This window comes from Vibrio sp. T20 (assembly GCF_007858795.1).
In the GTDB taxonomy this organism is placed as follows: domain Bacteria; phylum Pseudomonadota; class Gammaproteobacteria; order Enterobacterales; family Vibrionaceae; genus Vibrio; species Vibrio satsumensis.
The window spans coordinates 114298-168102 of sequence record NZ_VFEB01000121.1; the positions used below are offsets into that span (position 1 = coordinate 114298).

Here is a 53805-nt window from a genome sequence, read left to right on the forward strand (position 1 = left end):
TAGGTTGTTAAATGAATAACACGATAGAGCAATGCTATTGCACCGCGTGCCGAGAAGACACACAACACGTTGTTGTGTTGGTTAGAAAGACGAGTGCATTTGCAGACAAACCTAACCAAAAGCGCAGCGAGTTTTGGGCAGGCGTGATTAAAGGTTGGTTCCTCGGTCCGTTTATCGCGTCAATGGATGAGTTTTCTCGTCATCTTGTCTGCGAAAAGTGTGGTCATAAAGAGATACAAGATTAGTTAAGATCTAACAGAATTACAGCGTCAATTGGCTTAGGAAAAACAAATGAAAGTACAAATGATTGAAGCCGTAAAGGCATATGGTTTTTCAGTAAGAACCACCAATACCAATGAGATGGAACCAGCAACAGCCAAGATAGGCCAATTGTGGCAGGGCTTCTTTGACCAAGCGTTTCCGAAATTAACGCCGGATTCAAAAGTGTATGGCGTCTACACCAATTACCAGTCTGACTTTACGGGCGAGTTTGATGTTATCGCGTGTACCAACGCACTTGCAGATCAGAATTTAGATGCGCTTGTAGAAACCGAAATAGAGGCGGGCAAGTACTTAACGTTTTCTGCTGAGGGTCAATTACCACAAGCTGTGATCGACCTATGGGGTGAAGTGTGGGCGTATTTCAATGCTGCAGACTGCCCACATGTTCGAACTTACACAACAGATTTCGAATTTTACAAAGGTGAAACTGAAGTAGAAATTTCGATTGCGATTCAGTGATCAATTTAAAATGAACAAAAGGCTTAGCTTAGACTGTGGTGGCTAGTTAAGAGACAGTAGTTACCGGTAGAGAGACAGAGGAGACCCAGTTAAGCCTTTGAATATCTGTTCATTACAAAGAAGATACAGTGTCACGTAATTACCTTAATACTTACGCTTTATCTAACCCTGAATTCCCCTAGAGCACCCCAAATACCCTTAAGTCACCCAAAAACACAATCTTGCTTAGTTTCATTCCACAAAGGGTATTGCTTCATAACTTGGGTGTAGAGCTTGCTGTCTAGGTGGGCTCTTAACCAATGTCCTACGTTTTGATATTCAGATTGCACAAACCATTTTTTTTCGACTCGTACGAACTGGCTAACAAACGGCATAACAGCAAAGTCGGCTAGGCTAGGTGTATCGCCAAACAGGTACTCGTGTTGAGCGAGTTTACTTTCTAGTTCTGAGATAAACACTTCGCAAGCGTGTCGACGTTGCTCTACATCGATGTTTCGGTAACGAACAGACGCACGGTACTTTTCTAAGTGACCAATAAAGTCATCATCGTTGGTTTTAATCAGCTGTTGGACTTGCTCGCTAAGTGTTGGATTGTTGGAGCGTAGAAGATCTTGAGGATCATTTTGTTGAAGTGCCCAGTTCATCACTTCTATGCTTTGTTCAATGATTTGTCCATTCGGTAAAACCAATACAGGAACAGTGCCTTTTGGCGAACTGGCCAATAGTTCGCTAGGTTTGTCTTTGGTAACGATTTCTCGAAGTAACACTTTTTGCTGTGATAGTGCGATGCCCATTCGTCCGCGCATTGCATAAGGGCAGCGGCGCAAAGAGTAGAGGATAGGTAGGTCGGATTCGTTCGGCATTATTGAGGTCATTTAGTTTGAAAAGTGTTGTACGGTGGTAAAGAGATCGTGATGTGGGTAGAATACGCGGCTTAAAAATTATAAGTAAGTGAGCGACTTCAAAAATGAGCAGAAAAATTGAGTTATTAGCCCCAGGTGGCGATGTAGAAGCGATAAAAGCCGCCATCGTAGCGGGTGCTAATGCAGTTTATTGTGGTTTAGACACATTCAACGCTCGTAACAGAGCCTCTAACCTATCGTTAGACGAATTGAATGGTGTGATTCGCCTTGCTCATGAATACGGCTGTGAAGTGTTCCTGACTCTTAACGTTGTGCTACTGGAGCACGAGACTAAGAGCATCACCAAACTGCTGAACCAGCTTGTGAACACCAAAGTGGATGGCATCATTGTTCAAGACTTGGGTTTATTCAACCTGGTTAAGAAGCATTTCCCATCATTAGACGTTCACGCGTCGACTCAGTTAACAACGCACAACGAAGGCCAGATTAAGTTTTTGTCTAAGATTGGCGCAACACGCGTTAACTTATCTCGTGAGTTGAACCTGCCTGAAATCAAGATGCTGACGGAAGTGGCACACGATCACGATGTATTAACCGAAGTGTTCGTACACGGTGCTCTGTGTATCGCATTCTCAGGTCAATGTTACTCAAGCTCAGTAAGTGTGGGTAACTCAGGTAACCGTGGTCGTTGTAGCCAAGCGTGTCGTGATGAATATGAAATCACAAACGCGGGCAACAAGTTCCCACTCAACCTGAAAGATAACTCAGCTTACTACGACCTACCTGAATTGGTTGATGCGAAAGTTGACTCATTGAAAGTAGAAGGCCGTATTAAAGGCGCACACTACGTTTACACCGTGGTAGACACATGGCGTAAACAGATTGATAGCTTTGTAGAAAGTGGTTTGTTGATCGAAGACGATTCGAACCTGCACAAAGTATTCAACCGTGATTTCACCAACTCTTTTCTAAAGGGCAACCTAACGAAAGACATGTTCATCGATAACCCGCGCGACAACAGCATGAACTACGCTGTTGAGAAAGCGACGGAGCAGAACAACGAAATCTCAGTGGTACAGATTCAAGAGGTGACCAACGAACTTCACCAAGCGAAAGACGTTCTTGGTAACGAGATGCGTGAAAAGATCGAGTTCCTTGATATTCGCAAGACACCAGTAGCACTGTCGTTCAGCGCAAAATTGGGTCAACCATTTACGGTGACCGTGAACACGCCAAAAGAAAACTTTACCCTTCAATCTAAATCGCTATTGAAAGCGGTTGAAGAGAAGGCTATTACTCAAGAGCTACTTGAGAAGCGATTCAAAAATGTTAAGAGTGCAGTTCATACGCTAGAAAGCCACGACTTCAGTAAAGTGGATGCGGGCTTGTTGATTCCTCTAAAAGAAGTGTCAGACCTGAAAGACGAGATCGACTTCATTCTGAACGGCTCTGTGGAAGTGATTAAGCATGTTGAAGTGCCAGCATTGCCTGAGCACCCTAAAGTGAACGAGAAGCCGACTATGTCTATGCTTATCGCTGATGTAGAAGACTTACACCTATGTGATGTGACTGACGCGGATGTGTACTTCAAACTGCCTGAAAGTTTCAAGAAGCGTTGTAACAAGTACATCGACATCTTGGCAGCAAACCCACGTTTGATTCCTTGGTTCCCAGCGGTATTGATCGGTAAAGATTACGACGAAGCCGTTCGTATTCTTGAAGAAATTAAGCCTGCTCGCATCGTGACAAACAACACGGGTATTGCTTACAAAGCTTACGAGATGGGTATCGAGTGGGTTGCTGGCCCGTTCATGAACACAACCAACTCTCACGCATTGGTTACTCTGAAAGAAGAGCTTAACTGTGCTGGCGCATTCATTTCGAACGAGATCAATAAAGGTCAGATTCGTCATATTCGTCGCCCAGAGAACTTCAAACTGTTCTACAGCATCTACCACCCAATCTTGATGATGACCAGCCGTCAGTGTTTCTTCCAAAGAACTGTAGGTTGTAATAAGCCAAGCATTGAAGCGGGTTGTATGTTGAAGTGTGAGAAAGCGACCACGATTACCAACGTGAAAGGCATCTCTTTCGCGGTTGATAAACAGAAGGGCGGCTACCCAAGTATTTACAACCACGAGCAATTCTTAAACCATGACGCAGTAACTGACTTCTCAGGTCTGTTCGACGAGTTCTTTATTGACCTAACCAACATCGGTGCAGGTTCAAAAGAAGTACAAGACAAAGTAGAGCTTATCAAGCACTTCGAAGCGCTACTGAACGGCGTTGAAGGTTCACAACAGAACCTGGAGCAGATGGTCGAGATTCGTACTAATGCGCAGTACGTTCAAGGCCTATAAGCTGCAAGGTTTATAGGGTTCATGGTCTATAGCTTTTAAGACAAAGATCGTTCATGGTCTATAAGACTTAAACGCTTATAAGCACTTTGAACCAATAAACAAAAGGCCACTCAATCGAGTGGCCTTTTTGTATCTGAGTATTCTGAATCAGTGAATATGTTATTCCGTGACTGTTTCTTGTTTGAAGCATGGGCTTTTCAACGTGTTCATCTTTTCGATTTCGTTGGTTAAGCGGAGTGAGAGCAGGGCTTTTTGGTTCGAAGCAAAATCAAACATAACGATGGTCGCGGTACCGATTGTCGTCAGTTTCTGCTGAGTCTTACTGACAATCGCGTATTCCATGGTAAACCGGTCGTCTTGAATGTCGGTGACACGAGAGCCTATCATCAACGTATCTGGATACGTGACTGGGCGGAAATACTTACAGTAAGTGTCGCCAAGAACAGGCCCAACTTTGGTAATCGCCATCTCTTCCATCAACTCAACGTGCTTGAAAAAATCTAAGCGAGCGGTTTCGAAATAGCGAAAATATACGGCGTTGTTAACGTGATTGAGTGCGTCCATTTCTCCCCAAGCGACAGGGATTTCTGTTACTACCGGATAGTCAGATAATAGTGCTTCCATGCGAACTCTCTTATTGTTATTGGAATAAAAACCCTACCGCTAATTTAACAAAACTGCAACATGTGTAATTCAAGTTTTTGAAGCCTGAAATCACACAGTGTCAGTCACTTAGTTACACATGCACTCGATGGCTAGGCATTAAGGTGTTTGAATTGCAGCTCAACTAAGCGTTGGTACAATTCGCAGCTATTGATGAGAGACTGGTGGTCGCCGATGTCTACTAGCTGTCCTTTATCGAGCACTGCAATCTGGTCGGCGTGTTTAATTGTTGATAATCGGTGCGCGATAATGATGGTTGTTCTGCCACGCATTAATTCTTCTAAAGCTTGTTGAACATGATGTTCACTTTCGCTGTCTAGCGCACTGGTTGCTTCATCTAACAATAGAATATTCGGATCTTTTAGGATGGCACGAGCGATGGCAATGCGTTGTCTTTGCCCGCCAGAAAGCCTAACACCGCGTTCACCAAGAAAACTGTTGTAGCCATCAGGTAGGTTTTGAATAAACTCGTGCGCGTGTGCTTTTTTAGCCGCCTCGATAACTTGTTCGTCTGTTGCCTGCGGGTTGCCGTAGCGAATATTATGGAACACATCGTTACTGAACAGTGCGGGTTGCTGCGGCACCAACGCCATCTGCTTTCTTAGCTCGTTAGGATCAAACTGATTCAGTTCAACACCGCCTAACGTCACTTTACCCACTTGCGGGTCGTAGAAACGTTGCAATAGTTCGAACAGGGTAGTTTTACCTGCACCAGATGGACCAACTAACGCCAACACTTTGCCTTCATGCGCAGTTAACGTGAGGTTACTTGTTGCGGGTTGGTCGGGTCTGGATGGGTAACAGAAGGTCACATCTTCAAAAGCGACTTCTGGTGTCACGTTATCTAGTGATGTTGGATTTTCTACAGGCGCAACAATGTGGCTTTCGACTTGTAGAATCTCGATTAATCGTTCGGTAGCGCCTGCCGCACGTTGCAGCTCGCCCATCACTTCTGAAATCGTACCTAATGACGAGGCAACCATGATTGCGTAGAACACAAACGCAGCCAGATCTCCCGCCGACATGGTGCCGTTGATGACATCACTGCCGCCAACCCAAAGCATGCCTGCGATAGCACTGAATACAATCACGATAACGCCGGAGATAAGAATCGCGCGCTGTTTTACACGCTGGCGACCGATCTCGTAAGCCTTTTCCACTTCTACCGCGAATGACGCTTTCTCTTGCTCTTCTCGGCTGTAGCTTTGAACCGTTTTAATATGCTCAATTGCTTCACCTGCATAGGAACCCACATCAGACATCGAATCTTGGCTTTGACGAGAGAGGGCCCTCACACGACGCCCGTACACAAGAATAGGAATCAAGATAAACGGCACCGAGGCCAATACAATCAGCGTCAGCTTAATATTGGTCGCAAACAGCATGATGATTGCACCAATACACATCAACGCACTGCGCATCGCCATCGAGAACGATGAACCAATGATACTTTGCAATAGCGTCGTGTCTGTGGTGATACGTGACATGATGTCGCCACTGCCATTAGTTTCAAAGTAACTCGGGTGCAGTGTCACAACATGATTGAAAACCGATAAGCGAATGTCTGCACTCACACGCTCCCCAACAGAAGAAACCAAATAGAAGCGGAAGAAAGTACCAATCGAGATCAATACGACCACGACCATGATGAACTGAATTGCGCTGCCTAAATCTGAGAGTGATTGTTGGCTAAAACCTTGGTCGATCAGAAGACGAATACCGTGTCCGACTGAAAGGGTTAAGCTCGCTGTGAAGATCAACGCGATCAACGCAGCAATAACACGACCTTTATAAGGCTGAATGAATTTACTGAGCTCGAACAGAATACTGAGGCTTTTCTTCTCAGGTTTGGGTTCTGGCGCTTGTTGAGTCGATCGTTGAGTCTGTCGCTGGTTTGAGTCGAGCGTAGAAGAGACATCGTTTTGCATATGACTGCCTTAATGTGTTGTCGCTTTAAAAATAGATGGCTTGTTACTTACTACTTATTACTTATTACTTATTACCTGTACTGCGAGTTGTTCGCTGGGAAGTAATTGTTGTTGAGAATAGAACCCATTAAAGCATTTATTGCGCTGTGACGCTCACTAGGAAACTCAATTTCCAATATTTCTTCACCACTAAGTGAATAATTCGAAACGATCTTAAAGGAAAACTAAGCATTCTGATCCAGTCATTGTGAGAGGGAAGTAGGGCATTTAACTCTAATTTTTATGCAAGTAAATTGGCATTGATAGGAGAGTGTGCTCATAAGTTATCAATCGAGTTAGGATTTATAAATTGATGGCAAAACGTTTGCTTTTTGTCTCGATATTAACTTTATCAATGACTTGCAACTTTTGGTTGTAAGACCAGTCATAGCGACTATTTTTTGTGCAATATTTGTTACAAAAATTCAACAAAGTAGTTTTTTATACATTTTTCTTGCATAAAACCTCGGATTGAATAGAATAACCAACAAATGACAATTAATGCAGTATTGTGGCATGAGTATTCAAGTAAAGAGCATCAACAAATCATACGGTGATACCCAAGTTCTTCACGACATCAGTTTCGACTGTGAAAGTGGCGAAACCTTGGTATTGCTTGGCCCAAGCGGCGCGGGCAAGAGTTCATTACTGCGTGTATTGAACCTGCTAGAAATCGCGGACAACGGCGAGTTAGACATTGCGAACGAGCAATTCGACTTTTCAAGCCAAATCCAAGAGAAGCAGGGGCTTAAACTTCGTCGTAAAGTCGGCATGGTGTTCCAGCAATACAACTTATGGCCACACATGACAGTGATAGAAAACTTGATTGAAGCACCAACCAAAGTTGCGGGTTTGGATAAGCAAGAAGCGATTAAACAAGCTCAAGAAGTACTAAAGACACTTCAACTTGCCGACAAAGCAGACGCTTGGCCACTTCAACTGTCCGGTGGTCAACAACAGCGTGTTGCAATTGCACGTGCGCTGATGATGAAACCAGATGTGTTGTTGTTTGATGAACCAACAGCGGCGCTTGATCCTGAAATCACCAATCAAGTCGTGAGCATTATTAAAGAATTGAGCGGGACGGGCATTACCCAAGTGGTCGTGACGCACGAAGTTGATTTCGCGAAGAAGATTGCTAGCCACGTTCTGTACCTAGAGAAAGGGTACATCGTTGAACACGGTACCAGCGATTCATTCGTTAATCCTAAGACACCTGAGTTTGCTGAGTATTTGACTCACTAAGTCACTCATAAAAACAAGTTAACTCACTAGATTTAGCTAAACACAACATCACTCAAATTATAAGAATGGCTACAGGCCGCAATTACACAGTATTCGGAGTAACAAAATGAAAAAGATTCTACTAGCTTCACTTATCGGCCTTGCTTCTTTCAACGCAGCAGCTCAAGAAGAAATCAAATTCGCAATGGAAGCGACTTACGCACCGTTCGAATTCATGGACGAGAACAACCAAATCCAAGGTTTTGACGTAGACCTAGCAAACGCACTTTGTGAAGAGATGAAAGCGACATGTACTTTCCACAACCAAGCATTCGATAGCTTGATCCCAGCTCTTAAATTCAAACGTTACGATGCAGCGATCTCAGCAATGGACATCACTGAAGCGCGTCTTCAACAAGTGAACTTCTCTAACGCTTACTACGATAACTCTGCAGCATTCATCTCTTTTGAAGGAAAAGTAGCAGACCAAACAGCACTAGAAGGTAAGCGTGTTGGTGTTCAAAACGGTTCTACTCACCAGAGCTACCTACTTGAGCAAATGACTGGCGTAACAGCGGTACCTTACTCAAGCTACCAAGATGCATTCATCGACATGAAGAATGGTCGTATCGATTCTGTATTCGGTGACACAGCTGTTGTAGCTGAATGGTTCAAGAAAGAAGACAACTTAACGTACGTTGGCGACCAAGTAACAAACCAAGAGTACTTCGGTAACGGCTTTGGTATCGCAGTAAACAAGAGCAACCAAGAACTTGTAGACCAGCTTAACGTTGCACTTGCAGCGGTGAAAGCGAACGGCGAATACGACAAGATCTTCAACAAGTACTTCGGTAAGTAATTTATGGAATTAACGGGTTACTCTTTAGGGCTCGTCGAAGCAAGCTGGATGACTGTTCAGCTTGCGTTCGTAAGCCTATTGGTTGGATTGGTTCTAGCAGTTTTGTTTGCGAGTGGTGAGATGTCTCGTCGTATTGCAATCAAATGGCCAACGACTGCATTTGTGACGATTGTTCGTGGTTTACCAGAAATTCTGGTCGTACTGTTTATCTACTTTGGTTCGACACAAGTTCTGTTCATGATCACTGGCGACTTCATAGAAGTGAGCCCGTTCTTATCTGGTGTTGTTGCACTGTCACTTATTTTTGCTTCTTACGCTTCGCAAACCTTGCGTGGCGCACTAAAAGCAGTAAGCAAAGGGCAGAGAGAAGCCGCAAGCGCGCTTGGCATTCCTCAGTCTCGTGCATTCTTTCGTATCGTGTTACCTCAAGCGGTAAGACACGCACTACCAGGGTTAACCAACCAATGGTTAGTGTTACTGAAAGACACCGCGCTAGTATCGCTGATTGGCGTAACGGATTTGCTGAAACAAGCACAACTAACATCAGCAGCAACGCACGAAGCATTTACTTGGTACGCAACGGCAGCAGCTATATACCTAATCATCACATTGATTACGCAAAGAGCAGTAAAAGTGATTGATGGTAAGTTCTCTATTCAAGGTTTGGGTAACAAAGGGGCAATGGCATGAATCAACAATACCTCTCTCAAATGCTTGAAGGCTTAGTGACCAGTCTTCAACTCACAGGCGCTTCATTGCTGGTTGGTTGTATCTTGTCACTGCTGATGACGGTAACGCTAATCCTAAGAATACCTGCGATTCACTGGTTAACACGTGGCATCATTACGCTGTTCACCGGCACACCATTACTGGTCCAGATCTTCTTGGTGTATTACGGCCCGGGTCAGTTTGATTGGATTCGTGAAAGCTTCCTATGGACATGGTTAAGCCAACCTTGGTTCTGCGCGATGTTAGCGTTGGCTTTGAACACCGCAGCGTACAGCACGCTACTGTTCAGAGGTGCATTCAACGCGATTCCAGCAGGGCAGTGGGAAGCGTGTCGCGCACTAGGTATGGACAAAATCGCAACGCTTAAAGTGTTACTGCCATACGCACTACGCCGCGCAGTTCCAGCTTATTCAAACGAAGTGATTCTAGTCTTCAAAGGCACGTCACTGGCAAGCACCATCACCATCATGGATTTGATGGGCTACGCTCAGCGTATCAACGGCCAAACCTACGACACGCTCACCGTGTTCGGCATTGCTGGCGCATTCTACTTAGCAGTAAACGGCATACTAACGCTGATCTTCCGCCAAGTAGAGAAGAAAGCCCTCGCATTCGAAGCGGCGTAAGCTAGTAACTCACAAGTTTAATTAACGTATAAAGCCTGCCATTTATGTTCACATAGATGGCAGGCTTTTTTGTGTTTGGGGTATGCGCACAGTTACTGTTTTTATATCCAGTAGTTCGGTTTTTTACGAAATTCATACTATATGGAAATATTCTGCATTTTGTCATTCAATGAGCCTATCTATGTTTTAAGTCACTGAAATACTGTGATTAATTGTGGTAGAGTTCCGCTCATATGAAACTAGATAGAATGATTCTGTATTTAAATGCAGAATTTTTCTGTCTAAGAACTGTTAGGGTAATAGGAGACAACTTCAGATTATGAATAAGATTGAAGGTTCGATAGTTAATGATCGCTACTTAGAGTCAATTGCTATTACTTTATATAATGAGGCAAAAACGGAGCAAGATGGTTATCGCTTTAAAAAGTTAATTCCCGCGATGTCATTTTATTGTTTTGCCATGGAATCCAAGTTAAATACATTCGGTAAAGAAGTTTTTACGAAAAAATCGGAATTTAAAAGTTTTGGCAACGCTACAATACAAACAAAGTTTGATTGGCTCTTATCTCGCTTGAAAGTTGATGCAGATGATTTAGTTGCTCCTTATCGTCAAACGGTCGCTAATATGGTCACATTCCGCAACGCGGTTGCTCATTCTAAAAATATTGATTTTCAAGAAGAGCGAGAGTTAATTGGTCTTGAGCAGTTTGGAGACAGATTTGTTAGACCTCCTGCGCATGAAAAAGACTTTATGGCGTTACGGTCTCTCGAAAATTGCGAAAAGTTTAAACAAGCTTTGGAATTCTTAGACCATGTTTGGTTTGTACAGTCTCCAAAATTCTTTGGTTCTAAAGACTTTTTGCGAGGCAATGGCATTAGCAAAGCGAAAGTTGTTGACAGAAATTAGCCTAACAATCTGTTTAAGAGTGATTCGCAACGCGCGGCATTTTTACTATGCGTTGTGTCTAGTGTTTAAGGCGGTATGCGGGAGCATCGGTATTACGTTGCTCACACCTTAACAGGGCGTTATAGCGCAAAATAAAGAGGTACTTAGGAAATTGAATTTATTGACCTGTTTATACAAGTTTATTGTTCGATATTTTTTTAACAAAAATATTAAAACTAGCTATTTCCAAATTCGTTGGGACTCCCGAAGTTCAGAAAAAGAATATTTGGTGCTGTCCGAATTAAGTAGAGGCTTCTTGGTTCAAGTCAAAGATCGCTCTGAGGGTACGCGTGGGACAAAATGCTATTCTTATCGCCGTTTGGCGGAATTGAATGATGACATATATGTACTGAATCAATATCATTTTGTAGGGATTCGTACGAATGGCTTAATTAAAGCATTTTTCATAGAGTTGCTTGGCTTGAAAAGAGCAAAATATCGTTGGTTGTACAGAAAGCAATTTGATTTCAATGCGAAGCCTTTGATTAAAAAAGATCGTCATATGATTCTAAAAATCATAGTAGAAAAGCAACTAAGTGAAAGTCGTGCTAGGTTTCATCACCTTAATGTAATGGGTTACCTTGAAGGGAAGAAATGGATGTATCACCCCAACAAAAGCCGTGACTTATCTTTCATTAAATTCTGCTTAGAGTCATGGGCGGAGACTGGTGAGTTGATTCGTGAAAAAGATAATGGCTGGTTTAAGCTAGGACCTAAAGCAATTGAGACCATCGAGCGTATGGAACGAGAAGAGCAAGTTCATCAAGATAATGTTCATCAAGCAAAACATATAAAATATTTGACGATATGCTTAGTAGTTGTCGGTGTTGTTCAAGCGATAGCAACGGCTTATCAAGCGTTCAAAGCGCTATAACAAGCAATTTAAGAGGGATTCACAACGCTCGGCATTTTTGCTTCTACTTCAAATTTAGTGTTTATGGCACAATGTTTTAGGTTGGGTGGTAGCGTTGTTCACCCCTTAATAGGGCGTTATGTAGTATGGAGAGTATGAACAATTATCGACAAATTTTGGTAAGAGTGTTGGATAAAATACCTTTTCCAGAGTTTAGAAAACGAATGATTGGATTTATCAAAAATCCAATCTTAGACAATAGTTATGCTTGCTCAACTCAGCTTCAGCATTCTGGTGTTGATATACTTAACGCATTAGGATTCTTGTCAGTCGCGTGTGTATTTTTTGCTTTAGTTGAAAAGTCCTGGGCTGTATTCAAGACAATTTCAGTATTTAACCCAGCTCACACAGTCGGCATCTATATTGCTAATAGTATTGTATATGCAGCCACATTATCTTCAGTTTTTACCGTTTGGTACTGTTTACGAGTAGGTAATGTTAAATACTACAAAGATATTTCTTATAAAATATTTGCTCATGGGTTGCGTATCTATGCTTTATATGGCTTGCTTTTAGGATTACTATTTGTAAAGAGCTACGGAGATATTCTGCTTAAGGGGCTGTTCCCTGAGCAGTCATTCTCACACCTCGGTTGGTTAATTTACATATTGATCGTATTGGTTTGGTGGCCATTTAGGCTGCTAGTTAATCCAATCTTCAAATTGATGGGTTTTCAACACTTCAAAAAAACAGCGTGGTTCATAACAGCGTGCCTTTGCTTCGCAAGTTTTCAGCCAATCAAAGTCATAGTAATAGGCAGTAGCGATAAAATGGTCAATTTTGAGCGGCAGTGTAAGGTATTCAAAAGTGGAGAGTTTTATAAAAGCTTGAACGGGAGCGCAAAAGAAGAGGCGAAGGCATATTTCTGCAAAACTACATAACAAAGCATTTAAGAGTGATTCGCAACGCTTGGCAGTTTCGCTTCGCTCAAGTATAGCCAAGCGTCGCTCACACCTTAATGCGGCGTTATGTACTTTCGGATTAACATAGCCTGAAATGCAGTATATAATATGCCATCCTTTTTGTTCGGTGTCATAAAATGCGTTTACTTTTCTTGATCTTCGTTTCTGTAGTTTTAGCTGGCTGTGGAACAACCCCTATGCAATATCAGTCCAATAAAGTTCCAACTGAAGATGCTCCAATGTTAATTGATCGCATGATAATGACTCAGCATAGAGCTTGGAAACCTAATTATTTTGTAATCACTGAACATTATTTTGGATGGGATTTTGGTACATACTCAAGTGGGAAAGTAACCAGTGGCATTGTTTACTCAAGCTTCAATAGCACCACACGAAGTGTAGCGGATAGAGTGTATTATGATGACATATCAGAAGTTAAGTTACTTGATTGGACTCGTAAATTTAAGCAATGGTATGTAGTCACTTTGTATCGTGCAGATGGAAGTCAAATAAAGCACGTACTGCGCACTAGAAGTTTGAGTGATGCACAATTGTTAGTTGATGCTTTGGACACGTTTTTGGATCAGCAATCTGAAAAATAACTTACATAACAAGCGTTAAGGCGGATTCCCAACGCTTAGCATTTCCAGTTCAAGGTTGGGTTTCGTGTTTACGGTGCAGTGATTTAGACTTGGTGGTTGCGTTGCTCACACCTAATGCGGCGTTATAGCTCTATCGAATAAACATTAGCTCTTAGATTTTCAATACGGTAAAATTGATTGCATATCATGTTTATTTCTCTTTGAGGCTTCAGTGAAAAAAAGTTTAGTCGCGTTAGTTTGTCTAGTTATTGCAGTTCCTGCTGGTTTGTATGGTTACGGGTATAAGCAAGGTCAAAAAGCGGGTGAAAGTGGTTCTTCAAAACTGGCTGCGGGTATAATTGCACTCTCCATGAATCCTTTGAGCCAATCTGGTTTCAAATCAGGGTATATAGATGGCTTGGTTAAAAAGCAAGAATTAGACGAATGGAGTCGAGAATATTTCGGACCTTGGACTGGTTGGGATTCAAAGGACAAAATTACTGATTTCATCAATTACTACTTAGTCAATGATGGTGACATTGGTCCATACAGCAAAAAGGCTACACTGACGTTACGGTGCTTAAATGATAAAACTGAACTCTACGTCAACTGGGGCGGTTATTTAATAGGGGATCGTAACAATCAACTATCAGTAACACATCGTATAGATAGCCAAGACGCAGTAACAAATAGCTGGTCATTATCAACTGATAAGAAAGCGTTTTTTTACGCTGGAAATGATATCGCTCTTATTAAATCGCTAATAGGTAAGAAGAAACTAGTTGTACAATTCAAAGACCAGAATACAAAAACGGTTACTTTTGACCTTGATAAACTTGATGAAAAAATTCAACCGCTCGCGACAGCTTGTAGTTGGAAAGTGTAAAGGTGTAACCGAGCTATAACAATCTGTTTAAGAGCGATTCGCAACGCTTGGCATTTTTGCTATGCGTTGAGTTTATTGTTTAAGGTGGTATGCGGGAGCTTCGGTATTGCGTTGCTCACACCTTAACAGGGCGTTAAGTTGATATTGAAATAGGAAGTTATATGCAGGGTGAAATAGTACGTTGGAATGATGATAGAGGTTTTGGTTTTATATCCTCGAAAGACTCTAAAAGAGACGTATTTGCACATATCTCTCAATTTGAAAAAGGCTATCGAAGACCAAAAGTGGGTGATTCTGTCTTATTTCAGGTTGTAATGGAAAAAGGTAAGCAAAGTGCTAAATCCATTTCTTTAGTTGGTGTGCAACCTAACCCTCAAGATAAACAATCATTTGCTTCTATTCTGGTCAGCTTACTATTACTAATTGGATTTGCATCAGTCGTTTATGCTTTTGTCATTAAGCCTAAACTGTACCCTGCTTATGAAGAAATGGGTTTCGTTTGTGAAGGGAAAACTCATTGCAGCAGCATGGTTTCCTGTGATGAAGCAAAATTTTATTTAGCTAATTGCCCCAATGTTCAGATTGATGGAAATAATGATGGTGTGCCTTGTGAAAGGCAGTTATGTAATAGCAGCTGGTAAATTAACTTAACAAGGCGCTCAACCCGACACTTCACGCTTGGCAATTTTGCTTCGCAAAAAGTTTATGCCAATGTTTCGTGCGGGTTAGCTTAGCGTTATAACACAGGAGTATAATTGTGGATGAATTGAATAAACTAATTTCATTCTATATCACTAAATCTCAGGAAATAAAAAGTGCTTCAGAGCGCCTCACATCAAAAGAAAGAACTCTAGTAGACATGTTTAGTAAGCAAAGTGTTAAAGAAGCACAGTCTAGAATCTCCGAGTTTTATGCTTGGCTGTACGAGGGAGATGAGAGCTACTCGAAACACTTCTTAATTAAGCGAGCTTCTTTTCCGCCTGCAGCTGGTCCAACAGAAACTGAGAGACTTGCAGCAGAGTTGTCAGTTGTATCCAAATCTCGCGAAATCTTTGTTCAAAGTTTATCTAATTTTGAGCGGGGGATTACCGAAGTTGAGGGAGCTTTAAACTTCAGATTGACTACTATGCTCGCAATATTGGCAATTGCCGTATCCTTGATTACAACTGTGTTATAACAAACTGTTCAAAAGGGATTCGCAACGCGTGGCATTTTTACCATGCGTTGGTTTAAGTGATTAAGGTGGTATGCGGCGGCATCGGTATTGCGTTGCTCACCCCTTAATAGGGCGTTAGGTAGCTAAGAAATGGCAAGTCGAACATATGAAACCAAGTATAGATGATGTACTAAAAGCTCTTCAGGAAAGCTGGTCCTTAGAAAGCACTGAGGAACCTGAAAACTGGACTCCATCCAATCCAAGCCGCGGACAATGTGGAATATCTTCACTAATAATTAACGACTATTTTGGTGGAAAGCTAGTGCTATGGAAGGTGTTCTTGCGTGGAGAACAAGTTGGCTTTCATTACTCAAACGAGTTACCTAATGGTACCCCATTTGATTCAACTGGCGATCAATTCTGGGAAAGTGAAGAACTGAAAGACCCTTCTTCATTTGAGAGACCAGAGAAACCACCAAAGAATGGAGCTGACCGGTATTTGAACTTATCAAACTTGGTTCGTAGTAAGTTGGAAAACTACCGGGCAGAAGCAGAAGTCGTTACCTAACAAATTGCTCAAATGGACTTCTAACGCTTGGCAGTTTTTTTTGGTGGTAAGTTTGAGTGCGTTGGTCACGTTGTTCGTTATCTGGTAGGGCGTTTATTCTGTTTATAATTCTGGTGGTTTATGAAAGTTAGAGCAATGAGTCCAGCTGATTTATCAGCCTTGTATGATATTTATATTGAGAAGGAAGTAGTTAACAACAATCGCTATTCACCCGACATAAAACGGGAAGAATTCGACTTAATGTTCAATGGTAGCCAGCACAATTTCGTGGCTGTTGAAACCGGTGGAGAAGTGTTTGGGCACTTGGCTATTATCACGACTGAAAAACCAAGGCTCAAGCATTCAGCGTCTTTTGGTATTGTTGTTGCCAAAGCGTCACGAGGTAAAGGTGTTGGTCGTTTCTTAATGGGGCACTTGTTATCTTATTGTGAGAATGAACTCGATTTAGCTCGCCTTGAACTAGAAGTTCACGCTAACAACAAAGCGGCACTGGCGTTGTACAAATCCTTTGGTTTTGAAATCGAAGGTACAAAGCGTAAAGCTGTACTCGTCGAAGATGAATTAATAGATATTGTCATCATGTCGAGAGTACTAACATAACGAAGCAATTAAAACGGTGCTCAACGCTTGATTTCAGTTTAAGTGTTTTTAGTTTAGGTAGAGGGTCGCGTTACTTACTCGGTTGTTTGCTGCGAGGAAATAAACATGAAACAACTAATATTCAGAAATATGCAGTTAGCTGTAAGTATTGGATCTGGTTTTGCGATCTATCAGTACTTTTTTATGACAGATGGTGCGTTTGATTGTTATGGGTCAATTGTGGTGTCTGCTTTTACGTTTGTAGTTAGCAGTATTGGTACCGTTCTAAAAGAGATAATCATGCGTAAAAAGGAGACTGCGTGAGAATAGTGGAAGCAAGTCGGTCTGATCTAGAGTCATTCTTCGAGTATATAGGAGCGCAGCTTCTTGAAAATGCGGATGATGATTCTCCACTTTTCCAACCGCTCTCTAAAGAGAATTGTGTGGTTTCAGAACAATTTAAAGATAAGTTTCGAAATGGTTTTGAGGCAAGCCTTGGTAAACATGGCTGGAGAAAGCTCTGGGTAATCAAAGACTCTAATGAACGAGTGTTTGGTCATGTAGACCTACGTCATTACGGTGAAGAGTATAAGTTTCATCGTGTGCTTCTCGGCATGGGTGTTGATTCAAGTCTAAGAAAGCAAGGGTTGGGTGTAGAACTGATTAAGCGCGTGACTGAGTTTTGTAACGAAAGCCCAAGTGTCGATTGGTTAGATCTCAATGTTCTCTCGAATAATCTTCCTGCAAAAAATTTGTATTTGAAATGTGGTTTCGAAGTGATTGGAGAAGTGACAGATTGTTACCTTATAGAAGGACAACCTGTATCAGAAACAATGATGACACTGTGTACGAGAATTTGCGGACAAGAACGCTTTGAAGAATAAATTTTGACGCTTGGCATCCACAGTTTTATGGTAGTGCTTAGGCTTGGTGTCAGCGTGTTCACACTGCAACTCTACCTATGAGCAAAAGAGGAATCATGACTAAAATCTACTTCGTATGTGGCTTTATCGGTTCGGGTAAAACGACTTACTCTAAAGCACTTGCAGAAAAGCATGGCGCCTTTCGTGTCTCGATTGATGAGTGGATGATTCCTTTGTATGGCGAGCATATGGAGCGTGAAGTTTTTGATAGCCGGCTGGCTACGTTACAAGGGTTATTCAAGGACTCTGCAATGCAGCTCTTTTCCTTGGGTGTTCCGGTGATTTTTGACTTCGGTTTTTGGCGTAAATCAGACCGGGATTCTTTTACAAGCTGGGCATCAAACCTAGGTGTGGACAGCGAAGTTCACTACCTTGATGTTCCGTTTGAGACTTGTAAGCAAAGAGCATTTAGCCGCAACTCGGAATTGAATGGTAAGTCTTATGAAATGACACCTGCAATGTTAGATTTGTTTTGGTCTTGGTTTGAGGTTCCAACTTCAAATGAAAATATTATTTGGGTTCAACAGGAAGCTCAATAAGGTATGTAGTCAAACATAGTTTGAGTTAGCAGCTCCTTAATATCGCAACAAGTGGATCGGAGGTTCAATGGACCAAGCAATCAAAACACATTTCGACGAGTATCCAGATGATGTTCTACCTCGGCTTGAAGAGTTGCGTTCGTTAATCTTTGAGCTTTGCTCTGATTTGGAATTAGGTGAAGTCGAAGAGTCTCTGAAATGGGGTGAGCCGAGTTACAGCGTTAAGACGGGCAGTCCAATTCGAATCGACTGGAAATTGAAATCACCAAACAACTATTACTTGTTCTTTAACTGTCAAACAAAGCTAATCGATACATTCAGAGAATTGCACGATGGCACACTGGCCTTTCAAGGTAATAGGGCAATCGTCTTGAACCTAACAGAACCACTGTCCAAAGCACCAATCAAGCAGTGCTTAGAGCTAGCCTTAACTTATCAGCAACGGAAGCATCTACCGCTTCTTGGCGCGTAATTCTTACGTGTTGTCAGCTGCTTAACTGAATGTGGTTAGAATTTAAAAAGTACGCCTGCCACTGATTTACAAGGCTTGGCACTTCTCGTTTAATGTAGGTTAGTGTTTAACGTCTTATGGTTTAGGTTAGTGACGTTGCTCGGACCGTAAAGTGGTATGTGGACAGGGAAAGTTATGAATCAACAAGAAGCCTTTATAGGATTTGCGGTTTATGGGGTTATCAGTAGTTTAATCGGCCTTTTTACATTTTTTATTATCAAAGATGCAAAGTACAAACAAACATTGTGGACTTTGCAGTCTGTTATGTTCGGTATCTTTTCGATTGGTTTTATCTATTGCTCTGGTGGTAATGGGCCAGAATTGTTGGTCTGGATTCCGCTGGTTACTTTAATGTCTATTTACAATGTCCACTCTTTGAAATTTTGTGGTTCTTGTGGAAAAACTAACGGAAGAAAAAGTGGATTGTCATCCATTAAATCATGTCGTGAATGTGGTAATGCTTTATAGTAAAGCTAATAAATATCAGACGTTTGTTCATTTTAGTTTCAGCCTTAAAAGGAAGTTGTATGAATTTAGATAAAGCTAAAAAACGTATCGCAAAGCAGGTTAAAAAAGGCGACAACGGATATCCAAAAATCACGTTAGCGTATTACGGAACGACCAAAGATCTCGCAACGGAAGTCGCAGTTCAATTTATGCTGGGTGAGAGCGATGGTGTTCAAGAAGAACGTTTTTCTTGTGAAAGCGAAATCCGAGATAATGAGCTAATCCAAACGACGCTGCTCAAGATAATCGAGCGCGCTAATGTGAACTCAGTGATTGAAGTTGAAGGCGTGGCTGTTCTTTAGTTTTATAAGAGTCAGTTGGCTTGCTAGGAAAATTTACTCATAATTTATCAAGGAAGAAACGTTATGAAATTAGCTCAGTTAAATATCGCTCTGGCAAAATACCCGTTAGATGCGCCGGAAATAAAAGAGTTTGTCGATAACTTAGAGTTGGTCAATGGAATTGCAGAAAGCAGTGAAGGGTTCGTTTGGCGTCTGAAAGATGAATCTGGTGACGCCACCAACATCCAAGCTTTCGATGATCCTAATATGATTGTGAACATGTCGGTGTGGGACTCTGTGGATTCGTTAAAGAACTTCATGTTCCGCACGCATCATCGTGATTTCATGCGCCGAAAGGGGGACTGGTTTCATCGTTTACCTGAAGATACTTATGTTCTTTGGTGGATCGAAGAAGACCATATTCCCACACTCGAAGAAGCGATAGAGCGACTTGAACACCTCAGAGAAATCGGTGATACACCGTATGCCTTCACTTTTAAAACCAATTTTACAGAGTCAGAAGCGCCAAAATAGCGTTAAAAGATAACCAACGTTATGTTTTTTAGACGTTTTATGGTAATTCCCGTGAAGATGAGCCGGTTATTGGTATGATGTATCTATAGTCTTCGAGAGGTTTTATGATGTTGAAAATGAAAAGTAGTGTACTTGCGATGTGTTTATTCGGTTTCAGCATGAGTGCTACCGCTTCAACACTGGAAGAGTGTGCCAAACTTCTTCCTGACGGTCACACGTATAAAGTAGAGATCATTTTAGACGTAGATAAGACTGAGAAGGATCCAACGGTGAAAGGCAGTTTTGGTGTGACGGGGGGAGCGGATGCGCCAGATACTTTTGATATCGGTGATTTTGTCGAGTGCGCAGGTCCTCTGATCAAAACCGTAGATACAGACAGCAACGATGCATCTAATTCCTAGTCACTGGTTGTCGCGTAAATAGTTCACTTTCGTCACGGAAGACATGAACAGGGGTACTTAAACTAGGTTGAGGTGAATAGGGTAATTATGGGCGATTATTTAGATATTTGGTTTACGGTTACCTCCTTAGTTTTTATTGTAAGCTTACTTTCAGCTCTTTTTGTTGGGGTCTGGCGTAAAAATATAAAAGCGTTGATTCTATTAAGTGGAGTCGCAGCAATCAGTATCGTTCTGTTTCTCTCTCAGAAGTATCAAATCCGAAAGATCCTCGCTGAAGAGCTGAGCGTGTCGAGTTTCGTTGTGGAGGCTTATGAGGAGTTTGAGGAATCTAAATTGTTAGATTCTTTGAGAAGTAATAACTACGTAACGATGAATAGAACGAAACCTTTGTCAAAAAGTAAAGTACGTATTGTTATTAACTCTGGCGAGGTTGAGTTATTGATAGCTCAAGACTCTAAGAACGAAGAACTGTTTTGGGTCTATTACCCTAAATACCGATTTAGTCGTTTAAACCCAATAGGAAAGGTACGTATCCGTTAAACATGGGTGCACAATTGCCACAGCGACTTTCAGTAACAAAAATACCGCCGACGATATCAGCGGTATTTTTTATTAGGCTTATTGCATCGTTCAGCTGAGAACAGAAAGATTAGTTAACGTGGGCTAATTCGACACTCTGTGTTTCATTAGCGACTTTCCAATCGCCACCTAACGTTTTATACACTGCAATCGTGGTATTGGCGGTTTGAAGCTTGGCGGCCACTTGGCGATCTTGCATCGCTTTTTGTTGTCTTTGTGCGTCTAACACCGACAAGTAATCGACTAGGCCCGCTTTGTATAGCGACTTTGCTTTACTCACTGCGTTATCGACGGCAAGGGTAGCTTCATCGATGCGCTTTTGGTTTTCTTGGCTACGGCCATAGGCAAACAAGCTTGAATCGACTTCCGCAAAGGCGCTATCAACTGAGTGTTGATAGTTTAGCGCTGCAGAGCGGAACCTTGCTTCGTTCATTTCAACCATGGCTTCGCCTTGACCACCATCGAATACATTCCAACTTATGCCAGCAGATGCCGCCCAACCGAATGAATCGCTACTGAATAAGTCATCAAAACTTCCTGCAGTTACTCCTGGCGTACCCGTTAGGAAGAATTTTGGGTAGCGATTGGCAATGCTTGCGCCGAGTTCTTCGTTAATGGCTGCCATTTCTCGTTCTGCAATTCGGATGTCTGGGCGCTGTTCTAACAAGTCAGAAGGTAAGCCTGTCGGAATAACATCGTTCAATCTCGGTAACGTAAATTCACTCTCTAAACGTTGATTCACGCTCTTAAGTGATTCGCCTAACAACACTGCCATACGTTGTTTGTGAACTTGCTCTGCGATTTCAAGTTGAGGAAAAATGGATTCAGTCGCGGCAAGCATGGCTTTGGCTTGAGCAAGATCTAACTCCGAGCCGTAGCCGCTACGAACCACTTTGGTGACCAGTTCTAAAGTCTGCTTTTGGTCGGAAATGTTCTCTAGTGCGATCGCTTTTCGCTCTTGAGCGCCGCGATATTGCAGGTAGTTGTGAATGACATCTGCAGTGATCAAGGTATTCAAACCCGATTGGAATATCTCGGCTTGTTCCACTCGAATTGTTGCCGCGTTGGATTGCTTATCGATACGTCCAAACAAGTCCATTTCCCAGGCGATGCTAGCACCTAAGAACCCGCCATCGTGTTGCGCTTCCAGCAACGACATCCCCGTTACTGATTCAACCGCATCAGAGGCGCCAAATACTGGGCCGAGTAGGGAGTCGTTCTCACTCAGTTGGTAGTTGTAATAACCGCCGCCGACATTGATGGTCGGAACCTTGAATGATTCAACCACGCTTTTGTATGAGTTCGCCATGTTGATTCGCTCGGCGGCCAGTTTAAGTGGGATGTTCTGGTTTTGAACATCGGCCACTAATTGATTGAGCGTTGGATCATTGAACTGTGCCCACCAATGATTGTGCTGTTCGTCTTGGTTCACCCCTTCTTGGCTGTATAGAAATGTCTCAGCCATGGTCGTTTGTGGTTCTTCGTAATCTGGGCCAACGGCACAGCCGGTCAGCAACAAGGCGAGAGCAATAGGAGCCACTTTAAACTTAGTTAATGGATACATGTTTATTGCTCCTTGTTGAATGAGGTTGGAGTGCTGCTGTTTGTAGATTGAGGCGTCGCATCGAGCATAACTACAGCATCTTCAATGGCTTCAGCCACAGTCTTTTTCTCTTCAGTTCGATAGAAAAGCTTGTACAGCGCAGGCATTACAAACAGAGACAACACAGTTGCTGCAGCCAAGCCACCGATAATGGTTGCCGCCATCTGGTCAAATAGCAGGTCACTGAGCAGCGGGATCATGCCAAGTGCCGTGGTGAGTGCACCCATCGAAATCGCCATTGTGCGGTTCACGGTGGCTTCTTTAATTGCGTCTGACAGTGAGCGACCGTCTTTACGTTCAAGTTCGATCTGGTCCATCAACACGATGCCGTTCTTGATGATCATACCGGTCAAGGTTACCGCGCCAATCAACGCCATGAAGCCGAACGGTTTATCCAACAGCAACAAGCTGAACGTTGCACCCGTCGCCGCAAGCGGTAGGGTGGTGAAGATGATCACTGGCTGTTTGAAGCCGTTAAACATCGCAACTAGGATGATCACCATCAACAGCATCGCTTTAGGTAGCTGTTTAAGAATATCGCTGACCGCTTTATGCTCGTCGTAATATTCGCCACCCCATTCCAAGTGGTAACCGTGTGGAAGGTGAATGGATTCTATTTGTTCTTTAACGGAGTTTCTTACCGCTGCAGGAGTTGTGTAACGACCAACGCCAGCTTGCGCAGTGATGGTTTTTACTCGGTCACGACGCCAAATCATGGTCTCTTCGCTTGTAAGCTCAAACCCGTCAATGACTTGACCTAGTGGAACGCTGTGGATGCCCAATAAAGAACGTACCGGCAAAGTTTCTAGCGATTGAATAGAGCTTTCTGTACCACGCAGTTGAATCGTCACCAGTTCGTCGTTTAAGTTCATACGACCTAGCGGCATGCCTTCTGACGCGCGTTTCATCGCGAATGCAATGTCGGCACGGTTAATACCCGCAAGGCGCATCTTGTCTTGGTTGATGACGGGTTCTAGCACTTTGCTCTTTTGACGCCAGTCGTCACGAACGTACTTGGTGTCTGGGTGTCGAGCAAAGATCGCTTTCGCTTGTTCAGATAAGCCGTGCAGTACCTCGATATCTGGGCCTGAAAAACGCGCTTCAACACTGAATTTATCCGAAGTCGCAAGCTTTAAGCTTCTAAAGCGAGGATCGGCGTTTGGAAACTCTTCCATTAACCATTTGTCGCCACGCGCAATCAGCGGGCTGAGTGAAGGGAAATCGGTCGCGTTAATCAAGATCTGACCATAAGCTGAGTCAAACGGCTCTGGCTCAATGGTCACTGAGAAACGAGGAGCGCCAGCACCAACGTACGTTGAAATACTCTCGACTTCCGGCTGCTCTAACAACCATTGTTCGATACGCTTCATGTCTTCTGAGGTCTGTTCAACCTTGGCGCCATTTGGCAGCCAGTAATCTAAGAACAGAATGGGTCTGTCGGCTTGTGGAATAAAGTTAACGGCAATATTCGGGATAGCCAATGCAGTGACCAAGATCAGCGGAATAAGCCCCGTCAGTGCTTTGAGTGGATTATCTACCGTCCAGTTTACGCTCTTACGATATAAGCTTACTTTGGTGTTGTCAGCTTGCTTAGCTGGCTTGATGAAGAACCAACACATCAAAGCTGTGAACGTCATTGCGACAAACCATGACAACAACAGTGAAGAGGCGATAATTAGGAATACTGAGCTTGCGAACTCAGCTGCATCGGTTTTTGAAAAGATAACAGGGCTCGCACCCATGATAGCAATGACTGTCGCGCCAAAGAGTGGTGTAGCGGTCTCTTTAACAGAATCAATTGCAGCTTTGGTTCGGTCGACGCCTTTGTTGATTTTCACAATCATCATATCGGTGATGACAATGGCGTTATCCACCAACATGCCAAGCGCAAGAATGAAGGTACCTAGCGAAACTCGGTGTAAATCAATTGACGCGATGTTCATGTAGATAAGCGTCAGCAAGATAGTCAGTAACAAGCTTGAGCCGACAATGGTTGCGCTTTTTAGTCCCATGAATATCGATAGGACGATGAATACAATCGCGACACTTTCTAGCAAGTTGCTTACGAAGTTGTCGATCGATTTCTGAACTTCTTCCGGCTGGTTAGCAACTGTCGCAATATCAACACCTAACGGCAGGGTCGATTGAAAATCGCTGACGATCTGATTGATTTCATCGCCAAGCGATACCACGTTAACGCCAGTCACAGGGCTCGTCGCTAATGTGACTGCAGGTACGCCGTTGTAGCGGTTCTCTGTCATCATTGGCTCTTGGTAGCCCATTGTAATATCTGCGATATCGCCTAAACGGATTAAGCTGGTGCCTAATTCGCTCACGCCGCCTTTAATCATCAAGTTTTTGATGTCGTCTAATGAACCAAACTCGCTCGACTGTTGAACACGAATACGCTCAGAGCCTGCTGAAAACTGGCCTGCATCGAAAGTCATGTTCTGAGTATTAAGCTGTGACCAAACTTGTGTGATAGATAGACCGTATTGCGCCAGCCTTTCATCTGGGATATCGATGTGAACAACGCGTGGTTGAACACCGTGTAACTCAATCTTCTTGATACCATCGACGGTTTTGATTCGACGTTGCAATTCTTCTGCGTAACGTCGTAATTCAGCAGGCGAAGCATCCTTACTGTGGATAGAGAAAAGCATGCCGTAGACTTCAGAAAACTCATCCTGCACGACACTGATCTGTGCCGTCGAAGGCAGCAACAGCTTCATGTCAGATACTTTACGACGCAACAAGTCCCATTCTTGTGGCAGTGCTTTTGAATTAAGCGACTCTTTGAGGTCGACAAACACCATCGACATGCCAGGGCGAGACAGTGAACGAAGTCGGTTTAATGATCCCATTTCTTGCAGTTTGGTCTCGACGGTATCAGTAACTTGCTGTTCCACTTCTTTCGCTGAAGCGCCAGGATAGAGTGTTACTACGACAGCCGTTTTTATTGTGAAACTTGGATCTTCGAGCTTGCCAAGATCAAAGTAAGAAAATAGGCCTGCGATAATACTCAATGCAGTGAAAAACAGGATAAAGGTGCGTTGTTTGATCGCAAAATCAGCTAGATTTATCATGATTGACCTATAGACTCTTAACTTGAATGTCGGAGAAGTGTTGGCCTTCCATGACGTATTGAGCACCACTCACCACGACGAAATCGCCATCGTTGAGCATAGATTCTACACACACGGTATTTTGAGACATTGAAACCACGTCTACAGTCACGCCATGAGCTTGTTCATTTTGAATGGTGAACACTTGCTCGATACCCGATGGATTCACGATCGCTGAATACGGTAAGCAGAAATTATTGGTTGGTTCGCCAAGTTGAGTCGTGAGTGTGACGGCTTTGCCAGGCAACACAGATTTGTCGGCTGACTCTAGATGGTAAGTCACTGCGTAGGTCTGCTTAATAGGGTGAGGAGATGTGGCAATTTCAGTGGCGTACCCAATCAGTTTTTCCTCTGAGCCATACCAGTTGATACCAGCGGTCTGATTCGGTTGGAATTTATGAATTAAGTTTTCTGGGACTTGGATTTTAACTTCAAGCTGATCAGGGTTGTGGATGGTGAATACTGAAATACCCGGCAGGACTTGTTCGAACTGATCGAAGTTAGATGCCGCTACAACGCCGTCGAATGGCGCAAGCAGTTGTGTATAACGAATCGAATCTTTTGCGCGGCGTATGTTCTGTTCAACCACTTTAACCGCGGCTTCACTTCTTTCATAGCCGCTGATAGCACGATCCAGATTAACATCGGCAATCGCGTTGTCATCAATCGCTTGTTTCACTCGACCAAGTTCAGCCTTAGCTAGCTTGTGTGCAGATTTTGCTTCAAGAGAACGAGCTTGTAACTCTTCCAATGCCACTTGGTAATCATGCGGGTCGAGTTGTGCTAACGGTTGGCCTTTCTTTACTGAATCGCCAACCGAGACCATCATATTTTGAATAGTACCAGGTACACGAAACGCCACTCCTGCCGTTTCTGATGATTGCAATTTACCCGTGAAGGATTTTTCGATCTGATGAGAAAGAGGCTCAAGTTGAATAACTTGAATTGGTCGCGTTTGCTTCTGAGGGAGCGTCGCCTCAGAGTCATTACAGCCAAAAAGAGGGATCAGGCTTAGTGCGATGACCGTATGTTTAAGGATAGGTGTCTGTTCAAAGATAGACGAACGTTGAGAAATAGGCTTCATGGATTACTCCTGTCAATTTATGGAGTAATTCTATCTTTCAGTTAGGTTTAGATAATCTAGTCTATTCGCGAAACACTGTCATAATATTCATTACAATAGCTATAGATTTGGAAGCTCTTGTAATAGAAAATCAATCAAAAGTTGAGCGGAGTGACTTAACGCTTTGCGTTGAGGGTAGAGTAGCCATGCTTCTTCTTTTTGAAGCTCCTCGTTAGGGAATAGGTTGATTAAGGCCCCACCTTTGAGTTGTTGTCGTACCAAGAGTTCTGGCAGTAATGCTATACCTCTGTGACGTGTTACACCGCCGATTACGAAGCCTATGCTGTCACTCACCACCGAAGGTTCGACCTTGATGATGTGATCTTTGATGTCCCATCGCTTGTCGATGTCACCACTTGGCCATCTAAAGCAAACAAATGGGTAATTGGCGAGTTCTCTTAAGCTTGAAGGCTTGCCTTCTTTCTCTAAAAATTCAGGACTTGCGACAAAAATACGTTGGAGATCCATGACTTTACGTGCAACTACGTTAGCGTCACTCAATGTGCCGCCATGCATGGCCAGGTCTAATCCTTGGCGGTACATGTCGACAAAACCGTTGCTAATATTGCGAATATCTAGCTCAACCTTAGGGTACATATCTTGAAATTTAAATAGAGTTGATTGCATGATGTCGCTGGTTTCAGGCAGCAGGCCTATTTTCACTTGTCCGTGTGCAACTTCTGATAGGTTGGAAGCAATATGGTTTGCTTTGTCGAGTGCTCTTAATGCATTGAGCAGTTCTTTGTAATAGAGCTCGCCAGCTTTAGTTAAGGAAAGGCTTCGAGTCGTTCTAAAGAATAATTGAATGCCGAGAGACTTCTCAAGGTCGTTAATTCTACGGCTAACGTTAGCTCGCGGAAGGTCAAGAGCATTGGCTGCAGCAGTGAAACTACCTAGCTCGACAACGGCGGTGAACAGCTTAAGATCTTCGATTTTCATAACAACGGCATTTAATCGTTTTTAGAACAGTATGTTGGCATCGTATATCAATTGGATTTTAAAATCGAAGCGTTCTTTTAGTTGGCTTGTTATCAAACAGAGAAAAGCCGGCCGATAATTCATTATCAAAGCTGGCTTTTTGTTCACAGTGGACAGACTGCTCTATTTATCACCTTGGACGAGATTGATTGTAATTTCACCTTAGACCATATTTTTTAGCGGCCTCGTCCGTCGACCATTACGATGATAGTTTTAGAAATGATGGCGAGGTCAGCGGCAATCCAAGATTTCATAGAACATAGACTCAGTGCGTAGCTGTGATCAAAACCTACTTTACGACGTACATCATCGATGCAGGTGTCATAACCTTGGTTCACTTGTGCAAGCCCTGTAATACCGGGCATTACGCCATAAGTGCGGTCCGCAAAGTAAGGGATTTCGTTCTCTAGTTTGGTGTAAAAAGTAGGGCGCTCAGGGCGTGGACCAATAAGAGACATTTCACCTTTTAATACATTAAACAGTTGTGGAAGTTCATCGAGACGAGTCTTTCTCAAGAATCGACCAACCGGTGTGATTCGTGGGTCATTCGCGGTTGCCCAAACTGCACCTGAGCGAGTTTCTGCGTCTTCGTACATGCTACGAAACTTCATGATTTCAAATAGTTCCATTTTCTGTGGTGTTGATTTACCAACGCGAAGTTGGCGGTAGAAAATAGGACCACGAGACGTGAGTGCAATCGCCATCGCAATTAGAGGAAATACAGGCGCCAATAGAATTAGAGCTAACAGAGCACTTACGAAATCGAACGTACGTTTAGCTCTTGAGATTTTGTATTGGTATAGCTTTTGGTTAGATAGCTGTTCAATGTTCATCATAATAAGTCCTCAATGATTCGCTCGTGTCCAAGGTGAATTTTCTAGCCCAACTAGGTAACGAATGCCACCAATGAAGTTGGCGTAGTGTCCAACAATCAAGTATGAGATTAATGAAATAGGTTTGTTCACTAAACGTTTTGGCAATATGCAGCCAAGTACGCCAATGGTGTAAACGGAAATTTGTGCCAAAAGTAATCCCTTAAATACCAGGTAGTGGCTAAGTAAGATTGAGCACACTAAGCACACGATCATTAGATATGGGGTCAGTAGGCGTAGCCCTTTCCCTGAGAAGAAGGCAAATGCGATACCTTTGAATTTAGGGCTAAATAAGCCAAATAATCGAATCGCTTGTTGCATGTTGCCAGCTGAGATACGGAGTCTTCTTTTGAAGTCTGTTTCTAGGTTTGATTCTTCTAACTCTAATGCCACCATTTGGGTTTCGTATTCAGCGACGTAACCTTGTTTGACAATTTTCATAGGCAGTATGAAGTCATCGTTGATGGTGTTTAGGGGAAGCGGTTCAAACAGATGTGTTCTGAACAAGTAGAATGCGCCATGAGACCCTAAGCTAGAGCCTAATGAAGCCTCTGACTCTTTAACTGCGGTTTGATACTGCCAGTAAGTGTTCTCTCCTTCGTTTCCTGTTGGGCACAGTTGATAAGTTGCATTCACTACACCGACCTTGTCACTTTCAAAATGAGCAGCTGCAATAAGTAATGCATCTAGTGAAATAAGGGCTGATACATCACTTAGTGCTGTAATGTCACTGGCAATCTGTGTCACTTCGTCATTGAGAGTCGCGACTTTACCTCGATTTACTTTGTGGTCATGTATCTCAAAGTGGATATCACTGCACATCGCTTCTTGAATGGTCATTTGTGCAATCTCCACCGTGTTATCAGTACAACCATCACAAGCGATAATGACTTGCAGTTTCTTTTTTGGGTAATCTAATGATGCAAGGTTACGAACCTTGTCCGCTATCCATTGCTCTTCATTAAATGCCGGAATAAGAATGGTAATGGTTGGTAGTGTGCAATCTTGTTGTTCGTCTTTGTAACAACGATGGCTCTCTTCAACGTGGCGCGCTGGGTGGCTTTTAGCGTACCAACGCAGCAATAGAGGGTAGGCTGCGTGATGGTATACAATCAACGCTCCAGAAAATAAGCAAAGTCCCGCTAGCAACCAATCGATCATGCGTAAGCTCCTTTTGATATGTCATTATAAGAGGCAACCATTTTTACAATGTCGAAGTTGTTGAGTACGTAACGACGAGGTGACAAAAAGCGTTCATTTTGTTTTTCTAATAGCGCACTCGCTAATCCCGCAACGCTGCCACTTTTAACGAGCGTGCCACTGAGTGGGCATATGGTTTCATCGACAGCACCGACGTTCATCGCGACGGTAGGAATATTGCACGCTTGGGCTTCTAGTGTTGAAAGTGGTAACCCTTCGTGACGAGAAGGTAAGCAGAAAGTATCTAATGCGCCGTAAAAGGAGGTCATGTCCTCAACTAGCCCTAGGAAGATCACACGATCACTAAGATTCAAACGGTGAGTAAGCTGTTCCAGTTGAACGCGTTTTGAACCATCACCAGCCAATACGACAACGGTGTTAGTCAGAAGTAGGGAAAGTGCCTTAATCAGTTGGTCTTGACCTTTCACATGCTCTAAACGCCCAGCACAACCTACGATGTGTTTGTCAGTAGGCAGGTTGAGCTTTGCTCTCGCGTCTGCTTTTGACATCGGTTTGAACCTCTCACAATCCACACCGTTTTTAATTGTGATGATGTTCTTATACGAAAAGGCACAACGCAGTTGATTGTAAACACGTGTTGCATCGGCAACCAATGTTGGTTGGGCAGCCTGTAACGCTAGTGCTTGTAAGCGACGACGTTTGGTATTCTTTAAATGCCAAGCATCATGTTCAGTATGAATTCGAGTTGGAACTCCGGTAATGCGAGCTGCATAGCCTGCATAAAGTAGAGGGCCAATGTGGTGGGTATGAACCACATCAGGTCGAATCCCATTAAATGCTTTAATCAGTTTGATGATGATATTGAATTGTACGCCTGGAGCTTTATCTAAGAAGACGATTTGATTTTTGTACTGTTCCAATTTAGGCCAGTTGTTTATCGACTCTTGTTTTGTGCCTTCTAAACTCACGATCAACACTTGGTCTGTTGGTTTAGCGAGGCGCAACAAATCTAACGTCAAAGTTTCTAAGCCTCCTGGAGCAAGGTGCTGAACAACGTGTATGATCTTTTTGCCATGCTTCGTTAACTGGTTATTCATAATTTGGTCCCTGCCTTAGTTACTATTCTTTTTCCTTTCTGACGCCTCGCTTTAAGCTATTCGGTTAAAGCGCTTATCTACACAGTTAGATAGCAGGAGTCGTGCCAATTAAATATGCACTATTTATCAATGGCTTAGTTTGATTTTGTGATCTGTGTATTTGATTTCTCAAAATGGGAATCAAAACAAAATATGAATGAATAGGTATTGGAATAATAAAAATGGAAATAACAATCGAGAATTGATGGCATATAACGAGCAGGTTTGGCCCGATTTCAGGAAGTAACTGAGCTTTAGAAAAGAAAAATGCCAAGCGAGTGTTAGCGTTTGTTGTTAGGAAGTAAACCTAAGCAAGAGTCTTACTTTAAAGGCTGATTAACTCATTTTAGGGATCACTGTTATCACCGGGACACCCAAGATATCTTCAATTTCGTCTTTGCGCTTGATTGAAGAATCGAACAGCTCAAACACTATAGCTAAGCCAATCCCCAATCCTATACCTGCAGCGAATCCAGCCAGAATGAAGATAAATGTAGGCATGTTTGATTTCATACTCGGAGTGAAGGGCAAATCGATAATCTTTACACGCTTGTTTTGTTCGAACACGCCCAGTGAGCCCGTTAATTGAGCCATTTCATAACGCTCAGTCAGTTCATCGTATAGTTGGCGCTTGATTTCAACTTGTCGTTTAAGACGATACATCTCTTTTGCATTTTCACCGAAGTTATTGGCTTTGTGTTCTAACTCAAAGATCATAGTACGAAGGCTTTTTGTCTCTTCAGTTAACGATTCGAAGCGAGCACGAACCAGCTGTAGACTATGTAGCTGGGTGACCAAAAGTGGTTGAGTATTGGATAGTTTGTTCAGTGTAGCGCTACTCGCGATGTCCCAAAGTTGGTCGCTGTTCATGGCAGGTTGCGTCACTTCTAATAAAGTCGTTCTCTCTTTCTCAAGCCTGTCTAATTCGCGAACTTTAGCCTGTACAGCACTGTGTTTATTTGTGTATTTTGCTTGCAGTAATGTCAATTCACTACGAATGTCTATGATTTGGTCTTCTATTCGACCTATTACTGGGTTGGTTTTAGAAAGCTGTTGATCGATAGACCCTAAGCTTTTTTCAACACCGGATAATTCAGCCTCTTTTTCAGCGAGATTCTGTTTGAGTGATGCTAAGCGGTTTAGACTTTGGCTTTGTACCTCTGGTGTCGATTGCATGTTTTCGTTCATGTATAAAGCCAATGCTTCTTCTGCTTTTTCAAGATCGATATGACGTTTATCGATGTGAATTTTCAAAAAGTTACTTGAGTCTTCAATCGAAGAACGCTCAGGCGCCAACAATTGCTCAATGAAATGCTCACTAACCGAGCGAAGGGTTTGTTCCATACCAACTGGAGTATGAGAGGTTAAACTGATCTTCAAAAAGTCTTTTCCAAGCTGAATCACAGATAAACGTTGCGATAAGTCAGTGATAATCTCTTCTTTTTCTAACTCTGACATATCTGACCTGGTCAATTGCAGTTCGTCAGCCACAGAATAAAGAACATGTCGACTGTGAAGCAGTGTTCTTAATGCGTTGAGTCGGTCTTTAAGCATGGTTGAAACGGCAAGGTCTTCCAAAAATGGATTCATTTTGGCCGTTTCTTGAATCAACATACTCGTATGCGCGTCATACTTGGTCGGGGCTAATTTACTGACCCCAAACCCTACAAAAGGCAAAATTAGAATAGGCAGTACGATTACGTAGCGCTGGCGCCACATTGCATTCAAGATTGACAATAACCGCAATTTCAGATTATTCATAATAGCTCCAGCATCCAATGAACGAAGTTACCGCGGTTCTGCCAGCTGTCTTTCGCGACGACAGAGACTGGCGAGTTTTCAAAATGACGAGCTTGATCGAGAGCCTCAATCATCTGCCTAGCGCTCTCTACTGATGTTACGTAACTTTTATAAGGTGCTATTGCAGGGAAAGGGGTCGTGACAATTGGCGTTCCTGCTGCGAGATATTCCATCAACTTCAATGGGCTACATGCACGGATTTGTTCATTATCAACAAAAGGTAATAGGCTAACATCCCAGTGCTGAGAATAACTTGGCAACGTGTGGTGTGGACGAGGACCTAAGTAGTGAACGTTCTCAAGGTTAGGCAGTGATAATGTATCAAGTTCATTGGGGCCTATGAATACGAAGTCCCATTCCGGCATTGCTGTGGCAACATGCTCAATCATGTCGTAATCAAGCCACTTAGATAGGCTTCCATAAAAACCAGCTATGGGACGATGGCTGCTTGGTAAATCTTTTGCTCTTGGTACTGGTGTCGAAAATAGGTTGACGTCTACACCATGTGGTAGCAAGTGTGCTTTATGATTTGGAAATTTATCCATCAATTTTTTGCTAGCCGCGAATATAAGAGACGCTTTATCGATCAACTTAGATTCGTGTTGCGCTACAGTGTCATGGTCGACACCAGCCAAGGCGCTAAAATCATCACCGCAGTAGTAAACCACAGATGACTCGCCTAAATGTCCGCACAAATCGACAGCGGTCGGAAGCGAAGTCCATAAGATGGGGGCATGAAGGTTCAATTCAGAAATAATTGGCTTCAACTGGCGTAACATCATTTGCTGAGCTAGCTTTCTCGATAACTTAGAAGCAGGCGCAGGTATGGTCTTTAAATTGATGACCGTGATGTTTCCGTGGTTGGAAGTATCAATGGTATTTTGGGAATCTAACATGTTTTGAGTAACCGCATTACTTCTACCAATCAGTTTGTTAAAGGCGCGAGTGATGTCTTTAAATGATAGTTTTGGCTGTCTTAGGCCGATAGAGTTCACCCATAATACTTTGTGCTGTTTAGCTAGGTGACGTACTAAATGTTGAGTCGATGAAGGTAGGCCACCAAAGTCTTCACCAAATACGATTAAATCACGCATGGTCACCTCCGCGAGTTTCAAATGAATCGAATACATCAGATTCGGTAATTTCTACGGACTTAATGTGACCGACGACTCGTGCAGGGTTACCTGCAGCGATTGAAAACGGTGGAATGCTTTTGGTAACAACGCTTCCGGCTGCAACAACCGTTCCTTCGCCTATGGTCACTCCGCCTTTAACGGTGACATTGGTGCCTAGCCAAACATCGGGTTCAAGAATAATATCGCCTATTTGCTGAGGGTCATCGCCTTCACCTTGTGCTCGACGTTTTGCATCAAGTGGGTGGCCAGAATATCCAAATAAGAAAGCGCCGCCTGCGATACGTACATTGTCAGAGATAATGACTTTACCTCCGACTGCAATCGTGGATTGCCAGCCAATGTCCACATTATTACCGATAGACAGTAATGGATGTTCCAAGCCTTCAAGTGGCTGTGTACAGCCCGAAAATGTCGTGTGGCCTGAGATACAGCAGTTGTCGCCAATCGAAATTTGTACTGGGCCGCTAACGAAAGGGAGGCCTCCATACAAATAGAGACGTTTGCCACATTGAGCGACACGACCTTTGAAAGCTGGTGTCCAGTAGAAGAATCGAGTAAAGCCAGACACCATATTCACGACAAGCTTGTGACCTTGGTACAGGCAGCGATTAAAGACTTTTGGAGTTGGTAGTTCTGCGCTTCTTATATTTTTCAAAATGAAAAACACATTTCTAATTCGAGAATTGGGGTGAAACTTAAGCCAATGTTTGAATTGATGTATAGATACTGACGTCATAATGAAACTCCTCAATTTTGTTATATAGAAGTACTTTCATATACTGTGCCATTTAATAAGTTTCTAATTTTCAATTGGTTACGAATGTGTCTTTAGATTTTCTCTTTTTGACAGGCAGTTTGAGAGATGTTCGCAATAGCAACAACCAGTGCTGAGAGTATATAAATAGGCCAATTGAAGCCTTGTGTCAGGAAAGTACCAGAGACGATGGTGCCGATTAACCCTGCATATACAGCGTAAGCAGCAGCATTAAGATTTGGGTCTACTGTGTTGGTGGTTTCTGAAAGTTGTTTGAGTGTTAAACGTATCGTTTTGATCAGCGAGGTAATCAGTATCACAAATATGATCAGTCCTAGAAATCCAGTTTCAGCGAGTACGCCGAACCAAGTACTGTGAACTGCGTGATTTAAACCATCCCAGTGAGGACTGTAGAAGAAGTAGTTGGAAAAGAAGTTATCTAAACCGACTCCGGTTAATGGGTTGTCTAGTGCCATTTTGAAAGCAGCTTCCCACGCGTAAATCCGCCCCATCGCAGACTCGTCGACTCCTTGCTCAGCCGCGCCGCCTGATGCTCGATCTGAAATCCCTGCGACAAAGTAAAGACCAATCGCTCCTATTGCCCCCAAAGTAATCAGCAGTGATTTTGAACGAATCACTTTAAATGCAAATATCCCGATAACAGCAAGCGAGCCAAGCAGGCCACCACGGCTTTGTGTGGCAATGACTGCAGCAAGTAAAAGTACCGTTACACCGACACTGATGATACGTTTTGAAAGTGGAATTCCCGTCGTGACCACTTGGCTGATAGCAAAGGCGAGTGGGAACATAAGAACTAGAGAGAGGTCATTCGGGTCGCCTAACATTGAGCCAAAATCACGACCTATTGTTACGCGGCTACCTTCAACTAGGCCAATACCATGGATTGAATTGTTAATCGCGATGCCGGCGACTAATGATCCTGCACAAATAATAGCGGTCGAAGTCTTGACCAAATACTCTGCGCTGTTAACTAGCCAAACAATAGCAAGGGTCATCACCATTATTTTCCAATACACACCTTTGAATTCTGCCAAAGCAATAGGTCTGTTAGACGCGAAGATAATACCGATGAAGACCAAACCCCAGAATATCGCGAGCCAATTTAAACAAGGGTGCCAGAAAATTTTAAGCTCTTTACTGATTAATGCATGCCAAAGTAGGGCTGATAGAGCGCCTAGTGAGAGCATAAGCGGTATTTTTAGTGAATAGAGTTGAGGTATGGCTTCGTGAATTCGGAAAAATGAAAAGACAACGAACAGTAACACTAACCAAAATGTCTTGTTTAAAACGAATAATCCGGCTAATGGCACAAGAGCTAGCGCTACAATTACAGCAGGATGAGGCACAAAGTACCAAACAACACCAAGGCCAACACACAAGGCACTGATCGTAATGATGACTGGCAATCTATTGGCTTCAGGGTTAATCATTGTTACCTCTATTCGCAAATAAACTCTTCATGACTCGGCTCGCAAACTTTTTAAGGCGTAGCGACGCCTGATGTTAAATATTGCAAAGCGAGTGCCAGTTATGCATTTTATTTAAGTTACTGATTTAAAGCTACATTACAGAGGGGTGTTAGTTTTGAGTTGAGGTTTTTCATTTTGAGAATCACTATAAAACTGACTCGGATGCCCAAATCGTTAAGCCAAAGTGACCAATTCCTGACTACGACTCGTTTTAGCGGTCGAGTTGATAGATCTCCAACAACTGCGGGACAACAGCTTGCGGTGAGTATTGGCTTTTGACGGTTTTTATCGCGTTACTCTTGAGAGAGTCACGTTGTTCGCTCGTCAATGATATCCACAAAGATAAAAACTGTTCTAGCTCGGCTTTTGAATTGGCAAGGTAGCCGTTAACTTGATGCTCGATGAGTTGCGGTAAGTTGCCAACTGAGTTGGCGAGAACGGGAATGCCACGAATCATGGCTTCTAATGCCGCCATAGGTAAGCCTTCAAAGCGTGAAGGGATGATTAACAGATCGATTTGGCTCCAGACGTCGTCCATATTGGTTTGATGACCGTGAAAGGTAACATTATCAGGCTGTGATTTAGTTAAGGCGTCCATTTCTGGTCCGTCACCAAAAAGCTCAAACCGAACATCGGGAAACTGTTTGGCTAATGCGACAAATCGATCCGGCGCTTTTTCATGGCTTAATCGACCCACAAAGCCAACATGGAATGGGCTTGATGAAGGGGAGCTTGTTAATCCGTTTGGAACTTTAACAAAGTTATTCAATTGATAGGTCTTACTCGGTACTTTCGCTTTAATCTTCTCACTGACCACGAGCGACTGATCAGAAAGAAAGCTGCTGTAACGGTCGAGCCAGTCATAAAGCCATACTTTGCCTGTTGGGGTTTCACCTGCGTGATAAGTGGTGATTTGTTTGGTGTTGTTAAAACGAGGTGGGAGCTTTATTAGCTTGCTGACTAAACTGGCTTTGTAACCATGAGCATGTATAAGTCTTGGCTGAAAATGTTGAACTGCACGTTTAAGTTGTGTCGCGCTATTGCCGCTTAAATCTGCAGAGCATGAGGCTAAATCGGAGAGGTAACTAAAAGGGATGTTCAGTGCATTCAACTTTTCAACAATGATCGCTTCAGGGGCAAATTTAGTCAAAAGAACGATTCGAACAGCATCTGAATACTGAGTGCTTTCACATATCAGGCCTTGTGCTAGTTCTAAAACATGCGTTTCTATACCTCCAAAAGTTTGGCTGTCGATTAACAGCCAAATCTCGTGAAGGTTTACGTTGAGTACACCTAGGTTAGGCTTGATTGTACTCATCTTCCGATTCCCAAGCCTGTTTCTTACGATAAACCGTAGAAGGGCTAAGCTCTAACAGCACAGCAGCGTTTAACACATTCCCATCGCAATAATTGATGGCGTGTTGAATGGCTTCGCGCTCTATTTGCCACATTGGGCGAATACTACCGTTACTAGTAGTGAAGGCCGGTGTCGTTAACTCTTGTCCATCTGAAAAAGCAGCTTGGTCATTTAACGTAACAGATTGCTCGTTTGGCGTAGTAGCTTGCTCAAGCTCTTCTGGGGTTATTGGTGGCAACTTAGTTTTTGGTGTTTCTACTACAGCAGGTTGGGGCGTTGGTACTCGAATTGGCGTTACTGATTTCGAATCTATTGTTGCATCCACCTTATTAATCGGAGGGGGCAACATATCTATGGTTACGCTCGTTTCATTATTCAACACTACGATATTACGGATGATGTTCTGCAACTGACGCACGTTTCCTGGCCACGCATAACGTTTAAGTAGGTTTTGCGTTTCTTTGTCTATTGATTTGAACTTCTTTTTGTCTTGTTTCGCGTAGAGCTTTAAGAAGTGATTAGATAGAGTGACAATGTCACCTCCTCTTTCACGAAGTGGTGGCATCTCAATAGGCACGACGTGAACACGATAGTAAAGGTCTTCTCTAAAACGTCCTTCTTCTACTTCAACTAGTGGATCGCGGTTGGTTGCGCAGATAATTCTGACATCAACTTTAATCTCACGATTACCACCGAGTGGTGTAAACGTACCAGTTTGCAAAAATCGTAGGAGCTTCTTCTGCATCTCCAGCTCCATTTCACAAAGCTCATCGAGAAAGAGGGTGCCACCATGCGCTTGCATTGCAGCACCTTTACGGTCGGTTGTCGCACCGGTAAACGCCCCTTTAACATGACCGAAGATTTCACTCTCCATTAGGTCTCGAGGGATAGCGCCACAGTTAATGGCAACGAAGGGCTTGCCGTTACGCTGGCTCTCCTGATGAATAGCCTCTGCACATACTTCTTTACCCGTACCACTTTCACCGTTAATAAACACGCTAGCAGTGGTTGGTGCTACCGAATCAATGATCTTGTAAACCGCCTGCATGGGTAGACAAGAGCCGATGAAGTTATGAAAGCGATCACGATCGAACTTGCTTTGCATGTTATCGACAATATTTTCAAGTTTCGCTCTTTTTAGATGCAAGCGAACAGAGGTTTTGAGTCGATCGGCTTGAATGGGTTTTTCTAAGAAGTCTTCCGCACCGCGTTGGATTAGGTCTACCGCGATGTTTACAGAGCCATGTGCAGTTGCAATGATGACGGCGGTTGGTATTTCGTTCGCACTAATCCAATCTAAGACTTCTTCGCCTGGCATGTCAGGTAGCTTAAGGTCGAGAATAACAAGCTGTGGTGAATGCCTTTCAATGAAGGTCTTAGCTTCCGCGCCGGTTTCAACGTGGAAAATATCGTAGGGTTCATCTTTGACGTACTGTTTGTAGAGAACAGCAAGTGAGGTGGAGTCTTCAACTAACAATACTTTAGGGCGCATTGTAAAATTCCTTTTTGAAACTTTATCCTAACTAATCAATAGCATGGAGGTAAAATTGCATCAATACTCATTGTATTTAATTGTTACCTACCGCATGCAACCATTATCAAACTAGCTTGGTGTCTTCATGTTGCATCTCGGGTGTCTCTTTGAGTATTGCTACCGCCGATACTGAACGTGTAAATCAAGACAGCACAGAAAATATAGAAGGGCCTAGCCAAACCCTTTGTTCTTTCTGTCTATCAGTGCTTGGATTGAACGGTTGCTTAATACGAGTAAACCATCAACTTGGCTAAATGCAGCATCGTATTGGCTCTCTAAACACTGTCTTTCTAGCGCGCGAGATAGATCTGATAGAGGTCGGTTCCCTAGCGCAAGTGCCGTACTTCCTAATATGTGCAATTCAAATTCAAGTGCTTCAGAATCTTGGCTAAGCGCGGCTTGTTTAATTGCAGCAATGCGTCTTTGTGACTCTTGCACATAGTGATCAATTAAAATCGGCATGACCTCGACACTCGTGTCTATAATCATTTGTTCTAAGATGCTTTCATCAACTAGAGCTATTTCAAATTGCTTGCTGTTGTTTGGTGTACTCGCAATTATAGGAGTGTTTGAGGGTAAGGCTGAATTCGTCACACTAAATCCTTTTATTGTCTCGTTAGGAGAGTACGTTAGCTCGATGCTAATATTTATAACCAATGCTTTAACTTTATTATTTAGTTTTAGTCATTTTTTAGAATAATTTCAACTGCTTGCCTTAAAATACAAAACATAATTAGATGTGAAGCTATAAATGAACGAGTGAAGTTTGGAATTTAACTCACTGATTTAAAGGAGCTTTCATTATCCAGCTATGTGTTTTGATGCACAAAAGGGCACAAAAAAACCGTTGTGACTAAGTCTCACAACGGTTTTTTCTAGCTCGAATCTTACTGGCTCAAATTTGTCTATAAAAAGCCTTACGCGCAAAAGCCGCCTTTGGCTATGATGCCTTGTCAACTTTTAGCTTTGGGTCGTCGCTAACTTCTTCCTCCTCACTATTCTCAGAGAAGATATCTGCAACGGCACTTCTTTCAAGTTCACCTTTTAGATTACCGTCTTCATCGACAACAGGAAGGGAGTAGTCACAAGACATAGTCTCTGGCAATACTTCTTCAATCACGGCATCAGGTAAAATGGCAGGAACCTCTTCGTATATCTCTTCGCTGAAGTCATGTACCGATGCATCTTCAACAGCGTCTTGCAGGCTCTCTTGAGTCACTAAGCCTTGATAGCCATCATCGGTTACGTGATAAGCGTAATCATTTTTCAGCATCTTCATTTGTGCCAAAGCACCTTCAATCGTTTCTGAGGTGATTCGATAGAGAGGAGGCTGCATAACCGTTTCAACGGTCAATGCACGAGCGCGGTTTACATCTTTAACGAAGGCTTCTACGTAGTCATCTGCAGGGTTAAGTAGAATCTCGTGTGGTGTGCCTTGTTGTACTAACTCGCCGTCTTTCAAAATAGCGATTCGATCGCCTAGACGGAGTGCTTCGTCCAGATCGTGAGTGATGAAAACAATTGTCTTATGAAGCTTCTCTTGAAGCTCGATAAGCTGGTCTTGCATTTCACTCCGGATCAAAGGGTCAAGCGCAGAAAAGGCTTCATCCATTAACAATATTTCAGCGTTAGTACACAGAGCGCGAGAAAGGCCGACACGTTGTTGCTGACCTCCTGAAAGTTGGGCAGGGTATTGCTTGCCGTAACCTTTCAAACCCACCGTTTCTAACCATTCGTTGGCTTTCGCTAAACGGTCTTCTTTTTTAATGCCTTGAACTTCCAACCCGTATGCTACGTTTTCTACGACGGTGCGGTGAGGCATTAATCCAAAGCGTTGAAATACCATCGACATTTTATGGCGACGGAATTCTTCCAACTGTTTGGTGTTGAGGCTCATGACGTCAATGCCTTCAACCATGATCTTACCTTGTGTCGGGTCAATCAAACGGTTGAAATGTCGAATCAAGGTCGATTTACCCGAACCAGAAAGCCCCATGATAACGAAGATCTCACCACGGTTGATCTCAAGGTTAATCTCTTTCAAACCAACGGTATGCCCGGTATCAGCGAGAATGTCATCTTTGTGTTCACCGTTCTGAACTCGGTTCATCACAGATAAAGGTTTTGGTCCAAACACTTTGTACAGGCCACTAATCTCAATCAATGGTTTAGTCATGCTTGAATCCTCCTAAATGTGCATTCGTTCTTTTCGCGTAAGCTTGTGAAGCGCGGTCAAAAAGAATTGCGAGGGCAACGATGGCGAAACCATTCATTAAGCCTAACGTGAAGTATTGGTTTGTGATGGATTTAAGAACCGGTTGTCCTAAGCCTTTAACACCGATCATTGATGCGATAACAACCATAGACAGTGCCATCATGATGGTTTGATTGATACCTGCCATGATTGTAGGCATCGCTAGAGGAAGTTGAACACCCCATAAGCGTTGTTTCTTGCTGGCACCAAATGCGGTAGCGGCTTCAAGGACTTCTTTATCGACTAAGCGTATACCTAGGTTGGTTAAACGAATTACTGGCGGAATAGCGTAGATAACTACGGCGATCAGCCCCGGAATCTTACCGATGCCGAGTAGCATTACCACTGGGATTAAGTAAACGAACGCTGGCATGGTTTGCATGATATCGAGCATCGGTGTAACGATAGATTGAGCTCGATTTGAGCGAGCCATCGCAATGCCAATCGGAATGCCTAATAATATTGAAACCAAGGTACACACAGTGATGATACTGAGCGTTCGCATAGTGTCTTCCCACATGCCAAAGTAACCAATGAGAAGCAACGAAACCACACAACCCAAAGCCAGCTTCCAAGAACGGCTCGCGGCATAAACAAGGCTTGTACACACAGCAAGGACGATAATCCAAGGTGTTGAAATAAGGAGCTTTTCAAACCAGACAAGGAATGAAAGAAGAGGGTCAAAGAGAGATTCAATCATTTCACCGTATTCACGGGAAAATTCACGGTATGCGCCATCTAGCGTCTTTTTTATGGTTCGTAAATCAGCACGTTCCATTTCTGGAAAGCTTGATAACCAATTGCTGTCAGCCATTTTATATCCTTATAGTTCGGAGCCACATTTTCATGCGATGAGATGACCGCGAATGAAAAAGGGCACCGAATCATGAATAACATCAAGTATAGCGACGTTATTTCTGTTCTATTGTTGAAGCGTACTTACTTATTAAGCGGAAGTACTTGTTAAACGTGAGTACTTTGAAAGCCAAATGGTTACAGTTGTGCTTCAACTTTCTTAGCCACTTCTTGAGAAACCCATGGGTGCCATACTTCAGGGAATTCACTCAAGAAATGCAGGCTTGCTTCTTCGCCGTCTGCTTGGTTGTCTTCCATCCATGCAAGCAGAGAATTCATTTTGTCGTTGGTGAAACCACGCTTAGTGAAGTAGTCGTACGCTTCAGGTGCGCGTGATGCAAAACTTTCAGTGGTGATTGTGTGGACAGGTGAAGGTGGGTACATGGTCGCTTTAGGGGATTCACAGTCTTCCTTAGTGGTACAGTTCAAAAACTCCTGTTCATTCACGCCACTACCAAAGTCAACTTTGACCATATCGTATTTACCTAACACCGCGGTTGGCGCCCAGTAATAACCAAACCAAGCTTCTTCGCGTTCGTAAGCTTTCGCGATAGATCCAGATAAACCGGCACTCGAACCAGGATCTACAATGGTGAAACCGCTGTCTTCTAGATTAAGTGCTTCAAACAAGTTACCGGCGCTGATTTGACAGTTCCAACCTGCTGGGCAGCTGTAGAATGCGGATGTATCAGGGTCTTCAGGGTGTTTAAACATACTTGCGTTTTTACGCACGCCTTCGATGGTCGCCATCTCGGGGTATTGCTTCACTAGGTAAGCTGGTACCCAGAAGCCTTCTTCACCACCGTTAACAAGTGCTTTACCCGCGTAGCGAAGGCGCTTTTCTTGCACACCTTTGTCGAGAGCGTCTTTTAGGCTATTACTCCAAAGTTCTGGAGCAACATCAGGTTGGCCTTTTTCTATCATTGAAGTGCCGGTTGGCATAGTGTCGCCAGGGATAAGTTCGGCATCACATCCATAACCATGTTCTAAGATGAATTGGTCAATGTTGGCGATTAAAGTTGCAGAGTTCCAGTTCATATCTGCGATTGTTACGCTGCCACATTCTCCTGCGTTAGCATTACCACTGGCTGCTGCAACTAACAAAAATAGGGAGCTTAACTTGTATTTCATATTGAGGTTCCTTTCTCTTTAATAATACAACTGAGCTAGTCAAGGTAAGTTGACTATCTAAATTGCTCTTTGGCGATCCTTTCCGTTGAATTTAAACCATTTGAGCAAAGGGGAGGATGAGTCTAAATAACAGTAAATAAGGTGTTACACAGAATCATCAGATAACATTGTCAAACTATTACAAATTCGTCAAAAATCACCTCTGTATATAATCTTAGGGAATATTCTTGTGAATTCCACCTTTGACTCAATCTACAATGTGCTTTATTAGACTGAGTCACATAACGTGATTATTTTGTGTGCTACTTGTTTTGAAAAGTCACTAAACCCTACAATTTGCATGTAAAATGCATTGAATAGTAATGAACGTCATTGACTAAACCTTGCCTGCTTAATGAAAGAGGCAATAGTCAGGTATGTGGTTGGAGTAAGCAGAGGAGTGAAAGAAGAGATTGGGGTAGTGAGCAATAAGCCGCAGCGCATAGCCTAATTGAAACCTCGCTCTCTTCGTTTCTCGATAGCATTCATAGATTCTTTAGCAAGAACTACTAGCTCATCGACTTTAGAAAACGCCAGCTCAGATTGTTGCTCAGAACACAGTTTTTCGACTTTCCTCGCTAACACAGATAAGCGACGGTTCCCAAGTGCGAGCGAGGAACTGCCCAAGGTGTGAGTTTCAAACTCTAGGTTCGATAGGTCTTGTTCCACAACAGCTTTTTGAATCAGTTTTATGCGGTTTCCAGACTCTACAATATAGTGTTCGATCAACATTGGCATCACTTCGGCACAGGTATCTTCAACCATTTGTTCAAGGATTTGCTCATCAACCAGATCAGATTCTTGAATTTCCGTTAGTGCCTGATTGGCTATTTGATTTTTGTGATCGTCCAGAGCCTCACAATCCTCTGTTGCATATGGTTCGTCAGAAGTACCGCTTGCCTGAATATCTGAAGTTGTAGGCTCGCTATTTTCAGATACCTTCACTGTATTAGGTTTGCACTCAATAGCATGCTCCTGCTTGGTAACAAGGTGAAGGTGCAACATATCAGCGATCTGTGACATTCTTATAGGTTTTGCAAGGTAGTCATCCATACCTTGATTTAAAAACTGCTCTCTATCTCCGGCAAGTGCGTGCGCAGTCAGCGCAACGATTGGCACAGACGCTTTTTGAGTGTTAGGTAAGCTTCTTATTTCGGAACATGCTTGCAGGCCATCTTTTTCTGGCATAGAGATATCCATAAAGATGAAGTCATAATCATTGTTTTTTACCATTTCGACAGCTTGATTCCCATCGTTCGCGATATCAATAGTCATCCCAGCATTTTTAAACATATTAACGATAACGAGTTGATTCGCTTTGTTATCTTCGGCCACTAGAATACGGCTGCTTAAAATTTTAGGATTTAACGTCACCGAAGAAGAACCAGAACGATTGTCTTCTCCAGAATTTGATGCTTTTTCCAACATTACCGAAAAGGTAAAGGTACTGCCTACACCTTCCTCACTGCTTGCTGATATGTTGCCATCCATGAGTTTTGCTAGGTGTTTACAAATGGCGAGGCCGAGCCCTGAACCGTCACGACGTCTTGAATATCCTTGATCCACCATGGTGAACTCTTCAAATAGGTAGCTCATTGCGTTAGATTCAATGCCGATCCCAGAATCGGCAACTTGGCATGTAATCTCTACCATATTATCTTCTGTTTCATTAGTCTCAACATTAACGATGACACTGCCTTCGGAAGTAAACTTGATCGCATTACCGATCAAATTCAATAAGATTTGTTGAAAGCGGTGAACGTCGCCGACCACCATCACGGGTTGGTCAGGTTGATAAGGAGTAACAAGCTGGATATTTTTCGCGTTGGCACTCGGCTCAAAGCTATCAATGGTGCTATGGATACACTCTTGGAGAGAGAAGGTTTTTTGTTCAAGAATGAGCGTATTGGCTTCCATGCGAGAGAAGTCCAATATGTCATTAATGATAGATAAAAGTAGTTCGCCCGATGTTGAAGCGGTATTAACTAAATGACTTTGATCCTTTGTTAATTTGGTCTCTTTAAGTAACGATAAAATGCCAAGAACACCGTTCATAGGGGTTCGAATCTCATGAGACATAGAGGCCAAAAATCGACTTTTAGACTCAGACGCTTGCTCGGCTTGTTCTCTCGCTTGTTTGATGTCCGTGTAGTTTTTAGACAAAGAGGTAGACATGTCGTTAAATGCGTTGACTACATCACCAAGTTCATCGTCACTTTTTATTTTCAGCTGAAAACCTGGTCCTTGCGTTCTCACTTTTTTTACCGCAAACGAAAGCTGATACAAATGTTTAGTTAGATAAGTACCTAAAATGAAGGAGCAGATGGCAACAAGAATAACCTCTATCAAGGCAATTGAACTGATGGTTTTCTTAGCATCTGTAAGCATCGAATTGATCGAAGAGGTTGTGAACCCAATTGAAATTGAGCCGTACTTTAGTCCATCACTTTCAATTGGGTAATACGTATCGAATATTCCATCATCTACGTTGGATAAGTTCGTATCAACCTGAATATCTTTACTGAAATAGTCTGTAGACCCGGCGCTACTCAGCAAGACTTCATTACGCTCTACTTTGACATAGACGATATCTTCGATCGTCATGATCTCCTTTACGATATCATCTAATGTTGCGATATCAGTGGATAGCACTGCGTCTTTGGTTGCACGAGCAAACAGTTGAGAAGTTGCCTGCGCACGTTTGATAAGCTGCTGTTCATTAGAATCCGACAGAAATGACATTGCACTTATGACAAGAGCCATAAGCATCACTATTTCTATAGAGGCAATCCCAATGATCGTTTTTGTTCTAAAAGTCATCAGCGTATCCTTACCGTAGCGCTTTATCCAAACCTACCGTAACTATTGATCCTTATTTACGGTCATGGGCATGGTGTCTTTCTGTTTAATATTCAGTGCACGAACATCATCCCAGTCGACATCAACCGCAGTTTCAAAAGCTTTAATCCTTAGCGGGGAAAGTAACGTTTTTCCTTCTTCGTTCTGGGCTAATTGAACAAAGGAGGTTTGAACTTTTTGTACCACCTCTGAGTCAACTCTCGGGTGGTTGGCGATAGCATGAGGAGTGAAACCCTTAGAGGTGTAGATAGGAGTAAGCTGGTCTCTAACATCCGGGTCTAGTGCGTTGAAGGTTCGGATAATACCACCCCCAGACGGATAAAAGCCCTTGGCCACAGAAAGGTATACCGAATCATGTGAAGAGACATAGTTTGGTTCAAAATTAATGTTTCTTTGTTTTAATCCCGCCTGAGTCAGCAACGTAGCTGCAAACGCTGCAGGAGCAGGGAAGGCAAGGGTAGTGTTGTCTAACTGATCCAAGCTTGTAATCCCGCTATCTTTACGCACGACCATTATACCTTTTAGGCGTTTGTCTTTGGCTTTGGCCATCGCACTATAGCCAACGCTGTTATTAAAAGTAACGAAGTGGAAAGGATTCATATACGCAAAATCATAGTCACCGCTAGCAAGACGCTGCTCAAACATAGGGATATCTTTCGCGGTTTCAAAGATGATTGTGTGACCCGTTTCTTGACTTATTTTCGCGAGTATTGGGGTCCATTGCTGCGCGAGTCTACTTGCAGATTGCTGAGGAACAATACCGAATGTGAAGGTATCTGCATAAGTTAATGTCGGTAGCAAAGCCAAGATTAACAACGTTAGATTTTTCATAGATTCCCTTCCTTCTCTTAGAGACATCGTAATTTTGTAGTGAAGCTTATAGAGTTAAATTGAGAAACTCATTTCTAGATATCCAACTTTTAATTTTCTCCTGTAGTGAGCGAGGAAGGAGCTTCAGTTTATTTACTTGGCGTATCAATTCATTAGCGAAACTTGGCGTGTATTTCATATTCATCACACATCCAAGGAGCGAGATATTTTGTGCATCAAGTAACTTTTTCGCTTGAGTTAAGTTGTGCGTCGAAGTTTCTCCATAGGCGACAACAAGTAACGTGCAATCACAAGCACTCGCTACCGATTGGGCGGGTATATTGCCTTTATTGACATTCAGCAGAGGCGAGGTGTCGACAACCACTCTTTCGTATGTTTCTAACCATTGGCTTACCACTTTAGTCAGCGTTTCTGGGTCTTTGTAAGCCAGTTGAGTTGAAGTAACTTGAGGGGCTGGAACCCCCATAAAAAGGCGTTGAGACTCAACATGTTCAATGAGTCTTCCTTGTTGCTTTTCTTCCAACATATGTAAATCTTTGAATGCCGGATTAAATAAATTGAGGTCAACATACAGCGTAGAGTGACCCGCCAATAGGAAACGTTCGGCCAATGCCGTTGCAATAGATGTTACACCGTCACCTGAATAGCAGGCGGTCACGCATATTGATTTTTGGCCATTAAGTTCAGAAGCTAGATACAGTTGTTCTACTTCTGCTTGAATTGCTGAAATAGTCATTACAAAGCTCCTATTAGGACAATGGTTGTCGTTAGGCGAAGTATGTCTTCTAAGCCCACTCGAGCTTTTTCCATAAAGCTCTCGCGTCGATCTGGGATGTAAATAGTGTCACCGGCACGTAGCACTGGTAAGTTGTAGATGTTGGCCGTTTTGCTGAACTCAACAAGGTCGAAGGTACGAGCTTGGCCTTGGCAGCAAGACATGTTTACAATGGTAATTTTCTCTACATAAGCATTTTCAGTAGGGCCTGATGCCTCTGCCAAGATATCTAAAATCGTCATGTTGTCGTTAAACACATATCGACCCGGATTATTAATTGCGCCAAGCACACGAACTGTTTTTTCTTTTGGTGTGTCCAACCAATTTTTATCTTTTTCCGGGATATAAATAGTATCGCCGGCAGTTACGTTTGGTAGGATCGATTCATCACCAGTTTCGAAATAGAGAGATAAGTTTAATTTGCTCACTTTAGAGTAGGTCTTATCTCTGTGGGTTACGCGAATATTGTGAATGTCGGCGTCTTTCGTTGGTCCATCTGATGCTGACAATATGTCTAGAAAGTGCATGTCTTTTGTAAATCGGTACCGGCCTGGTGAACGAACTTGGCCAAACACGTAAATTGATGCATCTGAGCTTTGACGCACCCATTGAGATTTGTTGTCTGAAGGGTCTTGAGGTAAGTCGTGTACGCGCACAATTGAGCCTGCACGGATGAAGGGCAGTTGGTCACGCGGAGCTCCAGATTTAATAAATTCGTCTAAGTCGAAAACCACTAGCTTTCTACCTGTAACCACTTCTATTTTTGTGGTGTCGGCACGCAGTGTTGGCCCTCCAACATGAGCAAGTAAGCCCATGAAATCCATTTCATCTGACCATTCAATACGTCCCGGTCGAACAACTTCACCAATAACATTTACAGCTCTATCCGGCGAGATCTTTAGCCATGATTTCTCGTTCATGTCTGTTTTCTCTGGGACGAAAATCGCATCTCCCGCTTTGATGCTAGGAGGGTTAGAATTAGGTAAACCTTCTGTGTATGCCGCTAAATCAAATTTAACTACTCTGCCGTCGGCTTTGAGTACGCGGATTTGTCTAGACTCCGCAAATCGGGTCGGGCCGCCAGCGTTCGCTAAGATATCCATAAACGTCGCACCTCTCTTACCTTCAAAGGCACCTGGAGAGGCTACTTCGCCCATTACGTAAACCATATTCGCACCAGACTTGATCTCTTCTTCTTGCTTGGGTACAAAAATCGTCGCGCCTGGACGCAAAATTGGAAGCAAACTTTCGTCACCAGAATCTAAGTAACGTTTAAGGTTGAATAGCGTAGGGGTGTTGTTTGAGATCACACGGATTTGCTCAACACTGGCATAACGAGTCACGCCGCCAGAACGCATTAATACGTCGACGAGGTCGGTGTTTTCTTTATAAGTGAATGAGCCCGGTGCGTTTACTTCACCAAACACTTTGATTGAATTACGAGAGTCAGCACTGTCACCTGAGTTAGCAAGCTTTGCAGCGTCAAACTCTTGCTCGATGTTACCGACTAATGGGGAAGCAGGTACAAACAGTGAATCCAATGATTGCAAAGCGGGGAGTGTTGATTCGTCACCTGAATCTAGGAAACGTTTGTAGTTGAATTCTATTTTATCAGCGCCTCGCTTAAGAATAAGCTTATCGAGTTGTGCCCCTGAACGTAAGCCGCCCGCAGCGTAAAGCGCCATTTGGATACTAGAACCCAATGCGAGTGTGTATTCGCCAGGTTGTTGCACATAACCTTGAACGTAAATAATGATTTGCTGTTCTTTTACGTATACGGAAGCGTTTGAAAGATCTTTATAAGCGGTAGCCAGTGATTCTAAAACGACCTTGTTAAGCTGCTCACTGTCATAACCTGCCACAAATACAGTACCCACTTCAGGAAGAGTAATACGGCCACGTTTATCAACTTGGAACCCAGTATTTAAGGTACTTTCTCCGGGTACGTTGACTTGGATAAGATCACCGACTTGAACCGCCTCTGAAAACTCGTCTCTTGCATTCACGATATTCGCAAAGCATAGCGATAGGGTGATGAAAAAAGCAATCAATGATTTCATAGCCCACCTCCCATTTTCTCGGCGTTTTTAGGTGAGATAACTTCTATGCTGACTCGACGGTTAGTTAAACGCGTACCGTCTGATTCGCCCTCAAAAAGAGGAACGGTTTCGCCGACAGAGACGGCTTTGATTCGTTGAGCACCCAAGCCAAAAATAGTCAGGTAGCGTTCGACTTGTTTAGCTCGTCCAAGTGCTAACTTGTCGTTATATTCTTCGGTCCCAGTCGCATCAGCATGGCCTGTAACAACTAGGTCTAAAGACTTGTGTTCTTTGAGTAGCGCTGTCGCTTCAGCAAGTCTTCCCATATACTTGGGATTGACTTCAATAGAGTCTTCTGCGAATTGGTTATCAACATTAAGTAGGTCATACAACTGTTCGATAACCGACAATTGTATTCTAAATTGATTTTCATTTTTTGGTGGCTCACAACGGGCTTGTGATGTCACATAGTCTAGCTGGACTTCAAGTTCGTTTAGGCGTTTTCTTTGGATGACTAGGTCGTTGGCTGCATCTAGCAGTAAACCGCCTTGTAGTTCACGTGCAATACGATTTTGCTTTTCAATAGCTTGGACTACCGCAGCGGGAAAACACCAACGCGCACCTTCTTGGATTAACGCATCTAAATGAAGTTTTGCTAATTGCCAATCAAAACGTAAACCGTGTTCAGGGCCAAGTGGCTCATCAGGCATGACAGGAGAGAAGTCGGAATTCAAATAATTTATTGAATCATAACTTTCAGCGAGACCTCCTGTTCCTGACTCTGGGTAGCTAGTACACCCCAGAACCAGAGCAGACAGAGAGAGGGCTATGTAGTTTTTGAATAATTTCATGCCAACGTCCTTTGTTTTTATTTTTATAATTATTATTTTCGTTACTTCTAGCTTAGTGGATCATCATGAATTAGTAGGACTTTTTGAGTTTACCGGGATAGCGTGGCCTATTCGTAATAGGTTCATAATTTCAAGTGGCTGCCCGGTTACATTCTCAAGTCGCATGTTGCGTTCACGCTCGGTCAAGCGCTTAAACATGTAGACTATTGCGCCAACACCAGACGAATCCAAAAACTCTACTTGACTAAAATCGACTTCGATTTCTTGATGGCCGTCGTTCGAAATTACATCATCAATGTCAGTTTGCGCATCACGACTGCCTGCTGCGTCTAAATCACCGAAGATAGAAAGCGTTAGCGTCGTTGTATTCAAATCAATCTTACGTAGTTCCATAGCGTTATCTCCTTTAAAGTATGTATGAACAACTGCACTGAATGTGCCAACTTTTATGTTGTTATTTTTCAAGGAGTTAATGCCATTCTTAATCTCTATCTCATATTGAGAAAGGTCGTTTCTCAATATGAGAACTAAAATTGGATGTACTTTTGAGACCTACAAGCCATTAATTTTGTGAATGAAAGCTAAAGATAAATAAGGTTGGTGTGTGGGTCGCATCTTCTGGCATAGATTGTCTAACTGTACGTTGAAACGCTTAGGATTAAGGGAGTTATTAATACGGAGCAAGTGATGAGACTAACCAAACTGGCTATAGCAACTCTATGGGCGTGTTCGCTTTCTTCTCATTCATCCTATTTACCTCCGGATCACTTGGTGCTGGCAAACACATATAAACAAGGCATTGATGTTTCTGAATACTGGAAGAGTGAGAAGCTCGATGGGATTCGGGCTCTGTGGGATGGTAAACATCTCTATACTCGTAATGGGAATCGCATTTATTCACCGAAGTGGTTTACGGAAAACTTGCCTAAGGTACATCTTGAAGGAGAGTTGTGGGCAGGAAGAGGCAAGTTTCACTTAGTTCAATCTACTGTTCTCGATCACACACCTAGTGATACAGCTTGGCGCCAAATAGACTTCATGCTGTTTGATATGCCAGGGGCTGCAGGAGATTATCAAAAGCGCTATTACAACATTTTGCACTGGGTCAGTATGATTGGTGAACCTCATGTCAGTTACATAGAGCATTTCCCTATTCATAGTGAAGATGCACTGTTCCATCAGTTAGATAATATCGACGAACGTAATGGCGAAGGTTTGATGCTAAGAAAGATCACAAGCCGTTATCAAGCAGGGCGAAGTAATGACCTGTTAAAGCTTAAAAGGCATCATGATGCTGAAGCTACGGTTATTGGCTATAAAGGCGGGACAGGAAAGTATAAAGGAATGATGGGTTCTATATTGGTCCACACGGAGGAGGGGATTGAGTTCTATATTGGTAGCGGGTTCAGTGACGAAATGAGACTCGCACCACCTGAAATCGGCAGTCGTATTACGTTTCGCTACAATGGTTTTACTCAAAATGGGAAACCCAAGTTTGCGCGCTTTGTTAGAGAGAAAAGTGACTATTAAGACAAATACAATCTATCTGACCAGTAGTTAGTATGACTAAATAATACGCCCGCCAATAAACGAAAAAGAGCCCTGAAGATCAGCGCTCTTTTTCGTATTCGATATCAGACACACCGGTTTAACGAGTACGAATCTAGCGAGAACTAAATTCTAACTGTACGTCGTCGTCCTGCTTGTGCATCCAGTGTAAGCGCATACCCAGCATAATCGCTGCTGACGTTAGACCAACAATGAAACCAATCCAGAAGCCGTGCGCGCCCATAGGTTCAACAATCCAATCTTTCATTCCTAAGATGTAGCCGATAGGAAGGCCAAGCAACCAGTAAGCAACAAAGGTAATGTTGAAGATTGAACGCATATCTTTGTAGCCACGCAGAGCACCTGCAGCGATAACTTGGATGGCGTCGGTGCATTGATAAACCGCCGCGAATAAAAGCAATTGCATTGCAACAGTAATTACCGCCGTGTTCTCTGTATAGAGCAATGAAACTTGCTCTCTGAACAATACAGTTAATGCAGCTGTCATTAAGGCTGTGACCAAGCCAACAATGATACCAACGTGTGTCGCAATCTTCGCGCCTTCGGTGTTGTTTTCGCCTAACTTATGGCCAACACGAATACTCACAGCAGCACCGATACTCATTGGAATCATGAAAACCAGCGAAGAGAAGTTGATCGCGACTTGGTGCGCAGCAACAATCAATGAACCTAATGGGGCAACCAACAGAGAAACCACCGCAAACAGAGTTACCTCGAAGAAGATAGCGGCCGCTACTGGGAAGCCAAGTCTAAACAGACGAATTTGTGCTTTGAGCTGAGGCTTATGGAACGTACCGAAGATATTGATTTTCGCCAAACGCTTTGATGTTAAAACGTAAGCAAACAGCAGTGCAAACATCACCCAATATACGATAGCCGTTGCAACGCCACAGCCAACACCACCCAGAGCAGGAGCTCCAAGTTTTCCGTATACGAACATCCAGTTAAGCGGGATGTTTAATAGCAAGCCAATAAAACCAATCACCATCGCAGGCTTAGTTAAAGACATACCATCCGTAAAGCTTCGTAATGTTTGGAACAACAAAAATGCAGGTACAGCAAACATCACCGCATTCATATAGCCGATGGTCTTTTCCGCCATGAGTTGTTCAATGTCCATCCACTCCAATATCAATTGTGTCTGAAACAGTACGCCAATGATAGGAAGGGAGATGACGAGCGCTAAAAACGCACCTTGTTGAATCTCGAATGGAATTTTGACTTGTCGACCAGAACCATTCAGTTGTGCAACGACAGGAACCAACGCCATCAATAGACCGACACCAAATAAAATGGATGGTAGCCAGATACTTGCTGCAATAGAAACCGCCGCCATATCGATAGCACTTACGCCACCTGCCATCACGGTATCAACAAAACCCATTCCAGTTTGTGCGACAGATGCAATCAATACAGGAGTCGCAAGTTTGATTAGATTCGAGGATTCTTCTTTGTAACGATGCACAAACAACTCCAAATAAGAGGGAAAATTAGAATAATAGTGTAGGAAAGGACATTCTGAAGGAATCAGAGACAATGATCTTAAGCTTCCACTGGACGAATCATAAAGAAATGTCACAATAACTGCTATGAAAAACTGTTATTAGGGCGTATTGATCTTTCGAGCTGATTTTTGCAGCGAGTTGCTGGGTATTTATACAAGGCAGAGGCGTCGATGTGTAGCTAGCCTACATG

53 protein-coding genes and 2 pseudogenes (1 of these 55 only partly in view) are annotated in these 53805 nt (G+C 43.1%); 27 read left to right on the forward strand and 28 right to left on the reverse strand.

What is annotated here, in order from left to right; translation table 11 throughout:
• The 3 genes in view from FTW16_RS14130 to FTW16_RS14140 are tightly spaced (at most 46 nt apart) and all read left to right on the forward strand, a layout consistent with a single transcriptional unit that may run on beyond the window.
• Window positions 1–3, forward strand: the 3' end of a protein-coding gene (locus FTW16_RS14130; protein WP_146491521.1) for a Rho-binding antiterminator. 249 nt of this gene lie to the left of the window's left edge; 3 of the gene's 252 nt are visible here — the last part of the coding sequence; its start codon lies off the left edge, out of view; the stop codon is at window positions 1–3.
• Between the two features lie 8 nt (window positions 4–11).
• Window positions 12–245, forward strand: a complete 234-nt coding sequence (locus tag FTW16_RS14135) for a hypothetical protein (protein ID WP_136980905.1) — start codon at window positions 12–14, stop codon at window positions 243–245.
• A 46-nt stretch (window positions 246–291) separates the two neighbouring features.
• On the forward strand, window positions 292–741 hold the full coding sequence (locus tag FTW16_RS14140) for a GyrI-like domain-containing protein (protein ID WP_146491522.1): 450 nt from the start codon (window positions 292–294) through the stop codon (window positions 739–741).
• A 203-nt stretch (window positions 742–944) separates the two neighbouring features.
• Here the strand turns inward: FTW16_RS14140 and FTW16_RS14145 are convergent, their stop codons facing one another.
• Entirely contained in the window at window positions 945–1535 is a 591-nt protein-coding gene (locus FTW16_RS14145) for a glutathione S-transferase (protein WP_261383460.1), read from the reverse strand.
• Between the two features lie 173 nt (window positions 1536–1708).
• On the opposite strand from FTW16_RS14145, the gene FTW16_RS14150 reads away from it, so the two are divergent.
• Entirely contained in the window at window positions 1709–3964 is a 2256-nt protein-coding gene (locus FTW16_RS14150; RefSeq protein ID WP_146491524.1) for a peptidase U32 family protein, read from the forward strand.
• 159 nt (window positions 3965–4123) lie between these two features.
• On the opposite strand, the gene FTW16_RS14155 is transcribed toward FTW16_RS14150, so the two are convergent.
• Window positions 4124–4588: an acyl-CoA thioesterase gene (locus FTW16_RS14155; protein WP_048658683.1), complete on the reverse strand. Its 465-nt coding sequence runs from the start codon at window positions 4586–4588 to the stop codon at window positions 4124–4126.
• A 131-nt stretch (window positions 4589–4719) separates the two neighbouring features.
• On the reverse strand, window positions 4720–6555 hold the full coding sequence (locus FTW16_RS14160) for an ABC transporter ATP-binding protein/permease (protein ID WP_146491525.1): 1836 nt from the start codon (window positions 6553–6555) through the stop codon (window positions 4720–4722).
• Window positions 6556–7110: 555 nt separating this feature from the next.
• Here FTW16_RS14160 and artP point away from each other — a divergent pair.
• From artP to FTW16_RS14280, 22 genes are all read left to right on the forward strand, one after another.
• Complete coding sequence (gene artP, locus FTW16_RS14165; protein ID WP_146491526.1) at window positions 7111–7839, forward strand: arginine ABC transporter ATP-binding protein ArtP; 729 nt, start codon at window positions 7111–7113, stop codon at window positions 7837–7839.
• Window positions 7840–7945: 106 nt separating this feature from the next.
• On the forward strand, window positions 7946–8677 hold the full coding sequence (locus FTW16_RS14170) for a lysine/arginine/ornithine ABC transporter substrate-binding protein (RefSeq protein ID WP_146491527.1): 732 nt from the start codon (window positions 7946–7948) through the stop codon (window positions 8675–8677).
• Between the two features lie 3 nt (window positions 8678–8680).
• A complete protein-coding gene (gene artQ, locus FTW16_RS14175) occupies window positions 8681–9367 on the forward strand; it encodes an arginine ABC transporter permease ArtQ (RefSeq protein WP_123326108.1) in 687 nt (228 codons plus the stop codon).
• The gene (artM, locus tag FTW16_RS14180) at window positions 9364–10032 is read left to right on the forward strand and encodes an arginine ABC transporter permease ArtM (protein ID WP_146491528.1); all 669 of its coding nucleotides are present in this window, start codon (window positions 9364–9366) and stop codon (window positions 10030–10032) included. The genes artQ and artM overlap by 4 nt, the downstream gene beginning before the upstream one ends.
• Window positions 10033–10351: 319 nt before the next feature.
• Window positions 10352–10939, forward strand: coding sequence for a hypothetical protein (locus FTW16_RS14185; protein WP_146491529.1), 588 nt, complete (start codon window positions 10352–10354; stop codon window positions 10937–10939).
• 268 nt (window positions 10940–11207) lie between these two features.
• A complete protein-coding gene (locus tag FTW16_RS14195; protein ID WP_146491531.1) occupies window positions 11208–11852 on the forward strand; it encodes a hypothetical protein in 645 nt (214 codons plus the stop codon).
• Window positions 11853–11986: 134 nt separating this feature from the next.
• Window positions 11987–12772 (forward strand): hypothetical protein, encoded by a 786-nt coding sequence (locus tag FTW16_RS14200; RefSeq protein ID WP_146491532.1) that lies wholly within the window; start codon window positions 11987–11989, stop codon window positions 12770–12772.
• Between the two features lie 158 nt (window positions 12773–12930).
• Complete coding sequence (locus FTW16_RS14205) at window positions 12931–13395, forward strand: hypothetical protein (protein WP_146491533.1); 465 nt, start codon at window positions 12931–12933, stop codon at window positions 13393–13395.
• A gap of 211 nt (window positions 13396–13606) precedes the next feature.
• Complete coding sequence (locus FTW16_RS14210) at window positions 13607–14260, forward strand: type VI secretion system-associated protein TagO (RefSeq protein ID WP_146491534.1); 654 nt, start codon at window positions 13607–13609, stop codon at window positions 14258–14260.
• A gap of 161 nt (window positions 14261–14421) precedes the next feature.
• Window positions 14422–14901 carry a cold shock domain-containing protein gene (locus tag FTW16_RS14220; RefSeq protein WP_146491535.1) on the forward strand — a complete coding sequence of 160 codons (480 nt, stop codon included), beginning with the start codon at window positions 14422–14424 and terminating at the stop codon, window positions 14899–14901.
• A gap of 116 nt (window positions 14902–15017) precedes the next feature.
• Complete coding sequence (locus FTW16_RS14225; protein WP_146491536.1) at window positions 15018–15437, forward strand: hypothetical protein; 420 nt, start codon at window positions 15018–15020, stop codon at window positions 15435–15437.
• A gap of 319 nt (window positions 15438–15756) precedes the next feature.
• The gene (locus FTW16_RS24800) at window positions 15757–15984 is read left to right on the forward strand and encodes a hypothetical protein (RefSeq protein ID WP_261383458.1); all 228 of its coding nucleotides are present in this window, start codon (window positions 15757–15759) and stop codon (window positions 15982–15984) included.
• 120 nt (window positions 15985–16104) lie between these two features.
• The gene (locus FTW16_RS14235; protein WP_253656744.1) at window positions 16105–16584 is read left to right on the forward strand and encodes a GNAT family N-acetyltransferase; all 480 of its coding nucleotides are present in this window, start codon (window positions 16105–16107) and stop codon (window positions 16582–16584) included.
• Window positions 16585–16689: 105 nt separating this feature from the next.
• Entirely contained in the window at window positions 16690–16887 is a 198-nt protein-coding gene (locus tag FTW16_RS14240; protein WP_146491538.1) for a hypothetical protein, read from the forward strand.
• Complete coding sequence (locus tag FTW16_RS14245) at window positions 16884–17447, forward strand: GNAT family N-acetyltransferase (protein WP_146491539.1); 564 nt, start codon at window positions 16884–16886, stop codon at window positions 17445–17447. Before FTW16_RS14240 ends, FTW16_RS14245 begins: the two co-directional genes overlap by 4 nt.
• 95 nt (window positions 17448–17542) lie before the next feature.
• Window positions 17543–18025: an AAA family ATPase gene (locus FTW16_RS14250; RefSeq protein ID WP_146491540.1), complete on the forward strand. Its 483-nt coding sequence runs from the start codon at window positions 17543–17545 to the stop codon at window positions 18023–18025.
• Window positions 18026–18092: 67 nt separating this feature from the next.
• Window positions 18093–18497 (forward strand): DUF1801 domain-containing protein, encoded by a 405-nt coding sequence (locus FTW16_RS14255; protein WP_146491541.1) that lies wholly within the window; start codon window positions 18093–18095, stop codon window positions 18495–18497.
• Window positions 18498–18671: 174 nt separating this feature from the next.
• Window positions 18672–19004, forward strand: a complete 333-nt coding sequence (locus tag FTW16_RS14260; RefSeq protein WP_146491542.1) for a hypothetical protein — start codon at window positions 18672–18674, stop codon at window positions 19002–19004.
• Between the two features lie 59 nt (window positions 19005–19063).
• The gene (locus FTW16_RS14265; RefSeq protein ID WP_146491543.1) at window positions 19064–19345 is read left to right on the forward strand and encodes a hypothetical protein; all 282 of its coding nucleotides are present in this window, start codon (window positions 19064–19066) and stop codon (window positions 19343–19345) included.
• Window positions 19346–19408: 63 nt separating this feature from the next.
• Window positions 19409–19858 carry a DUF3291 domain-containing protein gene (locus tag FTW16_RS14270; protein ID WP_017080506.1) on the forward strand — a complete coding sequence of 150 codons (450 nt, stop codon included), beginning with the start codon at window positions 19409–19411 and terminating at the stop codon, window positions 19856–19858.
• Between the two features lie 104 nt (window positions 19859–19962).
• A complete protein-coding gene (locus tag FTW16_RS14275; RefSeq protein WP_146491544.1) occupies window positions 19963–20259 on the forward strand; it encodes a hypothetical protein in 297 nt (98 codons plus the stop codon).
• Between the two features lie 87 nt (window positions 20260–20346).
• Window positions 20347–20799 carry a hypothetical protein gene (locus tag FTW16_RS14280; protein WP_146491545.1) on the forward strand — a complete coding sequence of 151 codons (453 nt, stop codon included), beginning with the start codon at window positions 20347–20349 and terminating at the stop codon, window positions 20797–20799.
• A 109-nt stretch (window positions 20800–20908) separates the two neighbouring features.
• Here FTW16_RS14280 and FTW16_RS14285 read toward each other — a convergent pair whose 3' ends face one another.
• The 24 genes and pseudogenes from FTW16_RS14285 to FTW16_RS14395 all read right to left on the reverse strand — a co-directional run bounded on the left by FTW16_RS14285 (window position 20909) and on the right by FTW16_RS14395 (window position 50934).
• The gene (locus FTW16_RS14285) at window positions 20909–22402 is read right to left on the reverse strand and encodes an efflux transporter outer membrane subunit (RefSeq protein ID WP_146491546.1); all 1494 of its coding nucleotides are present in this window, start codon (window positions 22400–22402) and stop codon (window positions 20909–20911) included.
• Between the two features lie 2 nt (window positions 22403–22404).
• A complete protein-coding gene (locus FTW16_RS14290; protein ID WP_146491547.1) occupies window positions 22405–25527 on the reverse strand; it encodes an efflux RND transporter permease subunit in 3123 nt (1040 codons plus the stop codon).
• A 7-nt stretch (window positions 25528–25534) separates the two neighbouring features.
• Complete coding sequence (locus tag FTW16_RS14295) at window positions 25535–26650, reverse strand: efflux RND transporter periplasmic adaptor subunit (protein WP_146491548.1); 1116 nt, start codon at window positions 26648–26650, stop codon at window positions 25535–25537.
• A 99-nt stretch (window positions 26651–26749) separates the two neighbouring features.
• Window positions 26750–27628: a LysR family transcriptional regulator gene (locus FTW16_RS14300; protein WP_146491549.1), complete on the reverse strand. Its 879-nt coding sequence runs from the start codon at window positions 27626–27628 to the stop codon at window positions 26750–26752.
• A gap of 215 nt (window positions 27629–27843) precedes the next feature.
• Complete coding sequence (locus tag FTW16_RS14305; RefSeq protein WP_060982013.1) at window positions 27844–28503, reverse strand: sugar transferase; 660 nt, start codon at window positions 28501–28503, stop codon at window positions 27844–27846.
• A gap of 9 nt (window positions 28504–28512) precedes the next feature.
• Entirely contained in the window at window positions 28513–29700 is a 1188-nt protein-coding gene (locus FTW16_RS14310; protein WP_146491550.1) for a glycosyltransferase family 2 protein, read from the reverse strand.
• Complete coding sequence (locus FTW16_RS14315; RefSeq protein ID WP_146491551.1) at window positions 29697–30797, reverse strand: glycosyltransferase; 1101 nt, start codon at window positions 30795–30797, stop codon at window positions 29697–29699. Before FTW16_RS14315 ends, FTW16_RS14310 begins: the two co-directional genes overlap by 4 nt.
• 375 nt (window positions 30798–31172) lie before the next feature.
• Window positions 31173–32597: a GumC family protein gene (locus tag FTW16_RS14320; RefSeq protein WP_146491552.1), complete on the reverse strand. Its 1425-nt coding sequence runs from the start codon at window positions 32595–32597 to the stop codon at window positions 31173–31175.
• Window positions 32594–33730, reverse strand: coding sequence for a glycosyltransferase (locus FTW16_RS14325; protein ID WP_146491553.1), 1137 nt, complete (start codon window positions 33728–33730; stop codon window positions 32594–32596). The genes FTW16_RS14320 and FTW16_RS14325 overlap by 4 nt, the downstream gene beginning before the upstream one ends.
• Window positions 33723–34508 carry an acyltransferase gene (locus FTW16_RS14330; RefSeq protein ID WP_146491554.1) on the reverse strand — a complete coding sequence of 262 codons (786 nt, stop codon included), beginning with the start codon at window positions 34506–34508 and terminating at the stop codon, window positions 33723–33725. Before FTW16_RS14330 ends, FTW16_RS14325 begins: the two co-directional genes overlap by 8 nt.
• A gap of 92 nt (window positions 34509–34600) precedes the next feature.
• The gene (locus FTW16_RS14335; RefSeq protein WP_146491555.1) at window positions 34601–35977 is read right to left on the reverse strand and encodes an O-antigen ligase family protein; all 1377 of its coding nucleotides are present in this window, start codon (window positions 35975–35977) and stop codon (window positions 34601–34603) included.
• A gap of 250 nt (window positions 35978–36227) precedes the next feature.
• Window positions 36228–37334, reverse strand: a complete 1107-nt coding sequence (locus tag FTW16_RS14340) for a glycosyltransferase family 4 protein (RefSeq protein ID WP_146491556.1) — start codon at window positions 37332–37334, stop codon at window positions 36228–36230.
• Window positions 37315–37506 (reverse strand): annotated as a pseudogene (locus tag FTW16_RS24950) (helix-turn-helix domain-containing protein); the annotation flags it as partial. The gene FTW16_RS14340 and the pseudogene FTW16_RS24950, both read right to left, overlap by 20 nt.
• Before the next feature lie 68 nt (window positions 37507–37574).
• Window positions 37575–38865: pseudogene (locus tag FTW16_RS14345) on the reverse strand (sigma-54-dependent transcriptional regulator); the annotation flags it as partial.
• Window positions 38866–39078: 213 nt separating this feature from the next.
• The gene (locus FTW16_RS14350; RefSeq protein ID WP_409994450.1) at window positions 39079–39501 is read right to left on the reverse strand and encodes an Hpt domain-containing protein; all 423 of its coding nucleotides are present in this window, start codon (window positions 39499–39501) and stop codon (window positions 39079–39081) included.
• A gap of 346 nt (window positions 39502–39847) precedes the next feature.
• Window positions 39848–41083, reverse strand: coding sequence for a glycine betaine/L-proline ABC transporter ATP-binding protein (locus tag FTW16_RS14355; RefSeq protein ID WP_146491558.1), 1236 nt, complete (start codon window positions 41081–41083; stop codon window positions 39848–39850).
• Entirely contained in the window at window positions 41076–41975 is a 900-nt protein-coding gene (locus FTW16_RS14360; protein WP_086711345.1) for an ABC transporter permease, read from the reverse strand. The genes FTW16_RS14355 and FTW16_RS14360 overlap by 8 nt, the downstream gene beginning before the upstream one ends.
• Window positions 41976–42154: 179 nt before the next feature.
• Window positions 42155–43147, reverse strand: coding sequence for an ABC transporter substrate-binding protein (locus FTW16_RS14365; protein WP_146491559.1), 993 nt, complete (start codon window positions 43145–43147; stop codon window positions 42155–42157).
• Window positions 43148–43633: 486 nt separating this feature from the next.
• Window positions 43634–46006 carry a response regulator gene (locus FTW16_RS14370; RefSeq protein ID WP_146491560.1) on the reverse strand — a complete coding sequence of 791 codons (2373 nt, stop codon included), beginning with the start codon at window positions 46004–46006 and terminating at the stop codon, window positions 43634–43636.
• 42 nt (window positions 46007–46048) lie between these two features.
• Window positions 46049–46876 carry a phosphate/phosphite/phosphonate ABC transporter substrate-binding protein gene (locus FTW16_RS14375; RefSeq protein ID WP_146491561.1) on the reverse strand — a complete coding sequence of 276 codons (828 nt, stop codon included), beginning with the start codon at window positions 46874–46876 and terminating at the stop codon, window positions 46049–46051.
• Window positions 46877–46922: 46 nt separating this feature from the next.
• A complete protein-coding gene (locus tag FTW16_RS14380; protein ID WP_146491562.1) occupies window positions 46923–47612 on the reverse strand; it encodes a CpsD/CapB family tyrosine-protein kinase in 690 nt (229 codons plus the stop codon).
• The gene (locus tag FTW16_RS14385) at window positions 47612–49711 is read right to left on the reverse strand and encodes an SLBB domain-containing protein (RefSeq protein ID WP_146491563.1); all 2100 of its coding nucleotides are present in this window, start codon (window positions 49709–49711) and stop codon (window positions 47612–47614) included. The genes FTW16_RS14380 and FTW16_RS14385 overlap by 1 nt, the downstream gene beginning before the upstream one ends.
• Window positions 49708–50541 (reverse strand): OmpA family protein, encoded by an 834-nt coding sequence (locus tag FTW16_RS14390; RefSeq protein ID WP_146491564.1) that lies wholly within the window; start codon window positions 50539–50541, stop codon window positions 49708–49710. Before FTW16_RS14390 ends, FTW16_RS14385 begins: the two co-directional genes overlap by 4 nt.
• A gap of 63 nt (window positions 50542–50604) precedes the next feature.
• Window positions 50605–50934 carry an STAS domain-containing protein gene (locus tag FTW16_RS14395; protein ID WP_086711361.1) on the reverse strand — a complete coding sequence of 110 codons (330 nt, stop codon included), beginning with the start codon at window positions 50932–50934 and terminating at the stop codon, window positions 50605–50607.
• A 294-nt stretch (window positions 50935–51228) separates the two neighbouring features.
• Between FTW16_RS14395 and FTW16_RS14400 the strand changes: the two genes are divergently transcribed.
• Window positions 51229–52071 carry a DNA ligase gene (locus tag FTW16_RS14400; RefSeq protein WP_146491565.1) on the forward strand — a complete coding sequence of 281 codons (843 nt, stop codon included), beginning with the start codon at window positions 51229–51231 and terminating at the stop codon, window positions 52069–52071.
• A 133-nt stretch (window positions 52072–52204) separates the two neighbouring features.
• Here FTW16_RS14400 and FTW16_RS14405 read toward each other — a convergent pair whose 3' ends face one another.
• Window positions 52205–53575 carry an MATE family efflux transporter gene (locus FTW16_RS14405; protein ID WP_061017956.1) on the reverse strand — a complete coding sequence of 457 codons (1371 nt, stop codon included), beginning with the start codon at window positions 53573–53575 and terminating at the stop codon, window positions 52205–52207.
• Window positions 53576–53805 lie beyond the last annotated feature (230 nt).

Excerpts from the sequence above, each read along its gene's own strand:
- FTW16_RS14360 (WP_086711345.1), bottom strand. The coding sequence starts at position 41,975 with ATGGCTGACAGCAATTGGTTATCAAGCTTTCCAGAAATGGAACGTGCT.
- artM (WP_146491528.1), top strand. The coding sequence starts at position 9,364 with ATGAATCAACAATACCTCTCTCAAATGCTTGAAGGCTTAGTGACCAGT.
- FTW16_RS14220 (WP_146491535.1), top strand. The coding sequence starts at position 14,422 with ATGCAGGGTGAAATAGTACGTTGGAATGATGATAGAGGTTTTGGTTTT.
- FTW16_RS14260 (WP_146491542.1), top strand. The coding sequence starts at position 18,672 with ATGAATCAACAAGAAGCCTTTATAGGATTTGCGGTTTATGGGGTTATC.
- FTW16_RS14300 (WP_146491549.1), bottom strand. The coding sequence starts at position 27,628 with ATGAAAATCGAAGATCTTAAGCTGTTCACCGCCGTTGTCGAGCTAGGT.
- FTW16_RS14255 (WP_146491541.1), top strand. The coding sequence starts at position 18,093 with ATGGACCAAGCAATCAAAACACATTTCGACGAGTATCCAGATGATGTT.
- FTW16_RS14340 (WP_146491556.1), bottom strand. The coding sequence starts at position 37,334 with ATGAGTACAATCAAGCCTAACCTAGGTGTACTCAACGTAAACCTTCAC.
- FTW16_RS14385 (WP_146491563.1), bottom strand. The coding sequence starts at position 49,711 with ATGAAATCATTGATTGCTTTTTTCATCACCCTATCGCTATGCTTTGCG.
- FTW16_RS14250 (WP_146491540.1), top strand. The coding sequence starts at position 17,543 with ATGACTAAAATCTACTTCGTATGTGGCTTTATCGGTTCGGGTAAAACG.
- FTW16_RS14275 (WP_146491544.1), top strand. The coding sequence starts at position 19,963 with ATGATGTTGAAAATGAAAAGTAGTGTACTTGCGATGTGTTTATTCGGT.
- FTW16_RS14315 (WP_146491551.1), bottom strand. The coding sequence starts at position 30,797 with ATGAATAACCAGTTAACGAAGCATGGCAAAAAGATCATACACGTTGTT.
- FTW16_RS14240 (WP_146491538.1), top strand. The coding sequence starts at position 16,690 with ATGAAACAACTAATATTCAGAAATATGCAGTTAGCTGTAAGTATTGGA.
- FTW16_RS14305 (WP_060982013.1), bottom strand. The coding sequence starts at position 28,503 with ATGATGAACATTGAACAGCTATCTAACCAAAAGCTATACCAATACAAA.
- FTW16_RS14135 (WP_136980905.1), top strand. The coding sequence starts at position 12 with ATGAATAACACGATAGAGCAATGCTATTGCACCGCGTGCCGAGAAGAC.
- FTW16_RS14200 (WP_146491532.1), top strand. The coding sequence starts at position 11,987 with ATGAACAATTATCGACAAATTTTGGTAAGAGTGTTGGATAAAATACCT.
- FTW16_RS14325 (WP_146491553.1), bottom strand. The coding sequence starts at position 33,730 with ATGCGTGATTTAATCGTATTTGGTGAAGACTTTGGTGGCCTACCTTCA.
- FTW16_RS14400 (WP_146491565.1), top strand. The coding sequence starts at position 51,229 with ATGAGACTAACCAAACTGGCTATAGCAACTCTATGGGCGTGTTCGCTT.
- FTW16_RS14290 (WP_146491547.1), bottom strand. The coding sequence starts at position 25,527 with ATGATAAATCTAGCTGATTTTGCGATCAAACAACGCACCTTTATCCTG.
- FTW16_RS14280 (WP_146491545.1), top strand. The coding sequence starts at position 20,347 with ATGGGCGATTATTTAGATATTTGGTTTACGGTTACCTCCTTAGTTTTT.
- artP (WP_146491526.1), top strand. The coding sequence starts at position 7,111 with ATGAGTATTCAAGTAAAGAGCATCAACAAATCATACGGTGATACCCAA.
- artQ (WP_123326108.1), top strand. The coding sequence starts at position 8,681 with ATGGAATTAACGGGTTACTCTTTAGGGCTCGTCGAAGCAAGCTGGATG.
- FTW16_RS14295 (WP_146491548.1), bottom strand. The coding sequence starts at position 26,650 with ATGAAGCCTATTTCTCAACGTTCGTCTATCTTTGAACAGACACCTATC.
- FTW16_RS14185 (WP_146491529.1), top strand. The coding sequence starts at position 10,352 with ATGAATAAGATTGAAGGTTCGATAGTTAATGATCGCTACTTAGAGTCA.
- FTW16_RS14395 (WP_086711361.1), bottom strand. The coding sequence starts at position 50,934 with ATGGAACTACGTAAGATTGATTTGAATACAACGACGCTAACGCTTTCT.
- FTW16_RS14320 (WP_146491552.1), bottom strand. The coding sequence starts at position 32,597 with ATGAATAATCTGAAATTGCGGTTATTGTCAATCTTGAATGCAATGTGG.
- FTW16_RS14355 (WP_146491558.1), bottom strand. The coding sequence starts at position 41,083 with ATGACTAAACCATTGATTGAGATTAGTGGCCTGTACAAAGTGTTTGGA.
- FTW16_RS14205 (WP_146491533.1), top strand. The coding sequence starts at position 12,931 with ATGCGTTTACTTTTCTTGATCTTCGTTTCTGTAGTTTTAGCTGGCTGT.
- FTW16_RS14270 (WP_017080506.1), top strand. The coding sequence starts at position 19,409 with ATGAAATTAGCTCAGTTAAATATCGCTCTGGCAAAATACCCGTTAGAT.
- FTW16_RS14335 (WP_146491555.1), bottom strand. The coding sequence starts at position 35,977 with ATGATTAACCCTGAAGCCAATAGATTGCCAGTCATCATTACGATCAGT.
- FTW16_RS14370 (WP_146491560.1), bottom strand. The coding sequence starts at position 46,006 with ATGACTTTTAGAACAAAAACGATCATTGGGATTGCCTCTATAGAAATA.
- FTW16_RS14170 (WP_146491527.1), top strand. The coding sequence starts at position 7,946 with ATGAAAAAGATTCTACTAGCTTCACTTATCGGCCTTGCTTCTTTCAAC.
- FTW16_RS14150 (WP_146491524.1), top strand. The coding sequence starts at position 1,709 with ATGAGCAGAAAAATTGAGTTATTAGCCCCAGGTGGCGATGTAGAAGCG.
- FTW16_RS14390 (WP_146491564.1), bottom strand. The coding sequence starts at position 50,541 with ATGAAATTATTCAAAAACTACATAGCCCTCTCTCTGTCTGCTCTGGTT.
- FTW16_RS14285 (WP_146491546.1), bottom strand. The coding sequence starts at position 22,402 with ATGTATCCATTAACTAAGTTTAAAGTGGCTCCTATTGCTCTCGCCTTG.
- FTW16_RS14375 (WP_146491561.1), bottom strand. The coding sequence starts at position 46,876 with ATGAAAAATCTAACGTTGTTAATCTTGGCTTTGCTACCGACATTAACT.
- FTW16_RS14145 (WP_261383460.1), bottom strand. The coding sequence starts at position 1,535 with ATGGGCATCGCACTATCACAGCAAAAAGTGTTACTTCGAGAAATCGTT.
- FTW16_RS14265 (WP_146491543.1), top strand. The coding sequence starts at position 19,064 with ATGAATTTAGATAAAGCTAAAAAACGTATCGCAAAGCAGGTTAAAAAA.
- FTW16_RS14160 (WP_146491525.1), bottom strand. The coding sequence starts at position 6,555 with ATGCAAAACGATGTCTCTTCTACGCTCGACTCAAACCAGCGACAGACT.
- FTW16_RS14140 (WP_146491522.1), top strand. The coding sequence starts at position 292 with ATGAAAGTACAAATGATTGAAGCCGTAAAGGCATATGGTTTTTCAGTA.
- FTW16_RS14365 (WP_146491559.1), bottom strand. The coding sequence starts at position 43,147 with ATGAAATACAAGTTAAGCTCCCTATTTTTGTTAGTTGCAGCAGCCAGT.
- FTW16_RS14380 (WP_146491562.1), bottom strand. The coding sequence starts at position 47,612 with ATGACTATTTCAGCAATTCAAGCAGAAGTAGAACAACTGTATCTAGCT.
- FTW16_RS14330 (WP_146491554.1), bottom strand. The coding sequence starts at position 34,508 with ATGACGTCAGTATCTATACATCAATTCAAACATTGGCTTAAGTTTCAC.
- FTW16_RS14310 (WP_146491550.1), bottom strand. The coding sequence starts at position 29,700 with ATGATCGATTGGTTGCTAGCGGGACTTTGCTTATTTTCTGGAGCGTTG.
- FTW16_RS14235 (WP_253656744.1), top strand. The coding sequence starts at position 16,105 with ATGAAAGTTAGAGCAATGAGTCCAGCTGATTTATCAGCCTTGTATGAT.
- FTW16_RS14155 (WP_048658683.1), bottom strand. The coding sequence starts at position 4,588 with ATGGAAGCACTATTATCTGACTATCCGGTAGTAACAGAAATCCCTGTC.